The organism is Phenylobacterium sp., assembly GCF_035944335.1.
Taxonomy (GTDB): domain Bacteria; phylum Pseudomonadota; class Alphaproteobacteria; order Caulobacterales; family Caulobacteraceae; genus Phenylobacterium.
The window spans coordinates 1-56,731 of the sequence record NZ_DASZBG010000025.1 but is presented as its reverse complement, the minus strand read 5'-3'; the positions used below and the strand labels follow the sequence as shown (position 1 = coordinate 56,731).

The window sequence follows — 56,731 nt, the reverse complement described above, 5'->3', positions numbered from 1 at the left end:
AGGTCCTGATCCATGGCGTCCGACGCAGCATCCTCCTTCGGCTTGCCCCTGCACGATCCTGCGGGCGGCGAGCGGCGCGACCGCGCGCGCTCGGTCTCCGCCGACCTGGAGGCGATCTTCGGCGAGACGACGGCCGCGCCCCCTGAGCCGCGCGCCCGGCGGGTCGCCCGCGCCCCCCTCGCGCCCGGCCATCGTGTACGCCGGCTGTCCGCCACGACCCTCGGCGGCCTGGCCGCGGCGGCCCTGGCCGGCCTCGCGGCCGGCGCCCTCCTCGTCCAGACGCCGCATGGCGCCAGGCCCCCGCGGACGCACCCTTCCGCCATTCCCGTGGAGATGGTCGCGCCGTTGCAGACCCCGCAGGCGGCCGACGCCGCCCTCGCCGCGCCCGCCCCGGTCGAGGCTGCGAGTACAGGCCCGGCCGCTTCCGCCCTGCGCCACGCACGGCCGCGAGCGACCGGCTATGCCCAGGTCCAGGCCGCCGATCGCCGGCTGCGCGCCGCCTATGCCGCAGCGATCCGCGCCGGCGCGCCGCGCGCCATCCTGGTGGACGACCGCGACCGCTGGGCCTCGCTGCGCCGCCGGGGGGCTCGCGATCCCGCGGGCCTGGTCGCCGGCTACGGCGCCCTGACGCGCGACCTCGACCGCGCCGCCGCCCGCAGCCGCGGACGCGAGGTCCGCACCAGCGCGGGACGTGACCGCTTCCTCCCACGGTTCCGTCCATGGTGGTGACGGAAGGGCCCCAGCCGGCGGCGGGCAAGGTCGGGGGCGAGCTGGTCTATGCGATCGGCGACGTGCATGGCTGCTACGAGCTGATGAAGGACGTACTGGCCCGACTCGCCGCCGACTATGCCGAACGCGCACAGGGCCGCCGACCGATCCTGGTGTTCCTGGGCGACTATGTGGACCGCGGGCCACATTCGGCGCGGGTCATGGAGGCGCTGGTCTGGTTGCAGCGGCGCGGCGACCTGGAGATCCACTTCCTGAAGGGCAACCACGAGCAGGCGCTGCTGGAATTCCTCGACGCGCCCGAGCGGGGCGGCCCGTGGATCGGGTTCGGCGGCGCGGAGACCCTGCTCTCCTACGGCGTCGAGCCGCCGGCGGCGGAGGCGGGCGCCGAGGCCTATCTGCAAGCCCGCGACGAACTGCTGGAGCGGATGCCAGCCTCACATCTGCGCCTGCTGCAGCAGCTCGAGACCATGGTGGTCATCGGCGACTACGCCTTCGTCCACGCCGGCGTCCGGCCCGGCGCCCCGCTGGCGGAGCAGGCCGAGAACGATCTGATGTGGATCCGCCGTGGCTTCGTCGATCAGCCGGGGCCGTTCGAGAAAGTGATCGTCCACGGCCACACCTGGCTCTCCGAACAGCCGCAGATCACCGAGCACCGCCTGGGCCTGGACACCGGCGGCTATGCGACCGGCGTGCTCACCGCCGCCCGTATCGAGGACGGGGAGTTCGAGATCCTGCAGGCCAAGCGGGGCGACGTCTGGGCGCCCGAGCAGATCGTGGCCTGAAGCGACAGCCAGCAAAAGTGGGAACCACTTTTGCGTCCGGCTGCGCGTCAGGAATCCTTGTTGGCGCCCCTTCCGGGCGGCGAACCGGGTCCCACTTCGCCTGAAGGGGCGCTAATCCATGTAGTAGCCCGAGAAATCCACCGTCTCGCCGCGCAGCCGGCGGACGACGCGGCGCATGCGCGGGCGGGTGAGCAGCCAGGCGTTGTAGGCGCCGGTGAGGGCGACCGAGGCGATGACGCTGCGCGACACGAGGTAGGCGCCCACCAGCAGCACCAAGCTGCTGGTCAGCCAAAAGGCGATGGCGCGGACATCTCGGGCCCTCATGGGCGCATCTCCTGCTCGTCGCATGCGGGACCTCCTCAACGGCTGGGCGCCCTCAAGGCTCCGTCGAGGCGGACAGAGGGCGCGTTTGGCGCGGTGTCCAACGTCCTGCTAGCCTCGGCTCATCCATCCGGGGGAGCCATCGATGCGCGCCGTCCTGTTTTCGGCCCTGATCGCCCTTGCGCCGCTGGGCGCGCGGGCCGCGCCCGAGGACGCCCACGCCCGGGCGCTCGCCGCCGGCTACAAGGCGGCCTTCCTGTGCAGCGGCCTGTTCAACGCGCACCAGACGGCCGAGCAGATCGCGGCGGATGACCTGGAAGGAATCTACCCCGAATACCAGGCGCTGGTGCGGATCCTCCCGGCGAAGATCGACACCGCCGCGCGCACGGTCAGCGTCGCCTTCGACGCCAAGCTGCCACCGCGCATCTCCGCCTGGCGGCCGGGGCTTGGCTGCTCGGAACTGCCGATCGGCGCGGGGCCGCAGGTCATCGCCCGGCTGCCGCGGCTGGCCGTCAAGCCACCGCCGGGCGACCCCGACGCGCGCGCCTGGCCCGATGGCGACCGCGACGCCACGGCGCCCGCGCCCCCCGCCCTGGCCGCCGCGGTGGCGCGCCTGTTCGATGCGGCGGTGACGCCGGCCGGCGGCACGACGACGGCCGTGCTGGTGATCAAGGACGGCGCCATCCTGGCCGAGCGCTACCGGGCGGGCTTCGACCTGCACACCCCGCAACGCACCTGGTCGGCGGCCAAGAGCCTGACCGCGACCGTGATCGGCCGCGCCAATCAGCTCGGCCTGGTGAAGGTCGATGCGCCGGCCAACATCCCCGAGTGGCGCGCGCCGGGCGATCCGCGGGGGAAGATCACGCTCGCCGAGCTGATGCACATGGCCTCGGGCCTGTGGACCAACGGGCCCGGCAACCGGACCGACGAGATCTATCTGGGCGGGGCGTCGGTGACCCAGGCCGCGACCATGATGCCGCTGGAGGCCGAACCCGGGACCCGCTGGCGCTATTCCAACGACGACACCCTCTTGGCCTCGCGCAGCGTTCGCGCCGCGCTGGGGGACGGACAGCGGGCGATCGATTTCCCCTTCGTGCAGGTGCTCTGGCCGATCGGCATGCGCCACACGACGCCGGAGACCGACTGGCAGGGCAATTTCATCCTCTCCAGCCAGGTGTGGACCACGGCCCGCGACCTGGCGCGGCTGGCCCTGCTCTACGAGAACGACGGCGTCTGGCATGGCCGGCGTCTGCTGCCGGTCGGCTGGTCGAAGTTCGTGGCCGCGCCGGCCCCGGCCCAGCCGGACACCGCGGCGAACGGCGGTCCGGGCTATGGGGCGTTCTTCTGGCTGCCCGGCGCCAAGGCCGGACTGCCGGAGGGGACCTATTACATGAACGGCAATCGCGGGCAGTTCGTGTTCATCGTGCCGTCGAAGCACGTGATCCTGGTGCGGCGCGGTTTCGACCCGGCTGTGGGCGCGCGCTTCGACGAGGCCCGGTTCGCTCGCGAGATGCTGGCGGCGCTCGGAAGCTAGCGGCCGCGCAGCACCACCCCACCCGCGGTCTGCTCGGCCCTGACGGGGGCGAAGCTCTCCAGCCGGCGCAGGACCGCCGGCTCGCTGTCGGTGACCAGCACGCCGGTGAAGCGGATCGCCGCGGTGCGCGCATCGGCGATCGAGACCGGACGGCCGAAGCGGCGGGTGAGGTCGGCGGCCACCTCGGAGAGCGGCCGGTCGCGATAGATCAGCTGGCCCTGTGTCCAGGCGAAGGCGTCGTCGGCATTGACCGGCGTGACCACCGCCACGTGGCTGCCGTCCTCGTGGGCGAGCTGCTGGCCCGCGGCCACCTTGACCACCTGGTCACCAGCGCCAGGCCGCACCTCGACGACGCCGCGGCGCACGGTGAGCTGCGTCGCACCGGCCCGATGGCGCAGGTCGAATTCCGTGCCGACCACGCGCACCTGGCTATCGCCGACGGTGATCAGGAACGGCCGCTCGGCATCGTGGGTGACGTCGAAGGCGGCTTCCGCGTCGGCAAGCTCCACGCGACGCGCGTCGCGGGCAAAGCTGACCTTGAGCGTCGAGGCTGCGTTCAGACGCACTTGCGAGCCGTCCGCAAGGCGGATCGTGCGGGTCTGTCCGGGCGCCGCGGCATAGATGGTCGCCGGAGCCACCGGCGCGGGACGCTCGGCGATGAACACCGCGACGGCGAGGCCGGCCGCGATCGCGCCGCCGATGCCGAGCCAGCGCGCTCGCCGCACCGCGGCTTGACGGGGCGCCGGGCGACGGTCGCGGCGCGGCGCCGGACGCGGCGTATCGAGCACCGCGGCGATGGCTGGGGCCTGGTCGTCCAGTTCGACCCAGATGGCTTCGATGTGCTCATAGGCCCGGGCATGGACCGGCGCGGCCTGCAGCCACGCCTCGAACGCCTGCCAGTCCTGGGGGGCGGCGTCAGGCGCCTGCAGGCGCACGAACCAGGCCGCGGCCGCTTCGGCCACGCCGTCGTCGTCGAGATGTTGCGGCGTCCTGGTCATCGATCCGTCGCTCGGCGGCGACATGCCGCCCTGCGTTGAATCAGATGACGCCACCGTGGCTGAATCACCTCCAAGTTGCGGCGGCCGGTCATGGCAGTCGCCTCGCGAGATGCTTCAGGACCGCGATCATGTGCTTCTCGACCGCGCTGCGGGAGATGCCGAGCTGGGCGGCGGTCTCGGTGTGGCTGAGCCCCTCCAGCTTGTGCAGCCGGAACACCCGCTGGGTCTGCGGCCCGAGCTCGGTGACCGCCTGCACGATGCGCTCCAGCCGCTGGCGCGCCTCGAGGGCGGCGAGCGCGTTCGGGGTCTCGTCGACCTCGTCGGAGCCCACATCGGTGCGGTGGGTCTCGCGCCAGGCCCGGTCGCGCGCCGCAGCGCGCCGCTCGCCGCGCATGCGATCGAGCATCAGGTTGGAGCCCAGGCGATAGAGATAGGCCGTCGGGCTCTGAATCTCGGCGTCCGGACCTTCCCGGCTCGACAGGCGCAGGTAGATTTCCTGCACCAGGTCCTCGGCCGCGGCGGCCGAGCGCAACCTTACGGTGAAAAACCGCACCAGATCCTGGCGGCGTTCGAGATAGACCTCGATGAGAGCGGAATTGCCCTGACGCGCCAAAGGGATCCTCGAAGCCGCGGCGCCGGGCGCGAAAAGCCCGACAAGGCTCACCACCGCGCGCCGCGTCCAATGTCAAGGCCACCGTCAGAAGCTCCGCGTCACGCGCAAGCCCACCGTGCGGGGGCGCAGGGGCGTGGTTTGCCGGGCGCGGGCGCGGCTGAACGGGTTGCCGAAGGCGAAGGTGTTGGCGGTCCCGTCGGTGACGTTGCTGACATAGCTCTCCACCCGCCAGCGGTCCTTCTCCAGCGTGGCGGCCACGCGGCCGGCGCCATAGCCGCCCATCAGGGCGTCCTTGCCGGCATCGAAGGTGACGTAGGACCGACCCACGTAGTTGGCCTCGGCCGAGGTCTCGAGGCTAAAGCCGTGGCCCACCGGCCAGCGGTAGCGCACGTCGGCCGCCGCGGTGCCGTAGGGGACGCCCGGCAGGCCCTTGTCGGGAGTGGCGGGCAGCAGGCGCGTGGTGCGCGTCAGCTGCGGGTCGTTGAGCAGGATGCTGGCCCGCACCTGCAGTCGCTCGTCGGGGCGCCAGAGGAATTCGGTCTCGAGGCCGGTGTTGGAGCCGTCGCCGACATTCACCGTCAGCGGCAGGCCGTTGGCGAAGTACTGGTCGGTCTGCACCGAGCGCCACTCTGCGTGGAACACTGCCGCCCGCAGGACCAGCCGGCCGTCGAACAGCGGCGCCACGCCGCCGACCTCGTAGTTCCACATCCGGTCGGGGCGGAAGGCCACGGCCCCCACCACCGGCCCCGGATTACGCCGGGCGAAGGACGGCAGGTTGAAGCCGCCGGCGCGGTAGCCCTCCTGCGCCTGGGCGTAGAGCGCCACGTCGGGCGCGAAGGCGTAGCTGAGCCGCAGTTTGGGCGCGACGCCGCGGTTGATATGTTTGCCGTGGACGACTTCGGTGGGGTCGCCCGCCAGCCCGAAGTCGTCGCCGACCGTCGAGGTGCGGGAGATGAAGGCTCGCAGGCCCGCAGTGAGCGTGAACCTGGAGGTCAGGTCGTAGGCGGCCTCCCCGTAGATCGCCTCCTCGGCCAGTTCGTCGCGGCGGTGATAGAGCGTCAGGGAGTCGCCGGGCGGCGTCACGAAGCGCAGCAGGGCGCTGTCCTTCTCGCGGGTGTGGGTGGCGAACATGCCGGCCAGCCAGCGCAGCCGCCCGGGCGTGGTCGAGGTGAGCGTCGCTTCCAGCACCCCCAGGTCCACGCGGCGGCCCTCGTCGTAGGCCTTCACGGCCCCGGGCGTCTCGTCGACCGCCACGAAGGCGCCGGTCGCGTCGTAGGTGGTGTCGAGGCCGTGCTGCACGAAGCCGGCCGACACCTTGAGATCGGCCCAGGCGCCGGCATGCACGAGGCCAAGGCCGAGCTGGGTGAAGTTGTTGTCGTGCGGCTCGCGCACCTCGGTGTTGCGGGTGAGCGGGCCGAAGGGGCCTTGCGCGTACTGCGCCGCGTTGGTGTCGATCGTTTGGTGCGCGAGGTTGGCGTCGACCCGCCAGCCGGAGCCGAGGTCGGCCGCCCAGGCGATGCGCCCCCCGGTCCGGCGGCTGCTGTTGAGGTCGCGCAGGCGACGCGGCGGATTGTCGATGAAGCCGCCGATGTCGTCGCGATAGGCGACCGCCCGCACCGCGCTGCGGCCGCCGAACATCGGCAGGTTCAGCATGGCGGCCCAGCCGGAGGAGTTGGCGCCGTGCTCGGTGGCTTCGACGCCCGCCTCGGCCCAGGCCTGGCGCGCCGCCGGATCGGGCTTGGCGGTGACGATCCGCACGATGCCGCCGATCGAGCCGGAGCCGTAGAGCGTGCCCTGCGGGCCGCGCAGCACCTCGACCCGGTCCACGTCGACCAGCCGCAGGTCCGGATCCGGCGCGTCGTAGGTGATCGGCAGGTCGTCGAGATAGAGGCCGACGGTGGATTGGGTCTTGCCGGTGAACGAGCCGTCGGAGAGGCCGCGGATGAAGATCTTGTTCCGGCCGGGCCCGAGATTGGTGACGGTGACGCCGACGAACTGCGCGGCGACGTCCTCGAAGCTGTCCCCGCCTAGACGCTGCAGGCTGGCGCCGGTGAGCGCGCTGGCCGGATAGGGCGCGCCGGTCAGCGGCTCGGGACGCCGCTCGGCCGTCACCACCAATGGCGCCACGGCGTTGGCCATGACGGGCGACGCCGGCCCGGCCGGCGCGCCGGCGCGGCCCCCGATCACCTGAAAGGTGCGGGCGTCGATCGTGCGGAAGCCGCAGCCGGGCGGCAGCATCGCGGCCAGCGCCGTCTGCGGGCTCATGGCTCCCTGGACCGGGCGGCTGCGGCCCGTGCAGCCCGTCGCCGGCAGGCCCCCCACCGAGACGTCGCCCTGCACCGCAAAGCGCACCAGGGCCTCTTCGAGGGATTCCGACGGCAGGCGGAAAATGCGGGTCGCCGCGTGCGCCGCCTGAGGCGTCACGGCCGCGCCCAGCCCGGCGAGCGCAACAAGCACACGCAGGCCGAGGCGGGGCGTGGCGCCAAGGCGACTGAGGCGCCGGCGCGTCGGTGGCGTCGAAGATAGCAAACGGAATCTCCTGCCGGCGAAGCCAACAGATCGATGGCAGCAAGTCCACACATTCGCTTTGTCCGCCACCCAGGGGAGCAGCCATGAGCGTCGCGCGCGAGCCCTACACGGAATGGGCCCCCGTCCCCTGGCGGCCGGGCCTTGGGGCGGCGGCGACGGCGCTCTATTGGCTGGCGGCCGCCCTCTTCGCCGCGCGCGCCTACGACCTGGGCTTCCACCGCTACGAGCCGAACGGCTCGCTGTTCTCCGGAGCCGGCGACAAATTCGCCCTGCTCGTGGCCCGCGACGCCGGCCTGTGGGCCGCGACCGCGACGGCCGCGGCGGCGCTGGCGCTATTCCTGGTGATCCTGGCGTTTCGCGAAGCCGCCGCGCGCCTAGGGCGCCGGATCGGCCCCGACCGCTAGGGCCTCTGGCGGCGGCTGCGCACGGCCGCCCAGCCGATGACCACCAGGGCCACGATCGGCACGCCGGTGAACAGCGGGTGGAGGCTCGCCTCGGTGATCAGCTCGTGCACGGGATGGAATCCTCACCGCCTCGACGGGGCGGCACAAGGCGCGCAGCTTGCGTTCGCTTCGGGGCCGGAATGTTGTCGCCCGGTCAAGATGTGACCGCGCCGCAAAACTCCGCCTAGCTTTCGACGCCATAGTCCGCGAAGCACGGCGGCGGGGACGCACGCCGCACCGGGTTTCGGGGATCCATGAGCCATCGCAGACTGAGCGGGCGCAGCACGCCGCCGGCCGCGGCGCTGACGCTGCTCATGGCCGGGGTATGGAGCCTTGCCGTGGCCCAGACCGCGCCCAAGCCAGCCGCGGCCCGGACGGCGCCGGCGAAGCCCCCGGCCGCGACGGTCTCGGAGCTGGTGGTCACCGCCGATCCGGACCGGCCCAAGCCCGGCGCCGTGGTCGGCGACATCAAGCCCGAGCTGACCCTCGATCCCGACGAGATCCAGGCCTATGGCGTCAGCACCCTCACCCAGCTGATCGACGAACTGGCGCCGCAGATCCGCAGCGACCGCGGCCGTGGCGGCGAGGCGCCGGTGATCCTGCTGAACGGCCGCCGCATCTCCGGCTTCAACGAGATCCGCGACCTGCCCACCGAGGCGATCCTGCGCGTCGAGATCCTGCCCGAGGAGGTGGCGCTGAAGTACGGCTACCCGGCGAACCAGCGGGTCGTGAACATCGTGCTGAAGCCGTTCTTCCGCGCCGTGACCGCCGAGGCGGGCGGCGGGGTGGCGACGGAGGGCGGCGCCGAGACCGGCCAGGCCGAGCTCGACCTGGCGCGCATCAAGGGCCCCAGCCGGCTGAACGTCGACCTTAAGGTGCAGGGCCAGGCGGCGCTGACTGAGGACCAGCGCAACCTGACGCCGCTGAGCGCGGGCCAGCCGTTCGACGTGCTCGGCAATGTGGTCTCGGCCACGCCCGGCGGCGAGATCGACCCCGCCCTCAGCGCGCTGGCCGGCCGGCCGGTGACGATCGCCGGCGTTCCCGCCGCGGCGACGGGCGGGCGGCCGCTCAGCCTTTCGGACTTCGCCTCGACGGCGGGCGTGCAGAACACCACCCACGACGGCCGCTTCCGGACCCTGCAGCCCTCCACCCGGCAGGTGTCGCTGAACGCCGTCTACAGCCGGCCGATCTTCGCCGGCATTTCCGCCACGGTGAACGCCACCCTGGGCGCGACCACCAGCCAGAGCCTGCAGGGCCTGCCGAGCCTCAGCCTGCTGACGCCTGCGGGCGATCCGTTCTCGCCCTTCGCGGCGCCGGTGCTTGTCGACCGCAGCCTCACCGGGCTCGGGCCGCTGCGCCAGACCAGCGACGGCTGGACCGCGCACCTGGCCACGACGCTCAACCGCGACGTCGCCAAGTGGAAGCTGACCCTCACCGGCGCCTATGATCACGCCGACAGCGTGACCCATGTTGACCGCGGCCTCGACGCCACGAACCTGCAGGCGCGGCTCAGCGCCGACGATCCGGCGTTCGATCCGTTCGTCGCCCCCTCCGCCGGCCTCCTGGCGCTGCGCCCGCAGGACAAGGCGCGCTCGCAGACCGACGCGCTGGAAGTCCACGCCATCGCCATGGGCCCGCTCATGAAGCTGCCGGCCGGGGACCTGCTCACCACCTGGCGGGTGGGCGAGGCGCAGAGCTGGTCGTCATCGCGCTCGGAACGCTTCGGGGCGGTCCAGTCTGTGGACCTGGCGCGCAACGACGTCAGCGGCCATCTCAACGTCGACGCGCCGCTGACCAGCCGCAAGGCGGGCGTCCTGCCGGCGATCGGCGACGTGACGCTCAGCTTCAACCTCGCCGGCGACCACCTCTCCGACTTCGGCGACGTCACCACGCTGGGCTACGGCGTGCACTGGACGCCGATCACGCCGCTGACGTTCAACATCTCCGGCACGCGCGAGGAGAAGGCGCCGACCATCGCCCAGCTGGGCTCGCCGGTGATCGTCACGCCCGGCTCGCGAATCTTCGATTTCGTGACCGGCCGCACGGTCGACGTCCGAGTGGTCTCGGGCGGCGTCGCCGATCTGATCGCCGACCATCGCAACGTGTTCAGCGTGGGCGCCAACCTGAAACCCTGGTCGGCGCAGGACCTGACCTTCAGCGCCCGCTACGTGCGCAGCCAGACGATCAACCCGATCAAGACCTTCGCGGCGGTGACCGCCGAGATCGAGGCCCTGTTCCCCGACCGCTTCGTTCGCGACGCCTCGGGCCAGCTGACGCAGGCCGACCTGCGGCCGGTGAACTTCGCCTCGGAGACCACCGCGGACCTGCGCTGGGGGATCAACTTCACCAGGCGGCTGGGCGCGCCGCCGCCGCCCCGCGTCCGCGCGCCGGGCGGCGACGACCGGCCGCGCGGGCCCGACGGCCGGCCCGGCGGCAGCTTCGGCGGTGGCGGTGGCGGTGGACGTGGCGGCGGCGGCGGACGCGGCTTCGGCGGCGGCTTCCCCGGCGGTCCGGGCGGCGCGGCGGCGGTGTTCGGCCGGCCGGGGGGCCCGCCGCCGACCATCGTGCAGTTCTCGATCTACCACACGGTCCACTTCGCCGATGAGTATGTGGTCCGGCCGGGCGTGCCGAAGTTCGACCTGCTCGACGGCTCGCCGGGCGCGGGCGCCGGCCAGCCGCGGCACGAAATCGAGGCCCGCGCCGGCCTCACCAAGAACGGTTTCGGCGGCAACATCGTCGCCAACTGGCACAGCGGGACCGTGGTGCGTGGCGACCTGGGCTCACCCACCGGCGACCTGACGTTCTCGAGCGTGGCCAAGGTGGACCTTCGCCTGTTCGCCGACTTCGGCGTGCAGCGCGGCTGGATCGGCCGGCAGCCGTGGCTGAAGGGCGTGCGGGCGACCCTCGCGGTCAGCAACATCTTCGACACCCGCCAGGAGGTGCGCGACGCGTCGGGCGCCACGCCGCTCAGCTACCAGCCGGACTTCCTCGACCCGGTGGGGCGCGTGGTCCGCTTCAGCGTGCGGAAAATCTTCTTCTAGGGGTGCGCCGGGGCGAGCTCGCCCTGCGGCCCGCCGGGCGCGGGCGGACGCGGCTTCAGGGCCACGGCGCCGGCCTCGGGGTCGTAGAGCACGCTGAACGCGAAGTAGGGCATCAGGCCGGCGTAGATCACCGTGCCCGGGACATGCGCATCCTCCGAGAAGCCGAGGTGCGAGGCATGCGCCCGCAGCCCCACCGTGAAGCTCTCGCCGGCCACCGCATGGCCGTGCTCGTCGGCGAAAACCAGCAGGCCGGGGGTGTTCTCCGGCCAGGGTTGGCCCCCCAGGCCGCCGTTCGCCAGGCCCAGGCCTGGCGCGCCGGAATCCAGCAGCACCGCGCCGCAGGCGCGCTTCTGGGTGGCGCGGTTGACCAGGCAACCGGGCACGGCGTCATGCAGGCCACCGTGCTGGTCGCGGAACGCCGCGATGACCTTCAGCGGCGCATAGCCCGCCGCCTCGTCGTCGGTCGGGTTGAGGATCAAGCGGCCCGGGACGCCCTCGCCCGGCCGCGGCAGCTCGACGATCCAGCGGCGCGCGCCCAGCGCCCGAAGCGGCGTCTCGGCGTCGGCGCGGGCCATGTTGATCCCGATGATCGCCTTGAACCCCTCCTTCGGCAGGCCATCGCCCTGGATGCCGTAGTCGGCGGCCGAGACCCGGGTGGCCGGGCAGCGGGGTTTGGCTTCGGTGCAGCCGACGTGCTCGACCAGCTCGACCTCGATGGGGGCGGACGCCGCGCCGATCGCCACCGTCGCCTGGGCCGAGATGCCGTCCAGCTTCACCCCGGATCCGTAGGCGTAGGGCGCTGTGCGGCTGCCCGCCCTGGCATCCGTCGGCCCCAGCGTGTTGGGCAGGATGCGCAGGCCCGTGGAGCCCGTGTCGACACCCGCCTCGATCGGGGTCGCGCCGACCGTGACGGTGATCGCGTAGCGGCGCGTGCCGTCGCTCAGCACCACCTCCTTGATCGGGACCTCGGCGCGCGGCGCGGCCGCCAACGCGTGGCTGGCGAGCGCCAGAACGCCGCCGAGAACCGCCCAGACCAAACCCCGCCGCGCCATGCGAAACTCCTGACAGAAGCCCGACGCCACCATGGCGTGCGCCTGATCCGTCCGCCAGTCCCGCCCAAGGCCGCAGAAAATCTGCGGCCGCCTTCAGCTTATCCCTATTCATCTAATAGGAATTATCGGAATAGCTTCACGGCACGCTGCTGAGGGAGCCCGAAATGATTGCCCGCGCGCCGGTCGCCCGGCTGGTCCCGACCGCCGCCTTCGCGGCCCTGCTGTGCAGCGTCGCGCCCGCGGCGCTGGCCCAGGCGGTGACGACCGCCGCGCCGGCGGCGAGCGGTGTCAGCCAGGAGCAGGCGCTGAGCCTCGCGGCCCGCCTCGACGCGCTCGAGAAGCGCAACGACCAGCTGGAGGCCCAGGTCGCGGACCTGAAGGCCCAGGTCGCCGCCGGGCAAGGCGCGATCCGCGAGGAGGTCCACAGCCAGCCCAGCGTCTCGCTGGCGGGTAGCCGCCCGACCTTCGCGACGCCGGATGGGACCTTCAAGATCGCCCTGCGCTCGATCGTCCAGCTCGACGCGGCTCACTACGACGTAAGCCCGCTTCGCACCGATAACGATCTGGGCTCGGGGACCAATTTCCGCCGCGTGCGGTTCGGCTTCGACGGCACGGCCTACAGAGATTGGAACTTCGCGCTGTGGGGCGAATGGGGCGGCAGCGGCGGCGAGACCCCGGGGCTCAACCAGGCCTGGGTCGAATACGCCGGCTGGAAGCCCTTCGGCCTGACCGAGCCGTTGCGCCTGCGGGCCGGCGCCTGGGCGACGCCCACCGGGCTGGAGGACGCCACCGGCGCCGCCGACTCCCTGTTCCTCGAGCGCGCGGCCATCGCCGAGCTGGTGCGCGGCCTGGCGGGCGGCGACGGGCGAGCCGGCGTGGGCGCCTTTGCGCGCGGCGAGCGCTGGTACGCCGGCGCGGTGCTGACCGGCAAGGTGGTCGGCGTGCCGACGACGCCGGAGCTCAGCCAGCAGTCCGGCTACATCCTGCGCGCCGCCTGGAACCCGATCCACGGCGCCGACTACGATGTCCATGTGGGCGCCTCTCTGCAGGGCGTCCTGGAGCCGGCTGACACGGCGCTCGGTCCGGCGGAGGCCACGGCCGTCCGCCTGCAGGAACGCCCCGAGCTGCGGGTGAGCGGGACGCGCTTGGTGGACACCGGCGCGATCGCCTCGAACGGCGTGCAGGCCCTGGGCCTGGAGGCCGGCGCCAGCTGGAAAACCCTCTATGCGGCCGGCGAGTGGTTCAAGATCGACGTCAGCCGCCAGGTCGTGGGGACGGCGCCCTCGCCGTTCGATCCCGCGTTCAGCGGCTGGTACCTGCAGGGCGGCTGGACACTCACCGGGGAACGGCGCGCCTGGTCGAGCGCGAGCGGCGGCTTCAACGGCATCCGGCCCGCCCGGCCCTTCTCGCTGCACGGCGGTGGCTGGGGCGCGCTGGAACTTGGCGGGCGCTACAGCGTCCTCGACCTGAACGATCACGCAGGCGTGCTTGGCGCCGCAGCCCCGCTCGGCGGCATTCGCGGCGGTGAGCAGAAGATCAGCACTGTCGCATTGAATTGGTATCCCAACAGCGTTGTTCGTTTCCTGCTGGACTATCAGTGGATCAATGTCGACCGGCTGAACACGGCCGGCGCCCGTATCGACACCGACGTGAACGTCATCTCGCTGCGTTCCCAGTTCGCGTTCTGACAGCCCGCTCCATTTCAGGATGACCCGAATGACCGATATCTCGATCACCCGGCGCGAATTGGTGGGCGCGGGCGCGGCGCTGGGCGGCGCGGCGGCCCTGCCCGGCATGGCCCTGGCGGCGCCGGCGCTCGGCAACACCCTGCTCAACGTCAGCTACGACCCGACGCGCGAGCTCTACAAGGACATCAACGCCGCCTACGCCAGTTACTGGAAGGCCAAGACCGGCCAGACCATCACCGTCAACCAGAGCCACGGGGGCTCGGGCAAGCAGGCCCGCGCGGTGATCGACGGCCTGCAGGCCGACGTGGTCACCCTGGCGCTCGCCGCCGACATCGACGAGATCGCCAAGCGCGCCAAGCTTTTGCCCGTCAACTGGCAGAGCCGGCTGCCGAACAATTCGACGCCCTACACCTCGACGGTCGTGTTCCTGGTGAAGAAGGGCAACCCTTGGAAGATCCACGACTGGCCGGACCTGATCCGCCCGGGGATCGGCATCATCTCGCCCAACCCGAAGACCTCCGGCGGCGCGCGCTGGGCCTATCTGGCGGCCTATGCCTGGGGCCTGAAACAGGGTGGCGACGCGGCGGCCCAGGCCTATGTGGGCAAGCTCTACAAGCAGGCGCCGGTGTTGCCGACCGGGGCCAGGGACGCCACCACCACCTTCGCGCAGCGGGGCCTGGGCGATGTGCTGCTCTCCTGGGAGAACGAGGCCTATCTGACCATCGAGGAGTTCGGACCGAAGTTCGACATCGTCTATCCGTCCCTGTCGATCCTGGCGGAACCGCCGGTGGCCGTGGTCGACAAGAACGTCGAGCGGCACAACACGCGCTTCCTGGCGGAGGGCTACCTGAACTTCCTCTACAGCCCGATCGCCCAGGACATCATCGGCAAGCACCACTTCCGGCCCCGCGAGGCCAAGGCCGCCGCCAAATATGCCGCCAGCTTCAAGCAGCTCCCGCTGGTGACCATCGCCGATGCCTTCGGCGGCTGGGGCAAGGCCCAGGCGACGCACTTCGCCGACGGCGGAGTGTTCGACAAGATCTACAAGCCCTCGTGACGGACCAGGCCCACTCCCTCTCGCTCCCGCGCTGGAAGGAGCCCTCGATCCTGCCGGGCTTCGGCGTGGGCGTGGGGCTGACGCTGACCTATCTGGGGCTGATCGTGGTGCTGCCGCTCGCCGCGCTCGCCATCCGGCCCTGGGAGCTGGGCCTGTCCGGAGTCTGGCATGAGCTCGCGGCGCCCCGGGTCACCGCGGCCCTGAAGCTGAGCTTCGGCCTGTCGGCGCTGGCCGCCCTGCTGAACGCCCCGCTCGGCCTGCTGATCGCCTGGACCCTGGTGCGCTACCAGTTCCCCGGCCGGCGCATCCTCGACGCCCTGGTCGACCTGCCGTTCGCCCTGCCGACCGCGGTGGCCGGCATTGCGCTCAGCGCCATCTATGCGCCGAACGGGCCGTTGGGCTCGATCGCCGCCAAGGTCGGGATCAAGACCGCCTATTCGCCGCTCGGCATCTTCATCGCCCTGGTGTTCATCGGCCTGCCCTTCGTGGTGCGCTCGCTGCAGCCGGTGATGCAGGACCTCGACGCCGAGGTGGAGGAAGCCGCCCAGACGCTGGGGGCCACCACCTTGCAGCGGGTCATCCGCGTGGTGCTGCCGGCCCTGGCGCCGGCCCTGATCTCCGGCGTCAGCCTGGCCTTCGCCCGCGCGGTCGGCGAATACGGCTCGGTGGTGTTCATCGCCGGCAACCTGCCCATGAAGACCGAGATCGCGCCGCTACTGATCGTCATCAAGCTGGAGCAGTACGACTATGCCGGCGCCGCGGCGGTGGGCCTGGCCATGGTGGCCATCTCCTTCACGGCCCTGGTCGCCATCAACGCCGTCCAGACCTGGTTCGCCGGGCGGGGGCGGGCATGACGACGGCAGCCATCGCGGCGCGCCCTCGCCGCCCCTCGTCGCTTCGGCGGCCGGGCATCGCGCCGGTGCTGATCCTTGCCTCCATCGCGGTGATGGCCGGGCTGGTGATCCTGCCGCTCCTGACGGTATTCCGCGACGCCTTGGCAAAGGGCGTCCCGGCCTATCTGGCCGCGATCAGAGAGCCGGACGCACGCGCCGCCATCCGCCTGACCCTGATCGTGGCGGCGATCTCGGTGCCGCTGAACGCCCTGTTCGGCGTCGCCGCGGCCTGGTCGGTGACCAAGTTCGAGTTCAAGGGCAAGGCCGCCCTGCTGACCCTGATCGACCTGCCGTTCTCCATCTCGCCGGTGATTTCCGGTCTGGTCTGGGTGCTGCTGTTCGGGGCGCAGGGCTGGTTCGGGACCTGGCTGGCCGATCACGACGTGAAGATCATCTTCGCCCTGCCCGGCCTGGTGCTGGCGACCATCCTGGTCACCCTGCCCTTCGTCGCCCGCGAGCTGATCCCCCTGATGCAGGCCCAGGGCTCCGACGAGGAGGCCGCGGCCCTGACGCTGGGCGCCTCGGGCTTCACCACCTTTTGGAAGATCACCCTGCCCAACATCCGCTGGGCGCTGCTCTACGGCGTGCTGCTCTGCAACGCGCGCGCCATGGGGGAATTCGGCGCCGTCTCCGTCGTCTCCGGACACATCCGCGGCCAGACCACGACTTTGCCGCTGCACGTCGAGGTGCTCTACAATGACTATGATTTCGTCGGGGCCTTCGCGGCCGCGTCGCTCCTGGCTTCCCTCGGGCTCATCACCCTCGTCCTCAAGACCGCTTTGGAGTGGCGACACTCAGGTGAACTTGCCGCAGCCCGCAAACCTTGAAGCCGCGCCCATGGCGCTGGAGATCCGTGGGATCTCCAAGGCGTTCGGCCGTTTCCCGGCCCTGAAAAACGTCTCGCTGCAGGCGCATGACAAGGAGTTCCTGGCGCTCCTGGGCCCCTCGGGCTCGGGCAAGACCACCCTGCTGCGCGTGCTGGCGGGGCTGGAGACGCCGGACGCCGGCGAGGTCAATTTCGGCGGCGAGGATTTCCTCTCCCTGCCGGTTCGCAAACGCCGCGTCGGCATGGTGTTCCAGCACTACGCCCTGTTTCGGCACATGACGGTGGCCCAGAACATCGCCTTCGGGCTCAGCGTGCGGCCGCGCGCCGAGCGGCCGTCGAAGGAGGCCGTGAAAGCGCGCGTGAGCGAGCTCTTGTCCCTCGTGCAGCTCGATGGGCTCGAGAAGCGCTTCCCGACGCAGCTCTCCGGCGGCCAGCGGCAGCGGGTGGCCCTGGCGCGGGCCCTGGCCATCGAGCCGCGCATGCTACTGCTGGACGAGCCGTTCGGCGCCCTGGACGCCCAGGTCCGCCGCGAGCTCCGCCGCTGGCTGCGCGAGCTGCATGACCGGGCCGGCGTGACCACCGTCTTCGTCACCCACGACCAGGAGGAGGCCCTCGACCTCGCCGACCGGGTGGCGATCCTCAAGGATGGCGAGCTGAAGCAGCTCGGCCGGCCCAACGAGGTCTACGAGAACCCGGCCGATCCCTTCGTCTACGACTTCCTGGGCGCGGCCTGCCGGATGCCGGGCGTGGTGCATGGCGGCCGGCTGACCGTCGCCGACTGGGAGACCAAGGCCCCGGTCGGCGCGCCCGACGGCGCCGTGGAGGTGTTCTTCCGGCCCGACGAGGTGACCTTCGCGCCCTCCGACGGGGCGGGGCTGGCGGCCGAGGTGCGGGCCATCGCCGCCCGCGGCCCGGACGTGCGCATCGAGTGCCTGATCGAGGGCCGCATCGTGGAGCTGGAGGCGCATGGGCCCACGCTGCCGCCGGGCGTCGCGCCGGGCCTGTCGCTGCGCATCAAGCCCTTGCGGCCCAAGGTCTACGCCGGCGCGGCTTGAGCCAGACCTCCAGCGCCGCTAGCGTCCCGCGCCATGCGCATCGCCACCTGGAACGTCAATTCGATCAACGCCCGTCTGGAAACGGTCGTCCGCTGGTTCGAGGAAGCCAAGCCCGACGTCGCCTGCCTGCAGGAGATCAAGTGCGTCGACGAGAAGTTCCCGGCCGAACCCTTCGAGCGGCTGGGCTACAATCTCGCCGTCCACGGGCAGAAAACCTACAACGGCGTGGCGCTGCTCTCGAAGGCCCCGCTGGAGGATGTGCGACGCGGCCTGCCCACCCACCCCGAGCACGGCGGAGATGACGACGAACACGCCCGCTACATCGAGGCGGTGATCTCCGGGCCGAGGCCCGTGCGGGTGGCCTCAATCTACCTGCCAAACGGCAATCCGATCGGCACGGAGAAGTTCGCCTACAAGCTCGCCTGGATGGGGCGGCTCAACGCCCACGTCCGCGCGCTGATGGCGCTGGAGGAGCCGCTCGCCCTGCTGGGCGACTTCAACGTCATCCCCGAGCCGCGCGACGCGGAGTTCCCGCAGAACTGGACCGGCGACGCCCTCTTCCAGCCGCAGAGCCGCGAGGCGTTCCGCGCGCTGAAGTGGCTGGGCCTGACGGACGCCTACCTGCAGGCCGACGGCGCGCCCGGCGCCTACACCTTCTGGGACTACCAGGCCGGCGCCTGGCAGCGGAACAACGGCATCCGCATCGACCACGCCCTGCTTTCCGCCCAGGCCGCCGACCTGTTGCGCGGCGTCTCGATCCACAAGGACGTGCGGGGCTGGGAGAAGCCATCCGACCACGTGCCCTTCATGATCGAGCTCGACGTCTAGGTAAGACTCACCTTGCGGGCGTAGCCTTCGCCCTATGGGCGATGTGCTTCGTCTCCTCCTGTCGCTGGGCCTGGCCGCGCTGGCCCTGACGCTGGCGGGCGGCGGCTACATCTGGTCGATGGACGAGAGCCGCCGGCTGAAGCGGAGCCTGACGCGCGTGCTGGGCGAGCCGGCCCACGCCCTCTTGATCGCCCGCGGCCGCGGCAAGGCGGTGGGCTTCAACTTCACCACCAACCAGCTCGCCGTCTCCTGGGACACCGGCGCCTGGTGCCTGATCTACCGGGTGGAGGAGCTGGTCGGCGCCGAGCTGATCGTCGATGGCCGGGTGCTCGCCCGCGTCTATCGCGGCGAGACGCGGCGCGCGCTGGACGTGATGACAGGCGCCGATGCGCAGGTGCGCCTGCGGCTGGTGTTCGACGACCTGCGCCACCCGGATTTCGTCATGGACCTTTGGCTGCCGCAGGACGACGGGCGCAAGGGCGCGATGAGTGCGCCTGAATCCGTGCAGGAGGCCAACCGCTGGCTGGCCCGCTTCGAGGCCGTGCTGCGCCGCCCCCTGCCCCGCCGGGACCCACCGCTCGCCGACCCACCACCCATCCCGCCCCCGATCCCCCCGGTGGTCCCGCCCTCGCCGCCCGCCGGCCTGGAGCGTGCGCCGTGGGATCCGGACATCGACGACGACGCGTACCAGGCGGAGGACGAGCACGATGACGACGCCATAACTTGACAGTGTAAAACGATAGCGCGACCGTCCGCCCCGGAGGGCCTTTCCATGCTGATGCTGATCCTCGCCGTCGGCTTCTTCCTGACCATCCACCTGTTGGTGTCCGGCACGCCGGTGCGCGACGCGCTCACGGCCCGGATCGGCCAGGGGGCCTATATGGGTCTATTCAGCCTGGCCTCGGTGGCCGGCCTCGCCTGGTTGATCTTCGCCTTCACAGGCGCCCATGGGGCCGCCGCCAACGAGGTGCTCTGGAGCGTGACGCCGATCACCCGCTGGCTGCAGATCGTCCTGCAGCTCGCCGCCATGCTGCTGATCGTGCCCGGGCTCGCCACGCCGAACCCGACCAGCGTGCGGCAGGAAGCGACCCTGCAGAAGGTGGACGTGGTCAAGGGCATGCTCCGGATCACCCGCCACCCCTTCCTGTGGGGCGTGGCGCTGTGGGCCGCTGGACACCTGCTGGTGAACGGCGACATCGCCGGCATCGTGCTGTTCGCCGCCATGCTGGCGCTGGCGCTGTTCGGCACCGTGAGCATCGACACCAAGCGCCGGCGCGCTCTGGGCAAGAGCTGGGACGCCTTCGCCGCCCAGACCTCCAACGTGCCGTTCGCGGCCATCGCCGCGGGACGCCAGCAGCTGAGCCTGGGCGAGATCGGCTGGTGGCGGATCGCCCTGGGCATCACGGTCTGGGCCGGACTCGCCTGGGGCCACCCCTATCTGTTCGGCGTACGCGCCTTGCCCTAGCCCAGCGCGAAGTCCACCGCCGCCTCGCAGTGGACGATGGCGGTGTCGACCGCCGGCAGGTCGAGCTCGGCGGGGTCGATCAGCAGGCCGATCTCGGTGCAGCCGAAGATCACGCCGTCGGCGCCGGCCGCCCTGCCGCGATCGATCATGGCGAGCGCCGCGGCCTTGGAGTCCGGCGTGATGACGCCCTTGACCAGCTCGTCGAAGATGATCGCCTGCAGGCGATCGCGGTCGGCGGCGTCCGGGATCAGGCTCGGCAGGCCCAGCGCCGCCAGCCGGTCGCGGTAGAACGGCTTCTCCATCGTGTAGCGGGTGGCGAGCAGCAGCGGGCGGGCGACGCCGCGGGCCGTCAGGGCCGCGGCCGTGGCGTCGGCGATGTGGATCAGCGGGATCGCGGTCGCGGCCTGCACCTGCGGCGCATTGATGTGCATGGTGTTGGCGCAGATGACGATCGCCTCGGCGCCGGCCGCCTCGAGCCGGCGCGCGGCCTCCGCCAACGCCCGGCCGGTCGCGTCCCAGTCGTCCTTGGCCTGCCACGCCGCGATGGGAGCGAAGTCCACGGACCACAGGATCAGCGCGGCGGAATGCAGGCCGCCCAGGCGCTCCCGCACCAGGCGGTTGATCTCTCGGTAATAGACCGCCGTACTCTCGGCGCTCATCCCACCGATGAGGCCCAGGGTCTTCATCGGGGCCTCCGCATCAGATGTCGGCGTAGACATGCCGCTCGGCCGCCGCGCCGGGGTGGGTGACGGCGCCCAGATGGGCGGGGCCGACGCCTTGCGCGAACTTCCAGAGCGCGCCCGAGCCATAGGCGGTCTGGCGCGGCGGCTCCTTGGCCAGCTCGTGGGCGCGGTGTTCCAGCTCGATGGGATCGACCTCCAGCTCGATGGTCCCAGCGTCGGCGTCGATGGCGATGATGTCGCCATCGCGGACCAGGCCAATGGGACCGCCGGTCGCGGCCTCGGGCCCCACGTGACCGACGCAGAGGCCTCGCGTTGCGCCGGAGAACCGGCCGTCGGTGATCAGGGCGATGTTCTCCACCTCCTGGCCGTAGAGCGCCGCGGTCGTGGACAGCATCTCGCGCATCCCGGGGCCGCCGCGCGGGCCCTCGTAGCGGATGACCAGCACGTCGCCTTCCTTGTAGTCGCGCGCCGCGACCGCGGCGAAACAGGCCTCCTCGCCGTCGAACACCCGCGCCGGGCCGCGATGGCGGGTGTGCTTGAGGCCGGCGACCTTGACGATGGCGCCGTCGGGGGCCAGCGACCCCCACAAGCCGACCAGGCCGCCGGTCGGCGACAGCGGACTGGAGACCGGCCGGATCACCTCCTGGTCGTCGCGCCAGATCACATCGGCCAGGTTCTCGGCGATGGTCTTGCCGGTGACCGTCATGCAGTCGCCGTGCAGGAAGCCGCCCTCCAGCAGGGTCTTGAGCAACATGGGCACGCCGCCCGCCTCGCCCATGTCTCTGGCCACGAACCGGCCGCCGGGCTTCAGGTCGGCGATGTAGGGCGTGCGCGCGCAGATTTCGGCGAAGTCGCGCAGGGTGAATTCGATGCCGGCCTCGTGGGCCATGGCGGGCAGGTGCAGGCCGCCGTTGGTCGAGCCGCCGGTCGCGGCCACCACCACGGCCGCGTTCTCGAACGCCTGGCGTGTGCAGATGTCGCGCGGGCGGATGTTGCGCTCAATCAGCCGCACCACGGCTTCGCCGGAGGCGCGGGCGTACTGGTCGCGGTCCACATAGGCGGCCGGCAGGGCCGAGGAGAGCGGCAGGGCTAGGCCAATCGCCTCGGAGACGCAGGCCATGGTGTTGGCGGTGAACTGGCCGCCGCAGGCGCCGTCGCCGGGGCAGGCGACCCGTTCCAGCGCCGCCAGCTTGGCGTCGTCCATGTCGTTGCGCCCCGCCGCATGGGCGCCCACCGCCTCGAACACGTCGAGCACGGTGACGTCGCGCCCCTCGAAGCGGCCGGGCAGGATGGAGCCGCCATAGATGAAGACGCTCGGCACGTTGAGCCGGAGCATGGCCATCATCATGCCCGGAAGGGACTTGTCGCAGCCGGCGACGCCCACCAGCGCGTCATAGGCGTGGCCGCGCACGGTGAGCTCGACCGAATCGGCGATCACCTCGCGGCTGACCAGCGAGGAGCGCATGCCCTCGTGGCCCATTGCGATGCCGTCGGTGACGGTGATGGTGCAGAATTCCCGCGGCGTCGCGCCGGCCGCCTTCACGCCCTCCGAGGCCGCATGGGCCTGGCGCATCAGGGCGGTGTTGCACGGCGCCGCCTCGTTCCAGCAGGAGGCCACGCCCACGAAGGGCTGGGCGATCTCGCGGCTGCCGAGCCCCATGGCGTAGTAGTAGCTGCGGTGCGGGGCGCGCGACGGGCCCTCCGTCACGTGGCGGCTGGGCAGGCGCGTCTTGTCCCAGGATCCATCCGGGCGGCGGTGCATGAGGGCTGCTCCTGAAGCGAGGCCGCTTTCCATAGGCGGCCGGCCTCGCGCAGGGAAGACGCCACGCGTCGGCGACGCCCGCGCGGAGCGCCCGCGGCCGACCGGGCGACGCCGCGGCGACGCGGAAATCCAATGATGTCAGGACGATGGATTCCGAGGCCGGATCGGGGCGGCCGGTAGAGCAGATATTCGCATCCCTAGGTTGTCGCGACGGAAACCGGAGAACCGGTGGCCGGCCTCAAACGGGAATCGCTTGTCCCCCACCTGTGTCCTCGGCGCCAGCATAGGTGAGTGTTAGTAACTTATCGACGATAATACATGACGAATCCGTTGACGGGTATGGGGTTGCTGCTGCAGCTACGCCTCCCCAGGCGCACCGAAATAGCGTCCCAGCCCGCTGCGGGGAGGCAGCAAACATGCAGTTCAGATATAGCCTCTTGGCGACCACCGCCGTGCTAGCCGCCGCGCTCGGATCGACGGCGCAAGCCCAAACCACAAGTAGTACGACGGCGGCCTCGTCGAACACCATCGAGGAGCTGGTGGTCACTGCGGAGAAGCGCCAGCAGAGTCTGCAGGACGTCCCGGTGGCGGTCTCGGCCTTCACCTCCGAAAAGCGTGACCTCGTCGGGATCAATACGATCACCGACATCACGAACTTCACGCCGGGTCTGGAATATAACGCCTCCAACGACCGCAATACCTTGCGCGGCGTCGGCCGCCTGACCAACGTGCACGCCGCCGACATCAGCGTCGCGCAGTACTCGGACGGCATCTACACCTCCTCGACCACCGAAGCCGGCAAGACGCCGCTGTTCGTCGACCGGGTGGAAGTGCTGCGCGGTCCGCAGGGCACCCTCTATGGGCGCAACTCGATCGGCGGGGCGATCAACATCATCTCCAAGCGGCCGACCGAGGACTTCTACGCCGAGGTCCGCGCGCAGGTGCAGAACTACAACCACACGATCCTGGAAGGCGCCGTATCGGGTCCGACGATGATCCCCGGCGTCCAGTTCCGCTTCGGGGCCAACTGGGAGAAGCAAACCGAAGGCTGGTTCCACAACGTCGTGGCCGGCGGCAAGGACGAAGGCGGCATCATCGATCAGCGCTATGTCGAGGGTCAGCTAAAGTTCCGCTTCAACGACAACTTCGACGGCTGGATGAAGCTGGCCTGGCAGGACTGGCACAACAACGGCGGCGGACCGGGGGCGCGCACTGGCTACACGCCCGGTCCGTTCGCGACCTATCAGACCAATAGCCCGGGCTTCTATATCAACCCCGGCTATGCCTGCTTCCCGAACACCGGCGTGACCAACGTGGTCACCGCCGGCGGCGTGTCGCTGGCCCAAGCCTGTAGCAACCCCGCGAGCAGCGACCCGCGCAAGTTCTCCTCGACCATCAATTCGAGCGAGAAACTGACCGGCACGATGATCTTCGCCAGCGAGTTCACCTACCACTTCGCTGACATGGACCTGAAGTACATCGGCGGCGGGTCAGCCTATAACTATAGCGAAATCCTGCCGGCCGACTCGCCGGCGATCCTGCAGTTCACGGTGCCGAGCTTCGTCGGCGGCCCAGGGTCGGTCATCCGTCCCCGGAACGCCTCTGAGTATCGCGAGGCGCTGAACTGGGTCAGCCACGAGGTGAACCTCTCGTCGACCGACAAGGGGCCGCTGCAGTGGATCGCAGGTCTCTACTACTACGACGAAGAATACCTCCAGCCGACCGGCGGGGTGCTGCTCGACCAGTCGACCATCAACGGTCGCTTCTTCACCAACGCGACCTGCACGATCACCGGCGGCGTCTGCCCGGCCGCGCCTGGCCTGAACCGCTACTACGACTCCCGCCCCGACATCTTCACCAACAGCCAGGCGGTCTACGGCCAGATCGACTGGAATTTCACAGAGCATTGGAAGACGACGCTCGGCGCGCGCTACACCATGGACACCAAGCACGGCACCGAAAGCGGTCGCCTGCTGTGCGTCGACGTGGCGGCCTGCACCGGCGGGTTCGGGCCCGAGGGCATCGGTCAGAACTTCCTGGTCGACCTGACCCAGCTCGGCAGCGTGACCAACGGCCTGACCCCCGGCAGCCCAGGCTCCCCCGGTCAGGCGGGCGGCGTGTCGTCGACCACCACCATCGACCCGGCTACCGGCTTCGCCACGCGTCACTACAACGACAAGTGGAACGCCGTCACCGGCACCGCCGGCCTGCAATGGGATCCCGAGGCCGGCACCATGGCCTACTTCCGCTACAGCCGCGGCTACAAGGCGGGCGGCTTCAACATCGGCAACGCTGGCTTCTTCGGCGCCAATCCGGAAACCAATCCGGAGCACTCGAACGCGTTCGAACTCGGCCTGAAGAAGGACTTCGGGCGGACGTTCCAGGCCAATATGGCGCTGTTCTATTACGACTACTCCAACGCCCAGGTGCCGATCTCGATCGTCCCCACCGGCGGCGGCGTCGGCACCACCCAGCAGGTGTTCTTCAACATCCCGAAGTCGGTGTCGCAGGGCTTCGAGCTGGAATCCATCTGGCAGCCGATCGACCACCTGCAGGTCCTGTTCAACTACTCCTACCTCGACGCCCACATCAAAAAGGGATCGGGCGTCATCGACCCGGCGGACCCGAGCGCGATCGCGCCCGGCGCCAAGCCGACCTCGGCGGGGGGCGCATGCACCGCCGCCCAGCCCGGCTGCGACATCTTCACCGGGACGTTTTCGCGCGGTCAGGACCTGTCGGGCGGCAATCTGCCCAACGCGCCGAAGAACAAGGTGGCGCTGAACGTCAACTACACCGTGGAATTCCAGCCGGGCTCGTTGACGGGGTCCGTCAGCTACATCTGGCGCGACAAGCAGTATGGCTCGATCTTCAACCGGAGCTACTACCAGGCGCCGGCCTACGATCAGGTCGATGCCCGCCTGACCTGGAAGGACAAGGACAACAAGTACTCGGTGATCGGTTTCGTGAAGAACCTGTTCGACGACCTCGGCTACGAGGGCGGGGCGACGGCGAGCCGTCGCGCGGGCTTCGTGCCGGCCTACACCTTGGGCCTGCCCGGCATCGGTCCCACGCCGGTGAACCAGGGCATTGCCACCACCTACTTCCTGACCCCGCCGCGCACCTACGGCGTGGAACTGCAGTACCGCTTCTAGGCCACAGGGCCTTTGCGACGAGGGCGTCCCGCGCCAGCGGGGCGCCCTTTTCGTTGGGGATTCAGGCAGCCGCCGTGATCGCCTCGACGCGATCGACCAGGCCACGCCAGGCGGCCGCGTAGGCCGGCGTCCACTCCGGCCCCAGCAGCTCGGCGAAGGTCTCCACCGCCACGTCGAAGAACCGCGGGAAGGTCTCGCGCGACACCCCCACGCCGTCGTGGTTGACCACCTCGCAGGCGATGAAGTTGGCCGCGTAGGCATTGGCGCCGGAGAGGTCGAGGGCGATCTCGAAGACCTTGGCCAGCATCTCGCCCTTCACCGCGCCGTCGACATCGCGCACGAACAGCGCCTCGGTTTCGGGATAGCGGGCGAACAGCCGCGCATAGACCGCCCGCGTCGGGTCGCCCGCCCGCTCGGCCAGACGCTCCAGGCTCTCCTCGATGACGGCGTGGGCGTCGCTCATGCATCCCCGGGGACTTGACGTTTGCAGCGAAGACTTGCCCATGCGTCCAGCCGGGGCAAGCGGCGGTCGGAGGCGCAGGACATGGCGTTCGAAGAGATCATCTACACCGCGGCGGACGGCGTGGCGCAGATCGTCCTGAACCGGCCGCAGTATCGTAACGCCCAGGGCTACCGGATGCTCGACGAAATCGACGCGGCCTTTGCGCTGGCCGGCGCGGACGAAGCGGTCAAGGTCGTGGTCGTGCGCGGCGCCGGCGGCGTGTTCTCCACCGGTCACGACCTCGGCACGCCGGAGGGCATGGCCTACCGCAATGGGCTAGGCGCCAAGCCCGGCATCCAGACCTACGACCAGTTCAAGAAGTACAACCTCGACCTCCTGGTGAAGTGGCGCAATTTCGCCAAGCCGACGGTGGCCATGGTCGAGGGCTACTGCATCTATGCCGGCTGGATGCTGGCGGCGGCCATGGACGTGATCTTCGCCGCCGAGGACGCCGAGTTCCTGGGCGGCTTCGTGGAGTACAACACCATCCCCTGGGACATCGGCATCCGCCGCGCCAAGGAATTGGTCTTCGAGAGCCGGTTCATCCCCGCGGCCGAGGCGGCGGACTACGGGCTCGTCAACCGCGTCTACGCCAAGGCCGACCTGGAGCGCGAGACGCTCGGCTGGGCGCGGCGGGTGGCGGAGAATTCCGCCGAGACCCTGCGCATGGCCAAGATCCAGATGAACAAGGCGCAGGACGCCCAGGGCTTCACCCAGGCCGTCGAGGATAGCCTCGGCGACTACGTGGCCATGATGTGGATGCCCGGCAACGAGATGCGCGTGGAGGGCCAGCGGCGGCTGCTCTCCGTCGACCTGGCCGTGCGCGGCCGGCGCGGCGAACGCTTTGGCCTGGCGCCGTCAAAATCCGCCGCCGAATAGAGGAAAGACGTCGTGAGCGAGACCTTCCGCGCGTTGCGCGCGCACAAGACCGACGCCGGCCAGGAGCTCCGCTTCGAGGCGCTGACGCTGGACGACCTGATGGACGGCGACGTGGTGGTCCGCGTCGAGGCGACCACGGTCAACTTCAAGGACGGCCTGGCGCTCACCGGCAAGAGCCCGATCATCCGCGCCTGGCCGCTGGTGCCCGGCATCGACTTCGCCGGCGTGGTGGAAAACTCGTCCAATCCCGAGTTCAAGCCCGGCGACCGCGTCGTGCTGAATGGCTGGGGCGTCGGCGAGAGCCACAGCGGCGGCTATGCCGGCAAGGCCCGCGTGAAGGGCGAGTGGCTGGTGAAGCTGCCCGACGGGCTCAGCGCCGCCCAGGCCATGGCCATCGGGACGGCCGGCTACACCGCCATGCTGAGCGTGTTGCGTCTCGAACAGCTCGGCGTCACGCCGGCCAAGGGCGAGGTGCTGGTCACCGGCGCGGCGGGCGGGGTCGGCGGCGTGGCGATCGCGCTGCTGGCCAAGCTCGGGTACCAGGTGGTCGCTTCGTCGCGCCGCAAGGACAGCGAAGGCGACTACCTGCGCGGCCTCGGCGCCAGCGACGTGGTGGACGCCGCCGACTTCCAGGGCCCGGCCCGACCGCTGGCCCGCGAGCGCTGGGCCGGCGCGGTCGACGCGGTGGGCAGCCACACCCTGGCCAACGTGCTGTCCCAGACCAAGTACGGCGGCGTGGTGACCGCCTGCGGCCTGGCCCAGGGCATGGACCTGCCGGCCTCGGTCGCCCCCTTCATCCTGCGCGGGGTGACGCTGGCCGGCATCGACAGCGTCATGCGGCCCAAGCCCGACCGTGTCGAAGCCTGGGGCCGTCTCGCCCGCGATCTCGACCTCGGCAAGCTGGAGACCATGACCACCCACGCCAAGCTCGACGACCTGCCGCGCCTGGGCGCCGAGATCGTCGAGGGCAAGGTCCGCGGCCGGATCGTGGTGGACGTGGGCTAGAGCGCGCCTTCGATCGCGGCAGTCAGTTCATCGTCCATCGGGTCGGTGCGCGGGCCGAAGGCGCGCAGGGCGCCGCCGTCCTTGCCGATCAGGATCTTGTGGAAGTTCCACACCGGCTCGGCGGGCTCGCCCAGCTGGTCCTTGGCCCATTTGTAGAACGGGTGGGCGGCGTCGCCCTTCACGTCGACCTTGGAGGTCAGCGGGAAATCGACGTTGAAGCGGGTCTCGCAGAAGTCCTTGATCTCGGCTTCCGTCCCCGGCTCCTGGCCGGCGAACTGGTTGCAGGGCACGCCCAGCACCACCAGGCCGCGATCCTTGTACTCCGAATAGAGCTTCTCCAGCCCGTCGTACTGCGGGGTGAGCCCGCACTTGGACGCGGTGTTGACCACCAGCACCACCTTGCCCTGGAAGCTGGTCAGCGGCAGGGACGCGCCGTCGATAGTCTGGAAAGCGAATTCGTGGGCGCTGGCGCTCATGGCGAGGTCCTCCTGGTAAGCCGAATCCTTACGCCGGGTCACCCCTTACCGGAAGTCCACAGCGAGCCCACTCGCCAATCGCGGGTCGCCGAACGCCGTGCAATTCCGCGTTGACGGCCAAGCTTCGGAGGATCAGCGTTCGCCCCAACAAACAGGCGTTTGACTGCGCCATATGGGGAGGAATGTACCGATGCAGTATAGGCTTACCCTGTTTGCGACCAGCGCACTGCTGGCCGCCGCGTTCGGCCCAACCGCTCACGCCCAGACGAGACCGGGGTCGTCGGCCGCAACCACCAACACCATCGAAGAGCTGGTCGTCACCGCCGAAAAGCGGGAGCAGAACCTGCAGGACATTCCGGTGGCGATCTCGGCCTTCACCGACAAGACCCGTGACGTGGTCGGCATCCAGACCATCCAGGACATGACCAATTTCACGCCGGGTCTGCAGTACTCGACGTCCACCGACCGGATCACCCTGCGCGGCCTCGGGCGGCTGACCAACGTGCTGTCGGCCGACGCCTCGGTGGCCAACTATTCCGACGGGGTCTACGAGACCTTCGCGGTGCGGGCCGGCGCCTCGACCCTGTTTCTCGACCGCGTCGAAGTGCTGCGCGGGCCGCAGGGCACCCTCTACGGGCGCAACGCCATCGCCGGTGCGATCAACGAGATCTCCAAGCGGCCGACCAAGGACTGGTACGCCGAGGGCCGCGTCTCCTACGGCAACTACAACCACTCCAACGCCGAGTTCGCGGTCTCCGGACCCCTGCTGGACAATGTGCAATTCCGCCTGTCCGGCCAATGGGAGAACCAGAGCGACGGCTGGATCAAGAACACCACGCCCGGACGACCGTCCGAGGGCAATGTGATCGACACCTTCTTCCTCGAAGGCCAGGTCGCGGTCCAGTTCAACGACAAGTTCGAGATGTGGAGCAAGATCGGCTACAACAACTGGCAGAACGGGGCCGGCGGCCCCGGCGCCCAATCCGGCGGCTGGTCCCCCAACATCTACGACCAGTCCGGCCACGTGCTGCCGGACATTTCGGCGGGCCACCCGAACGGCGGCAACGGCTTCAATATCATCGAATTCCCGCAGGCTTCGACCAACATCAACGAAGGCTTCGGCTGCAGCGGACTGGTCAGCAATGTGGTGCTGCTCAGCCCGACCGGATGCGTGAATAGCGCGCACAGCAGCCCGTGGGAGAAGAGCGACCCGATCTCCTACCGGGTGCGACTGCCCAACGCCTACACGGTGGCCAGCCACTGGACCTATCACGCCCCCGGTTTCGACGTGAAATACATCACCGGCGGGGTATCCTATTACTACCTGCTGACCGGCTCGGTGCCGAACGGCACGCGCCAGGCCCCGGTGGATTCCTTCACCGCCGGCGTCACCCAGTTCTTCCCGTTGGAATCCTTCAACTATCAGGAGCACAACAGCTTCTGGAGCCACGAGCTGAACCTCGTCTCGACGAACGAGGGGCCGCTGCAGTGGATCACCGGCGCCTACTACTTCAAGCAGCACTACACCCAGCCGGTGTACACCCAGGAGGATCTCCGCCAGGTGGGCTGGTCCCAGGTTCCGCCGTTCGGCGTCTGCCTGTCCGGCGCCGGCGCCACCGTGACGCCGGTGGGCTGCGTGCCAGGGACCGACCGGCGGTTCGACAACCGCCCTTCGGTCAGCGACGAGTCCTGGGCCACCTACGGCCAGCTCAACTACAAGGTCTTCGACACCCTGACCCTGACCGGCGGCCTGCGCTATTCGCATGACCGCAAATATGGCCAGGAACAGGTCCGGCTGCTCTGCTTCGGCCTGCCGGCCTGTCTGGGCGGCACGCCGCCGGAATTCTTCGTCGCGCCGCTCGACCTCACCGGCGTGAACACGGTGGTGGCCGGCGGCACCGGCCTCGGGCTAGATCAGGTTCCGCAGGGCGTGACGGGACCCACCAGCTTCGATCCGGCGACCGGCTTCGCCACGCGCCGGTACGACGGCAGCTGGCAGGCGATCACCGGCACGGCCAAGGCCGAGTGGCAGCCGGACACCGACACCAACCTCTACGCCAGCTACAGCCGCGGATATCGTTCCGGCGGCTTCAACATCGGCATCTTCACGGTGCTCAGCTTCCTGCCCTTCTCGCAGAAGGAGGCCGTCGACGCCTACGAGGTGGGCTTCAAGAAGAACTGGAGCCGGTCGCTGCAGACCAACATGGCGGCCTACTACTACAGCTACAACAACCTGCAGATCCCGATCTCGGTGATCCAGAGCGGCAGCCTCGGCGGCCTGCCGATCGCCCAGAACACGACCTCTTTCTACAACGTGCCGAAATCGCGGTCCGAAGGCTTCGAGCTCGAGACGCTGTGGCAGCCGATCGACGACCTGCAGCTGATCCTCGACTATTCCTTCAACGACACCAAGATCGAGCAGGGCTCGGCCGTCGACACCGTCGATCCGACGGCCGTCCAGGTCGGCGCCAACCCGATCCACACCGTCGCCCAATGCCAGGCCGGCGGGGCGGCGGTGGCGGGCGACTGCGTGGCCGACGCCAATACGCTGGGCCTGCCGGGCGGCGGTTTCCAGCGCGCGCAGAACCTGTCCGGCAACGACCTGCCCAACGCCCCGCGCAACAAGATCGCGGTGGCGGCCAACTACACCTGGCACAACATCGCCAACGGCGCGCTCACCGCCAACGTGTCCTACGCCTGGCGCGACAAGGCCTACGGCAGCCTCTTCAAGCGCTGGTACAACGAGGCCCCGTCCTGGGATCAGTGGGACGCGCGCGCGCTGTGGAAGGACAACCGGGACAAGTACGAGGTCATCGCCTACATCAAAAACATCTTCAACAAGACGGGCTACGACCAGGGCGCGACCGGCGAACTGCTCAACGGCGCGGTCTCGGCGATCTATGGGCCGAGCCCTGCGGGCCTGACCTGCAGTCCGGTGGTCGCCGGCGGCGTGATCAACTGCATCCAGGGGATCCGCAAGACCTTCTACCCCACCCCGCCGCGCACCTACGGGATCGAGCTCCGCTACAAATTCTTCTGATTGGCCGTCCCCAGACGGCCGCCTCGAAGGCGCTTCGCTCCGGCGGAGCGCCTTCAGTTGGCCGAGACCTTGCCCGGCCTGACCTCGACGTCGCGGGCGGCGAGCGGCGCGGCGCATTCCGAGCAGGTCATGACCGGGGCGAAGTCGCAGCCGCAGGCCTTGTGGCGGTGGATCAGCGGCGGCCCGGCCTCGCCCGCATAGTGGGCGTCGCCCCAGTGGACGACGGCCATGATCACCGGATGCAGGGCCAGGCCCTTGTCGGTCAGGCGGTACTCGTGGCGCACGGGGCGCTGCTGATAGGCCTCGCGCCGCAGGACGCCAGCCGCCACCAGCCGCTTCAGCCGATCGGCGACGATGCTGCGCGAGATGCCCAGACGCCGTTCGAAATCCTCGAACCGCCGAACGCCCAGGAAACAGTCGCGCAGCAGCATCAGGGTCCAGCGGTCGCCGATCACCGCGACCGAGCGGGCGACGGAACAGGGCTGGTCGGAGAGCTCATTCCATTTCATGCGCAAGCTTCCCATTGACTGAGTTCGGATTCAATACCAACCTTCGTCCAAATTCCGAACGGAGCGGCAGATGGCGGAGAAAAAAGGCGTTTGCCTGATCGTCGGCGTCGGTGACGGACTGGGCTCGGCGCTGGCGCGGGCCTTCGCGGCCGAGGGCCATGTGGTCTGCATGACCCGCAGGGCGCGACACCTGGAGGACCTGCAGGCGCTGGCCGCCGACATCGGCAAGGCCGGCGGCGCGGCCCACGCCTATGGGGTCGACGCCCGCTCGGAAGAGGAGATGGTCGGACTCTTCGCGGCGATCGAACGCGATGTCGGCGCGCTCGAGGTCGTGGTCTTCAACATCGGCGCCAACGTCCGCTTCGGGATCCGCGAGACCACCACGCGGGTGTTCACCAAGGTCTGGGAGATGGCCTGTTTCGCGGGCTTCATCGCCGGGCGCGAGGCCGCCAAGGCCATGGTCCCGCGCGGCCGGGGGACCATCCTGTTCACCGGCGCCACGGCCAGCGTGAGGGGCCGCGACGGCTTCGCCGCCTTCGCCGCCGCCAAGCACGGGCTGCGCGCCGTGGCGCAGAGCATGGCGCGCGAACTGGGGCCGCAAGGCATCCACGTGGCGCACGTGGTGATCGACGGCGCCGTCGACGGCGTCTTCATCCGCGGCAATCGCGACAACGTCGACGCGCTCGCGGCCCGTGACGAGATCCTCAAGCCCGAGGATATCGCCCAGTCCTATGTGGCCCTGGCCCGCCAGCCGCGCTCGGCCTGGACCCACGAGCTCGACCTGCGCCCCTGGACCGAGACCTGGTGAGCCCGACCATGACCAAGCCCGTGACCATCGACTTCATCTACGACTTCGGCAGCCCGAACGCCTATCTGGCGCGCCAGGTGCTGCCGGCGATCGCTGAGCGCACCGGCGCGAAGCTCAACATCATCCCCTGCCTGCTGGGCGGCATCTTCAAGGCGACCAACAACCGCTCGCCCGGAGAGGCCTTCGGCGAGGTGAAGGGCAAGCTCGCCTACGAGGGCCTGGAGACCCGGCGGTTCGTGGCGAAGCACGCGATCGCCGGCTTCCGGATGAACCCGCATTTCCCGGTGAACACGCTGCTGATCATGCGCGGCCTGATCGCCGCCCGGCGCGCCGGCGTGGGCGAGGCCTATCTGGAAGCCGTCGAGCGGGCCATGTGGCAGGCCGGCGAGAAGATGGACGATCCGCAGGTGGTGCGCCGTGTGCTGGCCGCCGCCGGCCTCGACGCCGAAGCCCTGCTCGCCGCCACCCAGGACCCCGAGGTGAAAGCCGAGCTGGTCGCCAACACGGAGGCCGCGGTGGCGCGCGGGGTGTTCGGCATCCCCACCTTCTTCGTTGGCGAGGAAATGTTCTTCGGCAAGGACCGCCTGGGCCAGGTCGAGGAGGCCGCCGCGGCCTAGATCAACCCTGCTCGTCGAGCGCCTGTTCGATGGCCAGCGCCAGGTCCAGCGCGCGGATCGCCTCCTGCGCCGTCACCACGGGCCGCGGCGCCTCGCCGCGCACGGCGGCCAGGAAGCCCTCGACGCTCGCGCCCAACGGATCCTTGGCGGCCGGGGTCTGCTCAAAGTCGGCGTTGAGGCGGAAGGGCGTGGTGTTGCGGAAGGTCCCGGCCAGGAAGTCGATCTCCACCTCGCCCGAAGGGAACACCACCCGCATGGTCCGCTTGCGCTCCGGCGCCATCCGCGAACTGTCGAAGATCGCCGCGAAGCCGCTCTCGAAGCTGACCTCGGCGCGGGCGGCGTCCCATGAGCCGCTGGCCCCGATCCGCCCCTCGCCTTCCGCGGTCACCGGATCGGCGGTGGAGAGCGTGAGCGCCAGGTCGAGGTCGTGGACCATCAGGTCGAGCACCGCCGAGACGTCCTGGCTGCGGCCGGACGGCGGGCCGTGGCGCAAGGCTTCCAGCAGCACCGGCTGCTCCGGCACGTCCAGCAGGCCCATGGCCTGGAATCGCACCCGCTCCTGGTGCCCGCAGGCGACGACCAGGCCCTGCTTGTCGGCCGCCTCGCGCACCCGTTCGGCGTCGGCGACGCTGATCGCGATCGGCTTCTCCACATAGACCGGCTTGCCGGCGGCGATGGCCGCCAGCGCCTGTTCGGCGTGGAAGGTGGCCGGCGAGGCGATGGTCACCACGTCGACGGCCTCGAAGAAGGCGTCCAGGTCGTGGAAGGCGCGGCCGCCGAGCGGCATGGCCACCTGGGCGGCGCGCTCCGGATGCGGGTCGTAGACGGCCGAGAGGGTGACCCCGCGCAGGCGGGCGTACTGGCGCGCGTGATAGCCGCCGAACACGCCCGCGCCGATCACCCCGCCCCGCAAAGACTCAGCCATGGAAAGCTCCGAACTGGGCGAGCGCCTAGCACGGCCTACGGCCTCGACGCCACCCGCCGGGAAGAGCTAAACAGTCGTTTGAAGGGGCCGCCCGTCAGCGGCAGGAGAAACACCATGACCACCGTCAAAGAAGTCCGGCTGAAGAGCCGTCCCCAGGGGCTGCCCACCCACGACAACTTCGAGATCGCCGCCGTCGAGCTTCCGGCCCCCGGCGCCGGCGAGGTGCAGGTGAAGAACCTCTGGATGACCGTCGACCCCTACATGCGCGGCCGCATGAACGACGTGAAGAGCTACGCCCCGCCCTTCCAGCTGGGCAAGGTGATGGACGGCGGCGCGATCGGCGAGGTCACCGCCTCCAACGACCCGAAGTTCGCAAAGGGCGACCTGGTGCAGTCCGGCTTTGGCTGGCGCGAGGCCTTCAACGCCCCGGCGGCCAGCCTGCAGAAGCTGGACGCCAAGGGCTTGCCGCCGCAGGCCTTCCTGGGCGCGGCCGGCATGCCGGGCCTGACGGCCTATGCGGGCCTGCTCAAGGTCGCGGCCCTGAAGGACGGCGACGTCGTGTTCGTTTCCGGCGCGGCCGGGGCGGTGGGCTCGATGGTGGTCCAGATCGCCAAGGCCAAGGGCCACAAGGTGATCGGCTCGGCCGGCGGCGCCGACAAGGTGGCCTTCCTCAAGGAAATCGGGGTCGATCACGCCATCGACTACAAGGCCGAGAAGGACCTGACGGCGGCCATCCTGGCCGGCGCGCCCGAGGGCATCGACGTCTATTTCGACAATGTCGGCGGCGCGCACCTGGAAGCGGCGCTGAACGCCGCCAAGCTGTTCGCCCGCTTCGCCATCTGCGGGATGATCTCGATCTACAACGCCACGCGGCCCGAACCGGGCCCGTCGAACCTGGCGCTCCTGATCGGCAAGAACATCCGCATGGAGGGCTTCATCGTCTCGCACCACTTCGACATGATGCCGAAGTACATCGAGGAGCTGTCCGGCTGGGTCCGCGAGGGCAAGGTGAAGTGGCAGGAAACGGTGTTCGAAGGCATCGACAAGGCGCCCGACGCCTTCCTCGGCCTGTTCTCCGGCCAGAACACCGGTAAGATGCTGGTGAAGCTGGCCTGACCGACCCACGGGGGGTTGTCGGCCCGTCCGGCCAAGACTCGTTCCAGGAGCCCCCCGTGCCGCGCCTGTTCAGCGCCTATGTGATCGTCGATTGGAGCGCCGCGGCCAAGCCGACCACGGGCGCGGACTCCATCTGGATCGGCGTGCTCAAGCGCGACGTCCGCTTCCGCATGGCCTTCGAGAGCTTCAATCCGTCGACACGGGTCGAGGCCGAGACGCGGCTGGGCCTGATCCTCGACGACCTCAAGAAGCGCTCCGAGCGGGCGCTGGTCGGCTTCGACTTCCCGCTGGGCTTCCCGCGCGGCTTCGCCGAGGCCCTGAAGCTGAAGGGCGATCCGTGGCGCGCGGCCTGGGATGAGCTCGGCAAGCGCGTGGTCGACAAGCCTACCAATGTGAACAACCGCTTCAATGTGGCGGCCCAGCTCAACCGGCTTCTGACCGATGGCCCATTCCCGTTCTGGGGCGCGCCGCCGAAGGACGTCCAGACCACGCTGTCGGCCACCAAGAGCCGGCCGCACGGCCCCGACGACCTGCCGGAATTCCGCCACGCCGAACTTGTCGCCAAGGGCGCGGCCTCGATCTGGAAGACCTATTACAACGGCTCGGTGGGCGGTCAGGCGATCATGGGCATTCCGGTGGTGCGCCGACTGAGGACCGCGCGCGGCGAGGCGGCCAGGGTCTGGCCCTTCGAAACCGGCTTCAAGCCGCTGACCGAGGCTGATCTCGCCGGCGTCGATGTGGTCCTGGCGGAGGTCTATCCGTCGCTGGTGAAGCCGCAGGGCGCGGCCGGCGAGGTCAAGGACATGATGCAGGTGCGCACCCTGGCCGAGCACTTCGCCCGCCTCGATGAGGCCAACAAGCTGGGCGCCCTGTTCGGCCCCTCGAAGGGCACGCCGCCCGACGTCGTCCTCGACGCCGAGCGCGAAGAAGGCTGGATCCTGGGGGCGGGCTAGAGCGGTCGTCTGGAGAGACTCCAGAACCGCGCCAGCAGCAGGCCGCCGGAGATGACGCTGGCCACCACCACGGCCGCCGCGATGCCCATGACCCCCATGTGCAGCGGGATCGCCAGCCACCAGGCGAGCGGCGCCATGACCACGATGTAGCTGGTCAGGTGGGTATAGGTCGGCAGCCAGACGTCGCCGCGCGCCCGGAGCGACTGGGCCACCACCACCTGCACGGCGTCGGGCAGGAACATGGCGGACGCCAGCACCAGCGCCGGAACCGCCATCGCCAGCGTCTGCGGGTTGTCGGTATAGGCCCTGGAGATCAGGGCGGCGTTGGGCCAGACGAGGAAGGTCACCAGGGCGCCGAACAGCGCGGTGACGCCGAACGCCACGGCGCCGGCCCGGTTCACGCCCGCCTCGTCACGCGCGCCGTAGGCCCCGCCGACGAGGACCGCAGCCCCCGTCGCCAGGCCCAGCGGAACCATGAAGACCACGGCGGCGACGTTCAGCACGATGGCCCAGGCCGCGACCGCCAGCCCGCCGAGCCAGCCGGCGATCACGTTCATGCTGGCGAAGGAGGCCACCTCGAAGAAGTTCGAGGCGCCCGCGCCATAGCCGATGCGCCGCTGCTCGATCTCCGCCGGCCGGTCGCGTTCGGGCTTGCTGAAGACGCCCAGCGCCCGGGCCTCGGGCATCAGGGCGATGTAGCCGAAGGTCGCGAGCGCCAGGAAGGTGCGCGCCCCGGTCGTGGCCCAGGCGCCGCCCACCGCCCCCAGCGCCGGCAGGCCGAAGGTCCCCGGCACCAGGACGAGATCGATCGCGAGGTTCACCGCGTTGGCGGCCCACATGCACCACGCCGCCGGGCCGGGCTTGGCGAGGCCCTCCAGCCAGAAGGCCGCCGCCACGCTCATCGCGTAGCCGGGCATCGACAGGCAGAAGACGATCAGCGCCCGGCTCGCCCCGTCCGCCAGGTCCTTCGACAGGCCGATGGAATGCAGGAACGGCGGGCCTGAGATCAGCAGCGCGATGGTTGAGGCCAGCCCGATCCAGAAGCCGTAGCTCACGCCCCGCCGCAGGACCGCGCCGGTGAGGTCGCGGCGTCCCTCGCCGATGGCCCGCGCCGTCATCACCTGGATGCCGCTGAGCAGGCCCACCACCATGGTGATGATCACGCTGGTCGGGGCCCAGGCCAGCGCATGGTAGCCGAGCTGGACCGCCGAATAGCGCCCCACCACGATGGAATCCGACAGTCCCATGGCCATGATGCCCAGGCGCGCGACCACCACCGGTCCCGACAGCTTCAAAAGCTGGGCCAGGTCGTAGCGGACGCGTTCGGCCCGCCCGCCCGCATGGGGGGACGCCTGGGCCGCGGGGCGGTCCATGGGGAAGCCTCGGACGTTCAAAGAAGCCGGGGATATGGGGGCAAGCCGTCAGCCGCCGCAAGCCGAGCTTGCCGCTCGGTCGCCCGACGTGGCGGTGAAGGCACATCCAAACGCGCCTCGACGACGTATTTCAGGATGTGGGTGGAGGACGCGGCATGGCCGGGATGATCGAGAAGCGCATGTGCGCGGAGATCGAGGGCGAGTTCGTCGTCTTCCTGATCGGAGCGCGGATCAACCGGCCGTGGAAGGTCTGGAAGTGGTGGCCGGTCGCCACGGCCATGCCGCGCATGCTGAAGGAGCTGGCGGCGCGGCCGGAGCTCGGCCTGCTGCATGCGCGCAACATGTTCAGCTTCCCCGATGCCGTGGTCATCCAGTACTGGCGCAGCTTCGAGCACCTGGAGGCCTACGCCAAGCAGCGCGACCTGGCTCACCTGCCGGCCTGGCAGGCGTTCAACAAGGCCGTCGGATCGAACGGCGACGTGGGCATCTGGCACGAGACCTACGTCATCGCGCCGGGCCGCTTCGAGACGATCTACAACAACATGCCGCCGTTCGGCCTGGGCGCGGCCGGCCGCCTGGTCGACGCGGTGGGCGCCCGCCAGCAGGCGCGCCAGCGGATGAAGGCGGCCGCGGCGGCCTAGACCGCCGCGCGCCTGGCGACCTCGGCCCGCTCGTCCTTCAGCTTCTCGGCCACCAGGAAGGCCAGATCCAACGCCTGCTCGCCGTTCAGCCGCGGGTCGCAGTGGGTGTGATAGCGGTCGGCGAGATCGCCCTCGACCACGGCGCGCGCGCCGCCCAGGCATTCGGTGACGTTCTGGCCGGTCATCTCCAGGTGCACGCCGCCGGGATGCACGCCCTCCGCCTTGCAGATCTCCACGAAGCTCTTCACCTCGGAGAGGATGCGGTCGAACGGGCGGGTCTTGTACCCATTGGCCGCCGTCAGCGTATTGCCGTGCATCGGGTCGATGGCCCAGACCACGTTGCGGCCGGACGCCTGGGTGGCGCGCAGCAGCCGCGGCAGGCGCTCGGCGATCTTGTCGGCGCCGAAGCGGCCGTAGAGGGTCAGCCGGCCGGCCTCGTTCTTCGGGTTCAGCGTATCGGCCAGGCGATTGAGGTCGTCGGCCTCCATGGCAGGCCCGCACTTCACCCCGATCGGGTTCTTGATGCCCTTGAAGAACTCGACGTGCGCGCCGTCGAGATCGCGCGTCCGCTCGCCGATCCACAGCAGGTGGGCCGAGGTGTCGTACCAGTCGCCCGAGGTGCTATCGACCCGGGTCATGGCCTCCTCGAAATTCAGCAGCAGGCCTTCGTGGCTGGTGAAGAACTCCACCTGGTGCAGCGCCGGCTGGCTTTCCGGCGTGACGCCGATGGCCTCCATGAACATCAGGGTTTCGCTGATCTTCTCGGCGACCTCGCGGTAGCGCGCGCCCTGCGGGCTGTCGTTGACGAAGCCCAGGGTCCAGCGGTGGATGTTGTGCAGGTCGGCGTAGCCGCCGCCGGCGAAGGCGCGCAGCAGGTTCAACGTCGAGGCCGACTGGCCGTAGGCCTGCAGCAGACGCTGCGGGTCCGGCGTGCGGGCCTGCGGCGTGAACTCCATGCCGTTGATGTTGTCGCCACGGTACGACGGCAGGGTGATGTCGCCTTGCGTCTCCACCGCCGAGGAGCGCGGCTTGCCGAACTGGCCGGCCATGCGGCCCACCTTCACCACCGGCTTGCCGCCGGCGAAGGTCAGCACCACCGCCATCTGCAGGATCAGGCGGAAGGTGTCGCGGATGTTGTCGGCGTGGAATTCCTTGAAGCTCTCGGCGCAGTCGCCGCCTTGCAGCAGGAAGGCCTTGCCCGCCGCCACCTCGCCCAGCAGCAGCTTCAGCCGCCGCGCCTCGCCGGCGAACACCAGCGGCGGCATCCCGCGCAGCGTCTGCTCGACGCGCGACAGGGCCGCGAGGTCCGGATAGTCGGCCGGGATGTGCTTGGCCGGCTTCGCGCGCCACGAGGCCGGCGTCCAGTGCTCCGTCATGTCCTCAAACTCCACGCCCCCCGATCGGAGCGCCTCGCGGAAGCGCGCCTTCTAGTCGATATGGGCGCTCAGGTCGATGCTGGGGCGGCGGGCTCGGTCGCCATCAGCGCGCCCACGGCGGCCACCAGCGCGGCCAGCGCCAGCCACCACTCCTGCCAGACGCCGAAGTTCAGCGCGCCGAACAGCAGGTAGACGCTGGCCGAGGCGGTGACCGCCGCGGCGCCGAGGTCGCGCTCCGGCCGCGCCAAACGGCGCAGCGCCGTCCACCAGACTCCGGCCGCCAGGAGGACGCCCACGAGACCGAGCTCGAGCCAGATCTGCAGGGCGTCGTCGTGGGGATGCAGGACGATCCCGGGGCCGAACATGCGGCTCGCATCGAGGCCCCAGCCGCGCAGCGGATGGTCGCCGATCCAGTCGAATGTGTGGCTCCAGAAGCCCATGCGCATCGACCAGGACAGCGGGACGGCGTGCTGGAGGGCGCCGTAATCGCCCGTGGCCCGCGCCGCCCAGACCACCGCCGGAGCGCCCACGAGATAGACCACCCCGAGGCCCGCCAGGACGCGCGGCGTCGCCGCGGGCCAACGCCAGGCCGCGAACCCCACCATCAAGGCCAGCAGGACCGAGAGCACCGGCGCATCGGCGCCGAAGCGCAGCGCCGCGGCCAGCAGGCCCGCCACCATCGCGACAGCCAGCCAGGGCGTCGTCCGCGTCTTCACCGCCGCCGCCAGACCCAGCGGCCAGAGCACCGCCAGCACGAAGCTGGAGTGGGCGATATGGGCCTGGGAGATGTCGTGACGGATGGGGCCGAGATAGTGGATGTGCAGGTAGTCGTAGACGCCCACGTCGGTCGCGAACTCCGTCAGGAGCAGCAGGCCGAACACCGCCGAGCCCCAGGCGAGCACCTTCAGCGCCAGCGTCTTCAGCCGCGGATCGGCCCGGCGCGCGGCGCAGATCACCGCCCAGTAGAGCGGCAGCTCGGCGGCAAGCTTGAGGGCGGTGTTGTTACCGGCCTTGGACGGATGATAGGGGCTCCAGGCCGTCGACATGGCCGCCCAGACCAGCAGAACCAGCAGCAGGACGGCGGTCGGTCGGTCCTCGTCGCGCACGCGGATCGCGGGCAGGGTGAGCAGGCCCATCAGCCCCAGCAGGGTCGCAAAGCCCATCGGCACGATCCAGCCCGCGATCGGGGTGAGCGCCAATCCGAAGACCAAGACCCAGCCGCACCAGGCGGCGAGGCTGAAGCCGGCGCGCGCCGCGGCCCGGCTCATGCGGCCTGGCCCAGGCCCGGCGGCAGGTATTTCTCGCGCAGGGTGACCAGCTCCTCGGCCAGCGTCGGGTGGACCGCGCAGGTGGAATCCCACTGCTGTTTGGTGACGCCCATCTTGAGCGCGATGGCGGCCATCTGGATCATCTCGGCGCTGTCGGGGCCGACCACATGGCAGCCGACCACCTTCTGGCTCTCGGCGTCGACCACCAGCTTCATCAGGCAGCGCTCGTCCTCGCCGGCGAAGGCGGTCTTCATCGGCCGAAGGCGGGTCATGTAGATGTCGATCTTGCCGTACTTGTGCCGGGCGTCGGCCTCCGAAAGGCCGACGGTGCCCACGGGCGGCTGCGAGAAGACGGCCGAGGCGACCATTTCGTGGTCGAAGCTGGTGGGCTTGTCGTTGAATTCGGTGTCGGCGAAGGCGTGGCCCTCGCGGATCGCCACCGGCGTCAGGTTGATGCGGTTGGTGACGTCGCCCACCGCCCAGATGTTCTTGACGCTGGAGCGCGAGAATTCGTCGACCACCACGGCGCCCTTTTCGTCGAGCTTCACGCCGGCGGCGTCCAGCCCCAGATCATCGGTGCAGGGCTCGCGGCCGAGCGCAAACATCACCACGTCGCTCTCGCAATGGTGGCCGCCGGTGAAGCGGCTGACGAGCCCCGTCGCGGTCTTCTCGATGGCGTCGTGCTGGGTGGAAAGGATCACCCGGACGCCGCGCCGGCCCATCTCCTCGGTCACGTGGGTGCGGATGTCGTCGTCGAAGCCGCGCAGGATGTTGGGGCCCCGATGCACGAGGTGGGTTTCCACGCCCAGACCGTTGAAGATACAGGCGAACTCGACCGCGATATAGCCGCCGCCGGCGATCACGATACGCTTCGGCAGCTCGGTCAGGTGGAAGGCCTCGTTGGAGCTGATCGCGTGCTCGACGCCCTTCAGAGCCTTGGGCATCCAGGGCCGGCCGCCGGTAGCGATCAGGATCTTGCCGGCGGTCACCCGGTCGTGGCCCTCGACCTCCACCGTATGAGCGTCGATCAGCCGGGCCTTGCCGTGCACCAGCTCCGCGCCGGCGTTCTCCAGATTGCGGACATAGATGCCGGAGAGCCGGGCGATCTCCTTGTCCTTCTCGGCCAGGAATCGGGGCCAGTCGAAGCGGGGATTGTCGATGGTCCAGCCGAAGCCCCTGGCGGTCTCGAAGCTGTGCGAGAACTCCGAGGCGTAGACCATCAGCTTCTTGGGCACGCAGCCGCGGATCACGCAGGTGCCGCCGACGCGGTGCTCCTCGGCCACCATCACCTTCGCGCCCGACAGGGCCGCCAGCCTGGCGGCGCGCACGCCGCCCGACCCGGCCCCGATCACGAAGAGGTCGTAGTCGTATTTCGCCAAAGGGTTGCTCCTCGAACCGCGGCCCCGCCTGGATGTGGGGATGCGCCCGCCCGCCGCAAACGGCGCCCTGTCTAGCCCGATGCGCGGCCTTGGCCTAGCTGGCGGCTGCTAGTTCGCCCCGCTCAGGTTCAGGCGGATCGCCACGTGCACGACGCCGCCTTCCACCGGCTCGGCGTCGGCCGACCAGAGGTTCATCCGCATGGTCGAGGCCAGCTTCACCGCCGCCTGCGAGAAGCCGAGGCCGTCGGGATCCGCCGCCTCCGGCGCGCAGTCGGTCATCGAACCGTCGGCGGCCACCACGCACTTGGCGACGCCGCGGCCGCTGGTGACGCCCTTGGCCGCGGCCTCGGGCGGGAACAGCTTGGGCGCCTGCTCGGGATCGACCCCGGCCAGCCAAAGGGGCGCATTGACCGTGCGGTCGACGATGGCGGCGGGCGGCGGCAGGCGGATCGGGATGTCCACCTCGATCGGCGCGTTGTGCGGGGCGTATTTCATCGCCTCGGCCGAGACGCGGAACTTGCTCGCCAGCGTCAGCGCGGCCTTGGCGAAGTCGTGTCCGACCGGATCTTCCTTGGCGATGGAACAGTGGATCACGGCGCCGGTCTTGGTCACCTCGCAGTGGGCGACCGCATAGCCCTCGGCCCCGCCGCCGCGGCCCGGATAGGCCCTGGCCAGGTCGTCGAAGGTGGGCGCGGTCACCCAGACCGGATGGTTCATCATGGTCACGCGCCGCATGGCGATCGGATTGTGGCTCATGATCAGCTTGGTGGAGTCGAGGTCGCCGCCCTGAGATTCCAGGTCCTGCAGGTTGTTCTGCGGATCGGGCGCCTTGAACTCCAGCGCGATGTTCAGGGTGGCCGCCATGGGCGCGCCGTCCGGGCCCTTGGGCGGGGTGATCTTCAGCGTCGGCTGCAGCTGCAGGGCCGCGGCCCCGAAGCCGCGCCCCTGCGGCGACTCGTAGGCCACGCGGCACCGCTCGGCGAGACCATGGGTGTCGACGTAGCAGCGCAGCGTCACGTGGGCGTTGGCCCGCGCCTCATAAGCGGAGGCCGGCCACACCGAGACCCTCTGCCCGCCGATGGACTCGTCGTCGGCGTCCAACTGGATGCTCACGTCCGCCGGCGGAGCCTCCCTGGGCTGGGCGGTGACGGTCAGCGGCGACACCACCTTGGGCGGCGGCAGCGCCGGATCGGCGACGGCTGCCGCCGCGGCCAGGATCAGTGACAGCATGGGTCCCTCCCCGGTCCATTCCACGCGTGGAGACGCGAACTTCGCACAGGGACTTTCCCTTGGGTAGCGCCGGTATCCCTACGCGCCGTCGTGTCGCGACCGCCAGGCCGCATCGCGTTTCAGCCGCGCCTGGAGATCGAGGCGCTTGGCCAGGCTGTCGTAGGCCTTGCGGGCGCGGCGCTCGATCCGACGGCCGAGCGGCGTCCAGGCCGGGTTCTCGAAGCGGTCCTGCCCGATGGTCGAATTGAACGCCGGGTTCGGCAGGACAGGCCACGGACGCACGCCCAGGATATCCAGCCCGTGGCGCCACGAGCGGTTCATGGCCACGTCCACCGGATAGCGGATCGGCCGGCCGTATCTCAGGAAGCGCTCGGCGCCTTGGCGGGTGATCACATAGGCGAGGTTCGAATTGACCACATTGTGGTGGCGCACCAGCGTCGAGGCCTCGGTCAGCGGCACGATGGGCGTGAACGGCTTCACCTGAGGCTCGCTGATCCCGAGCTTGATCATCTCGTAGGGCGGCAGGACCTTTTCGGCGAGCGCGGCCAGCACGGCGGCCAGCTCCTCCCCGGCCAGCAAGTCGTCTTCCATGACCAGCGCCTGGGTCAGGTCCTGCGCGACGATCGTCTCCAGCACGGCCAGGTGGGAGAGGTAGCAGCCCACCTCGGCCTTGCTCAGCGGCTTGGGCGCGCGGCGCAGCCGGCCGGGCTCGTCGACGATGGCGGCGATTTCGGCGTCGGACATCGTCCGCCCGTCCACCGCCTCGACAAAGGTCGGCGTCAGGCCGACGCGGGTCAGCTGCGCGTCGCAGGCGGTGCGGCGCTCGCCGCTGGTCTTCAGGTTGATGACGAAGATCGGGTGCGGCCACACGGCGCTGGGGCTCAAGCTCAGGGCTCGAGGCTGACCACGCCATCCGGCGTGCCGATCAGCGCCAGGTCCGCCAGATCCAGGAACAGGCCGTGCTCGACCACGCCGGTGACGCTCTTGAGCGCCGAGGCGAGGGCCGCGGGGTCCTCGATGCGGCCGCAGGCGATGTCGTAGATCACATTGCCGCTGTCGGTGTGGAAGGTCGCCCCGTCGCGGGCCCTGAGCCTGGGCGCCGCGCCGATGTCGCATTCGGTGAGCGCGTCGCAGATCCGCAAGGACGTGCTCTGATGGCCGAAGGCGACCACCTCGACGGACAGCGGGAACTGGCCCAGCACCGGCACGCGCTTGGCCGCGTCGGCGATGGTCACGCAGCGCCTGGAGGCTTCCCAGACCAGCTTCTCGCGCAGCAGCGCCCCGCCGGCGCCCTTGATCAGCGACAGGCCGGGCCCGATCTCGTCGGCGCCGTCCACGGTCAGGTCGATTTCGCGCACTTCGCCAAGGTCCGCCAGTTTGAGCCCGAGGTCGCGGGCGAGGTCGGCGGTGGCGACTGAGGTCGAGACGCAGATGACGTCGAGCCCGCGCCCGGCCAGCGCCTTCACGAACCAGACCGCGGTCGAGCCGGTGCCCAGGCCCACCACCATGCCGGCCTCGACCAGGCCCGCGGCCGCCTCCCCGGCGGCGCGCTTCTGCGCATCGGCGTCGCTCACGTCTTTCCTTTCTTCGCCCGCTCGGCGAGCTTGCGCTTGCGGAAGGCCGCAGCCCAGCCGGCCTTCTCGATCTGGCCGCCGCGCTCCAGGGCCAGCGCGTCCTTCGCCACGTCCTTGGTGATCACCGAGCCGGAGCCGGTGTAGGCGCCCGCCCCCACCCGGATCGGCGCCACCAGCGCGGTGTTGGAGCCGACGAAGGCGCCCTCGCCGATGTGGGTGTCCCATTTGTCGAAGCCGTCGTAGTTGCAGAAGATGGTGCCGGCCCCGATGTTCGCGCCCGCCCCCACCGTGCCGTCGCCCAGATAGGAAAGGTGGTTGGCCTTGGCGCCCTTGCCCACCGCGACCTTCTTCACCTCGACGAAGTTGCCGATGTGGGCCTCGGGCCCGATGTCCGCGCCCGGCCGCAGCCGCGCATAGGGCCCGATCAGGGCGCCTTCGCCGACGCGGGCGCCTTCCAGATGCGAGAAGGCCCGGATCACCGCCCCGGTCTCGACCTTCACGCCGGGTGCGAAGACCACGAACTGCTCGATCATGGCGCCGGGCGCCACCTGGGTGTCCCAGCTGAAGTGCACCGTCTCCGGCGCCAGCATGGCCACGCCTTCGGCCAGGAAATGGCCCCGCAAGCGTTGCTGGAACACCGCCTCGGCGTGGGCGAGCTGCATGGGCGTGTCGCAGCCCATCACGGCCGCCTCGGGCGCGGTGTGGCTGCGCACCAGCCCGCCGCCGGCGACCGCCAGCCCGACGATATCAGTGAGATAGTACTCGCCCTTGGCGTTGTCGTTGCCGACCCGGCCCAGCAGGTCGAAAAGCCTGGCGCGGTCGACCACCATCATGCCGGCGTTGCAGCAGCGGACGGATTTCTCCTCCGGGCTCGCGTCGCGCGCCTCGACGATGCGGATCACGTGGCCGTCGGCGCCCTTGATCACCCGGCCGTAGAGCAAGGCATCGCTCGGCTCGAAGGCCATCATGGCGATGTCGGCGCCGTGGGCGCGCAGCGCGAACAGCGGCTCCAGGTCCTGCGGCGTGAGCAGCGGCGCGTCGGCGTAGGTGATCACCACGTCGCCGTTGAAGCCCGCGAGCGCGTTCTGGGCGGCCAGCACGGCGTGCGCGGTGCCGAGCGGCGGGTCCTGCACGGCGACGGCCGCCTCCCCCAGCCGCTCGGCCACCCGCTGCCGGACCTCAGGGCTGTGGGTTCCCACCACCACCACGATGCGTTCGCAGCCGGTGGCCTCGACGGTGTCGATCATCCGGTCGAGCAGGGTGCGGCCGCCGACCGTGTGCAGCACCTTGGGCGTCTTGGATTTCATCCGCGTGCCCTGGCCGGCGGCCAGGATGACGGCGGCGCGGGCGGTCATGCGGACATTTCCTCCAGGCGAGTCAGCGACGTGGCCGCCATCGTTACCAAGCCTTGTGGCCGGGGGCGAGAAGCGGCTAGCGTCGCCCACCAAGTTCCCGGGGGATTCCAATGACCAACCGCGTCCGCTTCGCCGCCCTGATGTCCGCCTGCGCGCTGGGCGCCGTCAGCACGGCCTGGGCCGCGCCGCCCCCGCCGTCGCAGAAGGACCTCGAGGCGCGCTTCGACGCCCAGATCAATCCCGCCGAGATGGGGGCCTGGCTGAAGCTGCTCTCCGCCGAGCCGAACCACGTGGGCTCGCCGCACGACAAGGCCAACGCCGACTGGATCGCAGCCCAGCTGAAGTCCTGGGGCTGGGACGCCCGCATCGAGATGTTCTGGGTGCTCTATCCGACCCCGATCAGCGAGGCGCTGGAGCTGGTCTCCGGGCCAGGCGCCGGCTTCAAGGCCACCCTGCAGGAGCCGCCGATCCCCGGCGACGAGTCATCGTTGCGGGGCCAGGCGACGGCCCTGCCCGCCTATGTGGCCTTCCAGGGCGACGGCGACGTCACCGCGCCGCTGGTCTACGTCAACTACGGCATGCCCGCCGACTACGACGCCCTGCAGCGCCTGGGCATCTCGGTGAAGGGCAAGATCGTCATCGCCCGCTACGGCCAGGGCTGGCGCGGGCTGAAGCCCAAGCTCGCCCAGGACCACGGCGCGGCCGGCTGCATCATCTATTCCGACCCGCGCGACGACGGCTATTCCACCGACGACGTCTATCCGAAGGGCGCGGCCAGGCCGCCGCACGGCTTCCAGCGCGGCTCGGTGGCCGACATGACGCTCTATCCGGGCGATCCGCTGACGCCCGGCATCGGCGCCACCAAGGATGCCAAGCGGCTCGACCGCAAGGACGCCCCGACCATCCTGAAGATCCCCACCCTGCCGATCTCCTACGCCGACGCGCAGGTGCTGCTGGGGGCGCTCGACGGTCCGGTGGCGCCGCCGGCCTGGCGCGGCTCGCTGCCGATCACCTACCACACGGGCGGCCAAGAGGGCGCTTCTGGGGCGCAGGTCCGGCTGGCGGTGAAGTCCGACTGGTCGCTGAAGCCCCTCTACGACGTGATCGGCGTGCTCAAGGGACGCGAGAAGCCCGACGAATGGGTGATCCGCGGCAACCACCACGACGGCTGGGTGATGGGCGCGTCGGATCCGCTCTCCGGCCAGATCGCGTTGCTGGCCGAGGCCAAGGCCATGGGCGTGCTCGAGAAGTCCGGATGGCGGCCGAAGCGGACCATCGTCTACACCAGCTGGGACGGCGAGGAGCCGATGCTGCTGGGCTCCACCGAGTGGGCCGAGACCCATGCCGACGAGCTGAAGGCCAAGGGCGTCGTCTATATCAACTCCGACAGCAACGCCCGGGGCTTCTTCCGCGCCGAGGGCAGCCACGACTTCCAGCACTTCGTGACCCAGGTCGCCAACGATGTGCAGGACCCGGAGACCGGCGTCTCCGTCGCCCAGCGAGCCCGCGCCAGGCTGGCCGTCAGCGCCAGCGATCCCGGCGCCAACGAGGAGACCCGCGCGCTTGGCCGCGCCGCGGCCGATCCGACCAAGGACCTGTTGCTCGGTCCGCTTGGCTCGGGCTCCGACTATTCGGCCTATCTGCAGCACCTCGGCCTGCCGGCCATCGACGTCGGCTACGGCGGCGAGGGCGAGAGCGGCGGGGTCTATCACTCGCTCTACGACGACTACGAGCACCACAGCCGCTTCGTGGATCCGGGCTTCGTCTATGACGCGACGCTGGCCAAGACGGTCGGGCGGATGGTCATGCGGGTCGCCGACGCCGACCTGCCGGTGCAGCGCTACGGCGATTTCGCCGACACCGTCGGGCGTTACCTGGACGAGGTGAAGAAGCTCGCCGACGCCAAGCGCGACGAGGCGGCCGCCCAGGCCAAGCTGCTGGCGTCCGGCGCCTACAAGCTGGCCGCGGACCCGACCATCTCCAGCGGCCCGCCGACCCCCTTCGAGGCCTCTCCGCGGCTGGACTTCGGGCCGCTGGAGGGCGCGGTGGCGCGGCTGAAGACCAGTGCGGCTGGCTTCGACGGCGCCCTCTCCGCCAACGGCGAGGGGCTCTCCAAGGCCCAGCGCGACCGGCTGGACGCGGTGATCCGGCCGCTCGACCAGACGCTGCTGCGCGAGGAGGGCCTTCCTTTCCGGCCCTGGTACAAGAACATGGTCTATGCGCCCGGCCGCTTCACCGGCTATGGCGCGAAGACCTTGCCGGGCGTGCGCGAGGCCATCGAGGAGCGAAGGTTCGCCGACGCTGTGACCTATGTCGCCCTGACGGCCCAGGCGTTGAACGCCTATGCCGGCCAGCTCGACCGCGCCACCGCGATCGTGAATGGCAGATGACCTGACCGCGCTCGCCGGCGCGGTCATCGTCTTCGACCTCGACGGGACCCTCGTCGACACCGCGCCAGACCTGGTGGGCACGCTGAACGTCCTGCTCGGCGAGGAGGGGCTCGCGCCCCTGCCGATGAGCGAGGCGCGGCCGCTCATCGGCCATGGCGCGCGGCGGCTGCTGCAGCGCGGGTTCCTGGCGGCCAACGCGCCGCTGGAGGCCGAGCGGCTGGGCAAACTCTTCGACCGCTTCATCGCCTACTATTTCGCCCACATCGCCGACGAGAGCCGGCCGTTCCCGGGCGCGGTGGAGGCGCTCACCGCCATGGGGGAGGCCGGCGCGAAGCTGGCGGTCTGCACCAACAAGCCGACCAACCTCTCAACCACCCTGCTCGACGCCCTCGACATGAGCCGCCTGTTCGACGCGGTCGTGGGCCCCGACGCCGCGCCCGCCGCCAAGCCCGATCCCCGGCACTTCGAGGCGGCCGTCCGAGCGGCCGGCGGGAGGCTCGAGAGGTCCGTGATGGTCGGCGACGCGGCCACCGACGCAGGCGCCGCCAGGGCGGCTGGAGCCCCTCTGATCCTGGTCAGCTTCGGCTACACCGAGACGCCGGCGGCCGAGCTTTCGCCGGATATCCTGATCGACCACTTCGACGAGCTTCCGCAGGCCTGCGTGCGGCTGCTCGGCGCTTGCGACGCGTAGGCCGCCACGCTATACGCCCGACCCTTCCTGCCCGCCGTCAGGCGAAGCGGGAACCGGTTCGCCGCCCGGACGGCGGGCCAAGCCTAAATTGAGCGCAGTCCGGGCGCAAAAGTGGGACCACTTTTGCTGACCGCGCTCCGGAGGATGCGTAGCTCAGCGGGAGAGCACCTCGTTCACACCGAGGGGGTCACAGGTTCAATCCCTGTCGCATCCACCATTTTCTACTTATAATTCAATCAATTGGGGACTGACCCTCCGTTCATTGGAGCGGCGGTTGCGTGATTGGGGGGCAAACCGGGGGCAAGTCGTCCGCGGTCGCGCGGTTGGTCACGTCCGTCTTCGTGTCCTTCGCGAATCGGCGGGACCGTTCAGGCCAGCGATTTTTCTTAGAGGTTGCGCGTCCATCACGCGCCATAAGCAGATCTTGGTACCTTCTTCGGACGCCTACTTTGCGTTCCTAGGGCTTCCACCAGGTCCTCTCTGCGGCTGCCGCCCGCTGCGCCGCGCCCGCGAAACGGTCGCGGATCTGATCGAGCTTGTGGTTCGCGCCTTCAAAGAAGTGAGTGAGCCTGTGCGGCTGGCAGGAAGTCAGCATCGCTTGCACCTCGGCGTGCGTCGTGCCGAGGGAAGCCATCGCAGCTTCCGCGCGCTCTAGGCGCTGCCGCCCGCGATCCGACAGCCATAGGCCACTAGGGCCGAGCAATAGGTCGTTGCTCGCTTTCAGCTTCTCGACGACAGGCGTGAAGGTGAAGAGGATCGGAAAATCCTCATCGCGGACGGCTCTCATAACGTGCAATTCGTCGGGGCTCATGGCGGGTCTCCTGTTCGAGGAGCCCACTATGCCACCGCGCCAACCGGGCTTACGGCAAGTGAAATGTTCGCCTGCTCGGTAGGCCAAGGCGACGAGGCACAAGTCGTTGGCCGAAACCGACGCGACGGCAGAGTCCGTCTGGGGCAAACTCCCCGAAGGGGAAAATCGAAATGCCGTCTGACGGATGAACAGGGCCGCGTGTTCGGCGTCGTGTGCTCGTCGTTCTCAGGTGAACATACGACTTCCTACGGCTCTCTCCTGGCTCCAGCTATGGGCATGACCCTCACGGTGCGTCGACCGGATGGGAGCGACGATCACGCATTCCTCTGGGAATTGGTCGAGGGCGGAGCGATGTCGGTCGCTGATCGCGAGGTAATTCACGCCGTCCGAAAGGAGGACGAACTCGTGCTCTCGTTTGCCAACATCCGAGCGAATTTCCGCTTGGGCAGCTAGCCGAAGCCACCACGCCTTGAGCGCAGCTGCAGGTCTGCGCGGCTTGACCACTTCGTACTTCGCGAATGGGCGGGGGGCGGGCTTTACGAGACGCGGATCCGACGTGCGTGTCTGCCGGCCCGGCTCGGCCCAGGCCTGGAGATCTTCGCCGTGGACGCACCCGACGTACCGAACCAAACGTCGAACCCAAAAGAACTGACAGCCCTTTCCGGTTGACGGGAACAACCAACACAACTCCGCAGTTGGCTGTGCTGTGAGAGGGCAGAAATATGGCCACAGCACGGCAGGTAGATGGCGGGCCATGTCGACGTGTTCGTCGGTCCTGGCAAAGCGCCGCGCCTATTCTTGCCACCGTCGCATCGCTGCTGCTGACAAATTGCGGGACTGAATCCCGCGGTCTGCATCAACAGCCCCGCTCGGATGTTGGCCCCCGAGGCGCTGGCCCCCAGCCGGTGGCTCCTACAGCCGATAGCGCCGAAACCGCCAAGCTCCGCCAGTTATCCAGCGGCCAATTGCGCTCCCTAGTCGGCACGGGGGTCACGGTCACCTTTAAGTCTTCGAACTGGAGTCCCGAATTCTATTGTGACGGGACATACGCATTTGCCAGCCATCCGGCCAACATGGACGGCGAATACCACATAGATTCGAACGAAATCTGCTTCCGTTACATCCGAAGAGAACTCTGCTTCCCAGTCTTTAGGGACGCATCTGGACGGCGGCTGTTCTCCCGCAACCCCTTTTTGGCAGCGGCTTCGCCGACCTCCCTGGAGGAGATCGCGGTCACTCCCAACTCAAATCACCGGTGCGCTAACGGAGGTTGATCATGGGCTGGGCGGCAGATCACGTACATTTCTACGATAGTAATTCAGACCACTGGAACATCAGTCCGGACCCTAAGGGGGCCATATCGTCGCTATCAGACGCAAACCAGCGGCAGCAGATTCTAGATGCGATAGATTTGCTGCACACAAAATCCCCAGAATTGCTTGACTTCGCGACGGCCAATGGCCAGATGATCAACATCGCCTACGCCGCCGGACCTTTAGTAGCCTTCACTCAGCCGTTTAATACATATACATTATACATCGGTCTTCGGCTGCCTGACATTACAGACCTAAGATACATCAACACGACAGGTGATTTAGTCGCCGCCAACTTGTCTCTGGTCATAGAGCACGAGCTCGCCCACTACATCGGGAGAGGCGACGATCCTTCTGATCTTACGGCGACAGATCTCAAGGGTCCGGCGGTGGAGGCTCAGAATCAGGCGGCGCTCGACCTCGGACTGCCGGATCTGCAGCAGGCCTCATACAATGCGTCGACCTTCGTTGGCACCACTCGGTACGACCAACTCCCGTCGCATAGCCTGACAAATGGAAACCCCATCGCCAACGCGATATTCGGAGATGTACCAGAGCAGAGTACCAATGACCTGATCGACCTAAGCCATCGGGGCGATACCCCGGGAGACCTTGTCTTGGGGTTCACCGGAGATGACACCCTCATCGGCACGGCCGGTAATGACTATCTCTACGGCGGGTCGGGAAACGACAGCCTCTCGGGCGGCCCCGGTAACGATCACTTGGACGGTGGCCCTGGGAACGACACCCTCGATGGCGGCCCCGGCGATGACACCATCCAGGGCGTCGAGCCGAACGATGTCATTCAAGGTCATGACGGGAACGACTCGATCACGATGGCCACGGCATCGAGCGGCGGCGCTGGCGGCAACATCGCCGGTGGGTCCGGCGACGATCAGATCACCGGATCGCTCGGCGACGACAGCATCGAGGGTGATGATGGAAATGACGTCCTTCGCGGAGGCGGCGGTTCCGACACGATATCCGGTGGCAACGGCGACGACCTGATCGTCATCGACGGAAATTCCGCCCAGGACTTCTCAACGGGTGACCAGGTCTCTGACGGGGCCGGCAACGACACCTTGGTCTCCGACGGCACCGGCTATGAAACCTTCAGCGGCGGCCCCGGCGACGATGTTTACCAGGCCGGGGTTCCGTATGGCTTGGGTGCGGCCATCATCCATTTTGGCGTCGGCGACGGTCATGACCGAATTGCAGACACCATCCGGCATCTTTCACACGCAACAGATTCAACCTGGGAAACCGATGATTTCCTGGGCGTATTGGTGTTCGATGGACTAAAGCACGACGATGTTGAAATTAAGTACTCATTCCAGATAGTCAATAACGCATTCCCCGTCTCGGATTTCTTCTGGGGCGATGGTGATATAACGTTCGTTATAAAATCCACAGGGGAAACGTTTGACCTTGGGTTCCGAGACAATTTCTTCAATGACAACGCTTCGGATGGCACGCCCTGGGGATTCGACGACGAGAATACATTTCAGTTCGCGGATGGTTTTTTCCACCTGGACGATATTGCAAGAGATGGTGGGCTGATCGCGACGCAGGACGGCGGCGGCTTCTATATTGGGAATTCGAACGGAAGCGCTTCCGCAGTCGACGGTCAGAATACCAATGACGTCGTGGTTGGAGAGTCCGGCGACGACACGTTGACTGGACACGGCGGCGACGACACCCTCTCGGGCGGCGCGGGCGACGACACCTACGTCTATATCTCCGGCGACGGGAACGACATCGTCCGAGAAGGAAGTGGCGGCGGAAACGATACGCTGAAACTCGAGCAGGTCGCCGTGGCTCGGGTCACTTACGAGCGCGACGGCCAAGACAGTCTCATCCTACACATTGCGCCGTCCACGGCGGGAGGGACTGACGGGGGCTCGGTTAAGCTCCTCCAAGGTCTGGATCAGGCAAATAGCGCCGGCGTAGAGCAAATCCAGTTCGACGATGGCACCATTCGGAGCGTCACCGACATTCGGGAGAGCTTCCTCACCGGTACGGCAGGCAACGACCAGATCGTCGGATTTACCGCCAACGACACGATCACCGGGGGCCTCGGTGACGATACTCTAGAAGGCCGCTGGGGAGACGACACTTATGTGTGGATGAGGGGGGACGGTAACGATGTCATAGTTGATCAGGGCGGAAGAGATGACTCCGACACGCTTCGTCTCACCAACGAGGTTTCTTCGGGAGTTTCGCTCGCGCGCTCAGGCGCCGATCTGATCGTCACCATTTCAGCCACCGGTGAGCACATCCAGGTGACTGGCCAGTTCGACTCCTCGGACTCGGATGGCATCGAGGTCCTGCGTTTCTCCGATGGGAGCTCCCTGGATCGAGCGCAGATTGCGTCTGCCACAGGCCAAGGGGGCGGCAGCTCTGGTCAGGTGATCAACGTCAGCTACCCGGACGAGACCGGCGTGGGCGGCTCGGGCGACGACACCGTCAACGCGGACCAGGCCGCCGACACCCTGACCGGCGGCGGCGGAGCCGACCACTTCGTGTTCAGCGCCGAGCCGTGGGCGATCGCGCACATCACCGACTTCCAGGTCGGGACCGACAAGCTCGACCTCTCCGGGATGTTCTCCGCCGCCGGCTACACCGGTTCCGACCCCGTGGCCGACCACTACATCGTGCTTGGGAGCGACGGGAACGGCGGCACCGAAGTGTTCTTCGACCCGGACGGCCCGGGGTCGGCTCACCAATGGCCCGACAACATCATCGATCTCGAAGGCGTCTCCCCCACGGGTCTCACCTGGGCCCAGCTGTCGGGCCAGGCAGGTTCGGGAGGTTCATCGGCCGCGATCGCGCTCAGCACCACCTCGGTCACCCATCCCGAGGGCAACTCAGGGCTGACCGCCTTCACCTACACCGTCACCCGAACGGGCGACACCTCCGGCGCCTCGACGGTGGATTGGTCCGTGGCGGGCTCAGGCGCCCACCCGGCCAGCGCCGATGACTTCGACGGCGGCGCGCTGCCGTCCGGGTCGCTGACCTTCGCGGCCGGAGAGACCAGCAAGACGATCACGGTCAACGTCTCGGGGGACACGACGGCGGAAAGCGACGAGGGCTTCACCCTGACGCTCGCGAACCCGACGGGCGCAACCCTTGGGACCTCGACCGCGGCCGGCACGATCACCGACGACGACACCGCCGGCGGCTCTGGCCAGGTGATCAACGTCAGCTACCCGGACGAGACCGGCGTGGGCGGCTCGGGCGACGACACCATCAACGCCGACCAGGCCGCCGACACGCTGACCGGCGGCGGCGGAGCCGACCACTTCGTGTTCGCCCACGAGCCCTGGGCTCCCGCCCACATCACCGACTTCCAGCTCGGCGCCGACAAGCTCGACCTGTCCGGGATGCTCAGGGATGCCGGCTACACTGGCTCCGACCCGATCGCCGATCAATACGTGGTTCTGATGTCCGACGGTAACGGCGGCACCAAGATCCTCTTCGACCCCGACGGCACTGCCAGCGGTCATCAGTGGCCCGACAACATCATAGATATCGAGGGAGTGGACCTGACCACCGCCGATCCCGCAGGATGGCTCATCCATTGAGCTTTGCCGCTTGTGCCGGGCTTGGTCTTCCTTCTCCGCCCGCCGCCGCTCGGCGCGTTGCATCAGGCGGCGTCCCCAGGTGTCGGGCGCGGAATCGCCCAGCGACCCGAACATGGCCAGCCCCTCGCCTGGAGTGAACGCGCCGCGGTTGAGGACCAATGCCGGCTCCAGGGAGAACCGGTCGGGGTCCTTCAGCCAATCGGCGTGGTATTCGAAGGCGACGGCTTCGCTGCCGCGTCGCGCTTGGCGATAGAGCGTGCCCACCCGCTTGCAGCCGCCTTGCAGATCGATATGGACTTCGATGTCAGGCATCGGGCGCTCGGCGCGATCGCAGACGGACCCGCTGTGGCAGATTTTCGTCCGCGAGCGACAGGCCGACCTCGTCCTGATTGGGCGCGGCCAACTCGCCCAGGCCATCGATTAGGCCCAAGGCCTGCAGGACGGCGGCGTAGATGCCGATCGCGACCATGGAATCGCCGGCCTCCACCTTCTGCAGCGTCTGGCGGGTCGTGAAGGCGCGTTCGGCCAGGATCTCCATGGTCAGCCGGCGACGCCGCCGCGCATTTCGGATATCCTCACCTAGCTTGCGCAATGCACGCCGCGCTGTGATCGAAGGGCGGTGGAGAGTCGGCATAATGTTATCTTCAAATTACGTTATATGGATTTAGTGTATTCGTATGATTACATTAAGATTGAATTGACCGCCAGCCCCTCTGGCTCCCACGCGAAGCTTCTCCTGAGGCGCGGCGGCGTCGATGTCCGGGCGCGGCGGTAGCTGGACCGATGGCGCGGAGCGCGACCCTGCGCCTGTTGCGAAGAGCGGCCCGGAGGGGTTAGCTCAAGGACATGTGCCACCACGACGAGCAGCCCCATCCCGGACTCAAGGGCGCGGCCCTGACGGCGTCGCTGCGCGCAGCCGAGCTGCGCTGCCTGCGAAACGAGGAGCAACTCACCAAGCCGCGCAAGCGGGTGCTGCAGCTGCTCCTGCAATCGGACGCGCCCATGAAAGGCTACGACCTCATCGCGGCCTTCGCCACGGACGGCAAGCCGACCGGTCCGCCGACCGTCTACCGCGCGTTGGAATTCCTCGGCCGCATGGGGCTCGTGCATCGCCTGGAAAGCCTCAACGCCTTCGTGGCCTGCCGGCTCGAGGATGCCGAACACCGGGCGGCCTTCCTGATCTGCGACTGCTGTGGGACGACCAAGGAGTTCGAGCCGAGCCTGGCGGCCGCGGGGGACGCGGCGAAACAGCTCGGCTACACGCTCCACTCGATCACCATCGAGGCGCATGGACGCTGCGCGGCCTGCAGCGCCTGAGGCGGACGGGGACAAGCCAGGCTTCGCGGTTGCAACGTCACGGTCCGATTGGCGCCGCATTTGGTCGACAGAAGGCGATTTCGGGGACGCGAGACGATCGATGCTGAAGGTCTGGCTTCTCTGGCCTCGAAACGTCATAACATATCAC

Annotated in this window: 47 protein-coding genes, 1 tRNA gene and 1 pseudogene; 27 read left to right on the top strand and 22 right to left on the bottom strand. The window is 69.2% G+C overall.

From position 1 onward, the window contains the following. Window positions 1-12: 12 nt before the first annotated feature. Window positions 13-729 (top strand): hypothetical protein, encoded by a 717-nt coding sequence (locus VGT80_RS05855; RefSeq protein WP_327453786.1) that lies wholly within the window; start codon window positions 13-15, stop codon window positions 727-729. Then, window positions 720-1,511 carry a metallophosphoesterase family protein gene (locus VGT80_RS05850; RefSeq protein ID WP_327453784.1) on the top strand — a complete coding sequence of 264 codons (792 nt, stop codon included), beginning with the start codon at window positions 720-722 and terminating at the stop codon, window positions 1,509-1,511. Before VGT80_RS05855 ends, VGT80_RS05850 begins: the two co-directional genes overlap by 10 nt. A 111-nt stretch (window positions 1,512-1,622) precedes the next feature. Here the strand turns inward: VGT80_RS05850 and VGT80_RS05845 are convergent, their stop codons facing one another. Then, window positions 1,623-1,835, bottom strand: a complete 213-nt coding sequence (locus VGT80_RS05845; protein WP_327453782.1) for a hypothetical protein — start codon at window positions 1,833-1,835, stop codon at window positions 1,623-1,625. A gap of 142 nt (window positions 1,836-1,977) precedes the next feature. Here VGT80_RS05845 and VGT80_RS05840 point away from each other — a divergent pair, with 142 nt between their 5' ends. After that, window positions 1,978-3,366, top strand: coding sequence for a serine hydrolase (locus VGT80_RS05840; protein WP_327453780.1), 1,389 nt, complete (start codon window positions 1,978-1,980; stop codon window positions 3,364-3,366). On the opposite strand, the gene VGT80_RS05835 is transcribed toward VGT80_RS05840, so the two are convergent. The 3 genes from VGT80_RS05835 to VGT80_RS05825 all read right to left on the bottom strand — a co-directional run bounded on the left by VGT80_RS05835 (window position 3,363) and on the right by VGT80_RS05825 (window position 7,434). Continuing rightward, entirely contained in the window at window positions 3,363-4,364 is a 1,002-nt protein-coding gene (locus VGT80_RS05835) for a FecR family protein (protein ID WP_327453778.1), read from the bottom strand. The genes VGT80_RS05840 and VGT80_RS05835 overlap by 4 nt on opposite strands. A gap of 88 nt (window positions 4,365-4,452) precedes the next feature. Beyond that, a complete protein-coding gene (locus VGT80_RS05830; RefSeq protein WP_327453776.1) occupies window positions 4,453-4,977 on the bottom strand; it encodes a sigma-70 family RNA polymerase sigma factor in 525 nt (174 codons plus the stop codon). A gap of 84 nt (window positions 4,978-5,061) precedes the next feature. Next, the gene (locus tag VGT80_RS05825) at window positions 5,062-7,434 is read right to left on the bottom strand and encodes a TonB-dependent receptor (RefSeq protein WP_327453774.1); all 2,373 of its coding nucleotides are present in this window, start codon (window positions 7,432-7,434) and stop codon (window positions 5,062-5,064) included. 155 nt (window positions 7,435-7,589) lie between these two features. On the opposite strand from VGT80_RS05825, the gene VGT80_RS05820 reads away from it, so the two are divergent. Both VGT80_RS05820 and VGT80_RS05815 read left to right on the top strand, forming a co-directional pair. Further along, entirely contained in the window at window positions 7,590-7,910 is a 321-nt protein-coding gene (locus tag VGT80_RS05820; RefSeq protein WP_327453772.1) for a hypothetical protein, read from the top strand. Between the two features lie 293 nt (window positions 7,911-8,203). Continuing rightward, window positions 8,204-10,990, top strand: coding sequence for a TonB-dependent receptor (locus tag VGT80_RS05815; protein ID WP_327453770.1), 2,787 nt, complete (start codon window positions 8,204-8,206; stop codon window positions 10,988-10,990). On the opposite strand, the gene VGT80_RS05810 is transcribed toward VGT80_RS05815, so the two are convergent. After that, a complete protein-coding gene (locus VGT80_RS05810; protein WP_327453768.1) occupies window positions 10,987-12,042 on the bottom strand; it encodes a hypothetical protein in 1,056 nt (351 codons plus the stop codon). The two genes, VGT80_RS05815 and VGT80_RS05810, sit on opposite strands and share 4 nt — an antisense overlap. 164 nt (window positions 12,043-12,206) lie before the next feature. On the opposite strand from VGT80_RS05810, the gene VGT80_RS05805 reads away from it, so the two are divergent. Genes VGT80_RS05805 through VGT80_RS05770 form a run of 8 tightly spaced genes read left to right on the top strand, consistent with a single transcriptional unit; the run spans window position 12,207 to window position 19,854 of the window. Further along, window positions 12,207-13,730: a porin gene (locus VGT80_RS05805; protein ID WP_327453764.1), complete on the top strand. Its 1,524-nt coding sequence runs from the start codon at window positions 12,207-12,209 to the stop codon at window positions 13,728-13,730. Window positions 13,731-13,758: 28 nt separating this feature from the next. Beyond that, window positions 13,759-14,787 carry a sulfate ABC transporter substrate-binding protein gene (locus VGT80_RS05800; protein ID WP_327453762.1) on the top strand — a complete coding sequence of 343 codons (1,029 nt, stop codon included), beginning with the start codon at window positions 13,759-13,761 and terminating at the stop codon, window positions 14,785-14,787. Continuing rightward, the gene (gene cysT / locus VGT80_RS05795; RefSeq protein ID WP_327453760.1) at window positions 14,784-15,641 is read left to right on the top strand and encodes a sulfate ABC transporter permease subunit CysT; all 858 of its coding nucleotides are present in this window, start codon (window positions 14,784-14,786) and stop codon (window positions 15,639-15,641) included. The genes VGT80_RS05800 and cysT overlap by 4 nt, the downstream gene beginning before the upstream one ends. Beyond that, complete coding sequence (gene cysW / locus VGT80_RS05790) at window positions 15,638-16,507, top strand: sulfate ABC transporter permease subunit CysW (RefSeq protein WP_327453758.1); 870 nt, start codon at window positions 15,638-15,640, stop codon at window positions 16,505-16,507. The genes cysT and cysW overlap by 4 nt, the downstream gene beginning before the upstream one ends. A gap of 10 nt (window positions 16,508-16,517) precedes the next feature. Beyond that, the gene (locus tag VGT80_RS05785) at window positions 16,518-17,561 is read left to right on the top strand and encodes a sulfate/molybdate ABC transporter ATP-binding protein (RefSeq protein WP_327453756.1); all 1,044 of its coding nucleotides are present in this window, start codon (window positions 16,518-16,520) and stop codon (window positions 17,559-17,561) included. Between the two features lie 33 nt (window positions 17,562-17,594). Continuing rightward, on the top strand, window positions 17,595-18,389 hold the full coding sequence (xth, locus tag VGT80_RS05780) for an exodeoxyribonuclease III (RefSeq protein ID WP_327453754.1): 795 nt from the start codon (window positions 17,595-17,597) through the stop codon (window positions 18,387-18,389). 43 nt (window positions 18,390-18,432) lie between these two features. Further along, window positions 18,433-19,116 carry a hypothetical protein gene (locus VGT80_RS05775; RefSeq protein WP_327453752.1) on the top strand — a complete coding sequence of 228 codons (684 nt, stop codon included), beginning with the start codon at window positions 18,433-18,435 and terminating at the stop codon, window positions 19,114-19,116. A 45-nt stretch (window positions 19,117-19,161) separates the two neighbouring features. Next, window positions 19,162-19,854 (top strand): NnrU family protein, encoded by a 693-nt coding sequence (locus VGT80_RS05770; RefSeq protein ID WP_327453750.1) that lies wholly within the window; start codon window positions 19,162-19,164, stop codon window positions 19,852-19,854. Here VGT80_RS05770 and VGT80_RS05765 read toward each other — a convergent pair. Both VGT80_RS05765 and ilvD read right to left on the bottom strand, forming a co-directional pair. After that, window positions 19,851-20,540 (bottom strand): aspartate/glutamate racemase family protein, encoded by a 690-nt coding sequence (locus VGT80_RS05765; protein WP_327453749.1) that lies wholly within the window; start codon window positions 20,538-20,540, stop codon window positions 19,851-19,853. The two genes, VGT80_RS05770 and VGT80_RS05765, sit on opposite strands and share 4 nt — an antisense overlap. A gap of 13 nt (window positions 20,541-20,553) precedes the next feature. Then, window positions 20,554-22,299, bottom strand: a complete 1,746-nt coding sequence (gene ilvD / locus VGT80_RS05760; RefSeq protein ID WP_327453747.1) for a dihydroxy-acid dehydratase — start codon at window positions 22,297-22,299, stop codon at window positions 20,554-20,556. Between the two features lie 416 nt (window positions 22,300-22,715). On the opposite strand from ilvD, the gene VGT80_RS05755 reads away from it, so the two are divergent. After that, the gene (locus tag VGT80_RS05755) at window positions 22,716-25,451 is read left to right on the top strand and encodes a TonB-dependent receptor (RefSeq protein ID WP_327453745.1); all 2,736 of its coding nucleotides are present in this window, start codon (window positions 22,716-22,718) and stop codon (window positions 25,449-25,451) included. A 61-nt stretch (window positions 25,452-25,512) separates the two neighbouring features. On the opposite strand, the gene VGT80_RS05750 is transcribed toward VGT80_RS05755, so the two are convergent. Beyond that, window positions 25,513-25,914 (bottom strand): globin, encoded by a 402-nt coding sequence (locus tag VGT80_RS05750; RefSeq protein WP_327453743.1) that lies wholly within the window; start codon window positions 25,912-25,914, stop codon window positions 25,513-25,515. 81 nt (window positions 25,915-25,995) lie between these two features. Here VGT80_RS05750 and VGT80_RS05745 point away from each other — a divergent pair, with 81 nt between their 5' ends. Together VGT80_RS05745 and VGT80_RS05740 are read left to right on the top strand one after the other, a co-directional pair. Continuing rightward, window positions 25,996-26,832 carry an enoyl-CoA hydratase-related protein gene (locus tag VGT80_RS05745; RefSeq protein WP_327453741.1) on the top strand — a complete coding sequence of 279 codons (837 nt, stop codon included), beginning with the start codon at window positions 25,996-25,998 and terminating at the stop codon, window positions 26,830-26,832. Between the two features lie 12 nt (window positions 26,833-26,844). Then, complete coding sequence (locus VGT80_RS05740) at window positions 26,845-27,837, top strand: MDR family oxidoreductase (protein WP_327453739.1); 993 nt, start codon at window positions 26,845-26,847, stop codon at window positions 27,835-27,837. On the opposite strand, the gene VGT80_RS05735 is transcribed toward VGT80_RS05740, so the two are convergent. Then, window positions 27,834-28,313 carry a glutathione peroxidase gene (locus VGT80_RS05735; RefSeq protein WP_327453738.1) on the bottom strand — a complete coding sequence of 160 codons (480 nt, stop codon included), beginning with the start codon at window positions 28,311-28,313 and terminating at the stop codon, window positions 27,834-27,836. The genes VGT80_RS05740 and VGT80_RS05735 overlap by 4 nt on opposite strands. Before the next feature lie 190 nt (window positions 28,314-28,503). On the opposite strand from VGT80_RS05735, the gene VGT80_RS05730 reads away from it, so the two are divergent. Beyond that, a complete protein-coding gene (locus tag VGT80_RS05730; protein ID WP_327453737.1) occupies window positions 28,504-31,353 on the top strand; it encodes a TonB-dependent receptor in 2,850 nt (949 codons plus the stop codon). Window positions 31,354-31,406: 53 nt separating this feature from the next. Here the strand turns inward: VGT80_RS05730 and VGT80_RS05725 are convergent, their stop codons facing one another. Then, window positions 31,407-31,862, bottom strand: coding sequence for a helix-turn-helix domain-containing protein (locus VGT80_RS05725; protein ID WP_327453736.1), 456 nt, complete (start codon window positions 31,860-31,862; stop codon window positions 31,407-31,409). A 70-nt stretch (window positions 31,863-31,932) separates the two neighbouring features. On the opposite strand from VGT80_RS05725, the gene VGT80_RS05720 reads away from it, so the two are divergent. Then, entirely contained in the window at window positions 31,933-32,670 is a 738-nt protein-coding gene (locus VGT80_RS05720) for an SDR family oxidoreductase (RefSeq protein ID WP_327453734.1), read from the top strand. Between the two features lie 8 nt (window positions 32,671-32,678). Next, a complete protein-coding gene (locus VGT80_RS05715) occupies window positions 32,679-33,287 on the top strand; it encodes a 2-hydroxychromene-2-carboxylate isomerase (protein WP_327453732.1) in 609 nt (202 codons plus the stop codon). Between the two features lies 1 nt (window position 33,288). Here the strand turns inward: VGT80_RS05715 and VGT80_RS05710 are convergent, their stop codons facing one another. Then, window positions 33,289-34,212, bottom strand: a complete 924-nt coding sequence (locus tag VGT80_RS05710) for a Gfo/Idh/MocA family oxidoreductase (protein WP_327453730.1) — start codon at window positions 34,210-34,212, stop codon at window positions 33,289-33,291. A gap of 114 nt (window positions 34,213-34,326) precedes the next feature. Here VGT80_RS05710 and VGT80_RS05705 point away from each other — a divergent pair, with 114 nt between their 5' ends. Both VGT80_RS05705 and VGT80_RS05700 read left to right on the top strand, forming a co-directional pair. Beyond that, window positions 34,327-35,328 (top strand): NADP-dependent oxidoreductase, encoded by a 1,002-nt coding sequence (locus VGT80_RS05705; RefSeq protein WP_327453728.1) that lies wholly within the window; start codon window positions 34,327-34,329, stop codon window positions 35,326-35,328. Between the two features lie 56 nt (window positions 35,329-35,384). Further along, the gene (locus VGT80_RS05700) at window positions 35,385-36,281 is read left to right on the top strand and encodes a cobalamin biosynthesis protein CbiG (protein ID WP_327453726.1); all 897 of its coding nucleotides are present in this window, start codon (window positions 35,385-35,387) and stop codon (window positions 36,279-36,281) included. Here the strand turns inward: VGT80_RS05700 and VGT80_RS05695 are convergent. Further along, complete coding sequence (locus VGT80_RS05695; RefSeq protein ID WP_327453723.1) at window positions 36,278-37,654, bottom strand: MATE family efflux transporter; 1,377 nt, start codon at window positions 37,652-37,654, stop codon at window positions 36,278-36,280. The two genes, VGT80_RS05700 and VGT80_RS05695, sit on opposite strands and share 4 nt — an antisense overlap. A 155-nt stretch (window positions 37,655-37,809) precedes the next feature. On the opposite strand from VGT80_RS05695, the gene VGT80_RS05690 reads away from it, so the two are divergent. Next, on the top strand, window positions 37,810-38,295 hold the full coding sequence (locus VGT80_RS05690; protein ID WP_327453721.1) for a DUF4188 domain-containing protein: 486 nt from the start codon (window positions 37,810-37,812) through the stop codon (window positions 38,293-38,295). Here VGT80_RS05690 and VGT80_RS05685 read toward each other — a convergent pair. The 7 genes from VGT80_RS05685 to glmU all read right to left on the bottom strand — a co-directional run bounded on the left by VGT80_RS05685 (window position 38,292) and on the right by glmU (window position 46,477). Further along, window positions 38,292-39,671, bottom strand: coding sequence for a class II 3-deoxy-7-phosphoheptulonate synthase (locus VGT80_RS05685; protein WP_327453719.1), 1,380 nt, complete (start codon window positions 39,669-39,671; stop codon window positions 38,292-38,294). The genes VGT80_RS05690 and VGT80_RS05685 overlap by 4 nt on opposite strands. A gap of 68 nt (window positions 39,672-39,739) precedes the next feature. Next, the gene (locus VGT80_RS05680) at window positions 39,740-40,939 is read right to left on the bottom strand and encodes an O-antigen ligase family protein (protein ID WP_327453717.1); all 1,200 of its coding nucleotides are present in this window, start codon (window positions 40,937-40,939) and stop codon (window positions 39,740-39,742) included. After that, window positions 40,936-42,318, bottom strand: a complete 1,383-nt coding sequence (gene gor / locus VGT80_RS05675; RefSeq protein ID WP_327453715.1) for a glutathione-disulfide reductase — start codon at window positions 42,316-42,318, stop codon at window positions 40,936-40,938. Before gor ends, VGT80_RS05680 begins: the two co-directional genes overlap by 4 nt. A 108-nt stretch (window positions 42,319-42,426) precedes the next feature. After that, window positions 42,427-43,548: a TonB family protein gene (locus VGT80_RS05670; RefSeq protein ID WP_327453713.1), complete on the bottom strand. Its 1,122-nt coding sequence runs from the start codon at window positions 43,546-43,548 to the stop codon at window positions 42,427-42,429. A 78-nt stretch (window positions 43,549-43,626) separates the two neighbouring features. After that, window positions 43,627-44,433, bottom strand: a complete 807-nt coding sequence (locus VGT80_RS05665; RefSeq protein ID WP_327453711.1) for a glycosyltransferase family 25 protein — start codon at window positions 44,431-44,433, stop codon at window positions 43,627-43,629. Window positions 44,434-44,435: 2 nt separating this feature from the next. After that, window positions 44,436-45,056, bottom strand: a complete 621-nt coding sequence (gene rpiA / locus VGT80_RS05660; protein ID WP_414693894.1) for a ribose-5-phosphate isomerase RpiA — start codon at window positions 45,054-45,056, stop codon at window positions 44,436-44,438. 62 nt (window positions 45,057-45,118) lie between these two features. Further along, window positions 45,119-46,477, bottom strand: a complete 1,359-nt coding sequence (gene glmU / locus VGT80_RS05655) for a bifunctional UDP-N-acetylglucosamine diphosphorylase/glucosamine-1-phosphate N-acetyltransferase GlmU (protein WP_327453707.1) — start codon at window positions 46,475-46,477, stop codon at window positions 45,119-45,121. A gap of 110 nt (window positions 46,478-46,587) precedes the next feature. Between glmU and VGT80_RS05650 the strand changes: the two genes are divergently transcribed. From VGT80_RS05650 to VGT80_RS05640, 3 genes are all read left to right on the top strand, one after another. Next, complete coding sequence (locus tag VGT80_RS05650) at window positions 46,588-48,867, top strand: transferrin receptor-like dimerization domain-containing protein (RefSeq protein ID WP_327453705.1); 2,280 nt, start codon at window positions 46,588-46,590, stop codon at window positions 48,865-48,867. Then, window positions 48,857-49,558: a phosphoglycolate phosphatase gene (gene gph, locus VGT80_RS05645; RefSeq protein ID WP_327453703.1), complete on the top strand. Its 702-nt coding sequence runs from the start codon at window positions 48,857-48,859 to the stop codon at window positions 49,556-49,558. Before VGT80_RS05650 ends, gph begins: the two co-directional genes overlap by 11 nt. Before the next feature lie 142 nt (window positions 49,559-49,700). Next, window positions 49,701-49,775, top strand: a tRNA-Val gene (locus VGT80_RS05640). A 240-nt stretch (window positions 49,776-50,015) separates the two neighbouring features. On the opposite strand, the gene VGT80_RS05635 is transcribed toward VGT80_RS05640, so the two are convergent. Beyond that, window positions 50,016-50,369, bottom strand: a complete 354-nt coding sequence (locus VGT80_RS05635; RefSeq protein ID WP_327453701.1) for a hypothetical protein — start codon at window positions 50,367-50,369, stop codon at window positions 50,016-50,018. Window positions 50,370-51,645: 1,276 nt separating this feature from the next. Between VGT80_RS05635 and VGT80_RS05630 the strand changes: the two genes are divergently transcribed. Continuing rightward, the gene (locus tag VGT80_RS05630) at window positions 51,646-55,266 is read left to right on the top strand and encodes a type I secretion C-terminal target domain-containing protein (RefSeq protein ID WP_327453829.1); all 3,621 of its coding nucleotides are present in this window, start codon (window positions 51,646-51,648) and stop codon (window positions 55,264-55,266) included. A 39-nt stretch (window positions 55,267-55,305) separates the two neighbouring features. Here the strand turns inward: VGT80_RS05630 and VGT80_RS05625 are convergent. Beyond that, window positions 55,306-55,578 (bottom strand): annotated as a pseudogene (locus tag VGT80_RS05625) (HipA N-terminal domain-containing protein); the annotation flags it as partial. After that, complete coding sequence (locus tag VGT80_RS05620; protein ID WP_327453699.1) at window positions 55,571-55,804, bottom strand: hypothetical protein; 234 nt, start codon at window positions 55,802-55,804, stop codon at window positions 55,571-55,573. The gene VGT80_RS05620 and the pseudogene VGT80_RS05625, both read right to left, overlap by 8 nt. 308 nt (window positions 55,805-56,112) lie before the next feature. Here VGT80_RS05620 and VGT80_RS05615 point away from each other — a divergent pair, with 308 nt between their 5' ends. Beyond that, a complete protein-coding gene (locus VGT80_RS05615) occupies window positions 56,113-56,583 on the top strand; it encodes a Fur family transcriptional regulator (RefSeq protein ID WP_327453697.1) in 471 nt (156 codons plus the stop codon). Window positions 56,584-56,731: the final 148 nt, after the last annotated feature.

Excerpts from the sequence above, each read along its gene's own strand:
- VGT80_RS05855 (WP_327453786.1), top strand. The coding sequence starts at position 13 with ATGGCGTCCGACGCAGCATCCTCCTTCGGCTTGCCCCTGCACGATCCT.
- VGT80_RS05850 (WP_327453784.1), top strand. The coding sequence starts at position 720 with ATGGTGGTGACGGAAGGGCCCCAGCCGGCGGCGGGCAAGGTCGGGGGC.
- VGT80_RS05845 (WP_327453782.1), bottom strand. The coding sequence starts at position 1,835 with ATGAGGGCCCGAGATGTCCGCGCCATCGCCTTTTGGCTGACCAGCAGC.
- VGT80_RS05840 (WP_327453780.1), top strand. The coding sequence starts at position 1,978 with ATGCGCGCCGTCCTGTTTTCGGCCCTGATCGCCCTTGCGCCGCTGGGC.
- VGT80_RS05835 (WP_327453778.1), bottom strand. The coding sequence starts at position 4,364 with ATGACCAGGACGCCGCAACATCTCGACGACGACGGCGTGGCCGAAGCG.
- VGT80_RS05820 (WP_327453772.1), top strand. The coding sequence starts at position 7,590 with ATGAGCGTCGCGCGCGAGCCCTACACGGAATGGGCCCCCGTCCCCTGG.
- VGT80_RS05815 (WP_327453770.1), top strand. The coding sequence starts at position 8,204 with ATGAGCCATCGCAGACTGAGCGGGCGCAGCACGCCGCCGGCCGCGGCG.
- VGT80_RS05810 (WP_327453768.1), bottom strand. The coding sequence starts at position 12,042 with ATGGCGCGGCGGGGTTTGGTCTGGGCGGTTCTCGGCGGCGTTCTGGCG.
- VGT80_RS05805 (WP_327453764.1), top strand. The coding sequence starts at position 12,207 with ATGATTGCCCGCGCGCCGGTCGCCCGGCTGGTCCCGACCGCCGCCTTC.
- VGT80_RS05800 (WP_327453762.1), top strand. The coding sequence starts at position 13,759 with ATGACCGATATCTCGATCACCCGGCGCGAATTGGTGGGCGCGGGCGCG.
- cysW (WP_327453758.1), top strand. The coding sequence starts at position 15,638 with ATGACGACGGCAGCCATCGCGGCGCGCCCTCGCCGCCCCTCGTCGCTT.
- VGT80_RS05785 (WP_327453756.1), top strand. The coding sequence starts at position 16,518 with ATGGCGCTGGAGATCCGTGGGATCTCCAAGGCGTTCGGCCGTTTCCCG.
- xth (WP_327453754.1), top strand. The coding sequence starts at position 17,595 with ATGCGCATCGCCACCTGGAACGTCAATTCGATCAACGCCCGTCTGGAA.
- VGT80_RS05770 (WP_327453750.1), top strand. The coding sequence starts at position 19,162 with ATGCTGATGCTGATCCTCGCCGTCGGCTTCTTCCTGACCATCCACCTG.
- VGT80_RS05765 (WP_327453749.1), bottom strand. The coding sequence starts at position 20,540 with ATGAAGACCCTGGGCCTCATCGGTGGGATGAGCGCCGAGAGTACGGCG.
- ilvD (WP_327453747.1), bottom strand. The coding sequence starts at position 22,299 with ATGCACCGCCGCCCGGATGGATCCTGGGACAAGACGCGCCTGCCCAGC.
- VGT80_RS05755 (WP_327453745.1), top strand. The coding sequence starts at position 22,716 with ATGCAGTTCAGATATAGCCTCTTGGCGACCACCGCCGTGCTAGCCGCC.
- VGT80_RS05750 (WP_327453743.1), bottom strand. The coding sequence starts at position 25,914 with ATGAGCGACGCCCACGCCGTCATCGAGGAGAGCCTGGAGCGTCTGGCC.
- VGT80_RS05745 (WP_327453741.1), top strand. The coding sequence starts at position 25,996 with ATGGCGTTCGAAGAGATCATCTACACCGCGGCGGACGGCGTGGCGCAG.
- VGT80_RS05735 (WP_327453738.1), bottom strand. The coding sequence starts at position 28,313 with ATGAGCGCCAGCGCCCACGAATTCGCTTTCCAGACTATCGACGGCGCG.
- VGT80_RS05730 (WP_327453737.1), top strand. The coding sequence starts at position 28,504 with ATGCAGTATAGGCTTACCCTGTTTGCGACCAGCGCACTGCTGGCCGCC.
- VGT80_RS05725 (WP_327453736.1), bottom strand. The coding sequence starts at position 31,862 with ATGAAATGGAATGAGCTCTCCGACCAGCCCTGTTCCGTCGCCCGCTCG.
- VGT80_RS05720 (WP_327453734.1), top strand. The coding sequence starts at position 31,933 with ATGGCGGAGAAAAAAGGCGTTTGCCTGATCGTCGGCGTCGGTGACGGA.
- VGT80_RS05715 (WP_327453732.1), top strand. The coding sequence starts at position 32,679 with ATGACCAAGCCCGTGACCATCGACTTCATCTACGACTTCGGCAGCCCG.
- VGT80_RS05710 (WP_327453730.1), bottom strand. The coding sequence starts at position 34,212 with ATGGCTGAGTCTTTGCGGGGCGGGGTGATCGGCGCGGGCGTGTTCGGC.
- VGT80_RS05705 (WP_327453728.1), top strand. The coding sequence starts at position 34,327 with ATGACCACCGTCAAAGAAGTCCGGCTGAAGAGCCGTCCCCAGGGGCTG.
- VGT80_RS05695 (WP_327453723.1), bottom strand. The coding sequence starts at position 37,654 with ATGGACCGCCCCGCGGCCCAGGCGTCCCCCCATGCGGGCGGGCGGGCC.
- VGT80_RS05690 (WP_327453721.1), top strand. The coding sequence starts at position 37,810 with ATGGCCGGGATGATCGAGAAGCGCATGTGCGCGGAGATCGAGGGCGAG.
- VGT80_RS05685 (WP_327453719.1), bottom strand. The coding sequence starts at position 39,671 with ATGACGGAGCACTGGACGCCGGCCTCGTGGCGCGCGAAGCCGGCCAAG.
- VGT80_RS05680 (WP_327453717.1), bottom strand. The coding sequence starts at position 40,939 with ATGAGCCGGGCCGCGGCGCGCGCCGGCTTCAGCCTCGCCGCCTGGTGC.
- VGT80_RS05670 (WP_327453713.1), bottom strand. The coding sequence starts at position 43,548 with ATGCTGTCACTGATCCTGGCCGCGGCGGCAGCCGTCGCCGATCCGGCG.
- rpiA (WP_414693894.1), bottom strand. The coding sequence starts at position 45,056 with ATGGTGGTGGGCCTGGGCACCGGCTCGACCGCGGTCTGGTTCGTGAAG.
- glmU (WP_327453707.1), bottom strand. The coding sequence starts at position 46,477 with ATGACCGCCCGCGCCGCCGTCATCCTGGCCGCCGGCCAGGGCACGCGG.
- VGT80_RS05650 (WP_327453705.1), top strand. The coding sequence starts at position 46,588 with ATGACCAACCGCGTCCGCTTCGCCGCCCTGATGTCCGCCTGCGCGCTG.
- gph (WP_327453703.1), top strand. The coding sequence starts at position 48,857 with ATGGCAGATGACCTGACCGCGCTCGCCGGCGCGGTCATCGTCTTCGAC.
- VGT80_RS05635 (WP_327453701.1), bottom strand. The coding sequence starts at position 50,369 with ATGAGCCCCGACGAATTGCACGTTATGAGAGCCGTCCGCGATGAGGAT.
- VGT80_RS05630 (WP_327453829.1), top strand. The coding sequence starts at position 51,646 with ATGGGCTGGGCGGCAGATCACGTACATTTCTACGATAGTAATTCAGAC.
- VGT80_RS05620 (WP_327453699.1), bottom strand. The coding sequence starts at position 55,804 with ATGGAGATCCTGGCCGAACGCGCCTTCACGACCCGCCAGACGCTGCAG.
- VGT80_RS05615 (WP_327453697.1), top strand. The coding sequence starts at position 56,113 with ATGTGCCACCACGACGAGCAGCCCCATCCCGGACTCAAGGGCGCGGCC.